General features: G+C 62.6%; 46 protein-coding genes. 13 read left to right on the top strand and 33 right to left on the bottom strand.

Annotation, left to right across the window (positions count from 1 at the left end):
* Positions 1–275 precede the first annotated feature (275 nt).
* From E8Q41_RS07630 to E8Q41_RS25500, 3 genes are all read right to left on the bottom strand, one after another.
* Entirely contained in the window at positions 276–662 is a 387-nt protein-coding gene (locus tag E8Q41_RS07630; protein WP_137154909.1) for a DUF4142 domain-containing protein, read from the bottom strand.
* 169 nt (positions 663–831) lie between these two features.
* A complete protein-coding gene (locus E8Q41_RS07625; protein ID WP_137154908.1) occupies positions 832–1,149 on the bottom strand; it encodes a metalloregulator ArsR/SmtB family transcription factor in 318 nt (105 codons plus the stop codon).
* Positions 1,150–1,203: 54 nt separating this feature from the next.
* The gene (locus E8Q41_RS25500; RefSeq protein WP_170976398.1) at positions 1,204–1,359 is read right to left on the bottom strand and encodes a hypothetical protein; all 156 of its coding nucleotides are present in this window, start codon (positions 1,357–1,359) and stop codon (positions 1,204–1,206) included.
* A gap of 42 nt (positions 1,360–1,401) precedes the next feature.
* On the opposite strand from E8Q41_RS25500, the gene E8Q41_RS07620 reads away from it, so the two are divergent.
* Both E8Q41_RS07620 and E8Q41_RS07615 read left to right on the top strand, forming a co-directional pair.
* A complete protein-coding gene (locus tag E8Q41_RS07620; RefSeq protein ID WP_137154907.1) occupies positions 1,402–1,605 on the top strand; it encodes a hypothetical protein in 204 nt (67 codons plus the stop codon).
* Positions 1,606–1,671: 66 nt separating this feature from the next.
* Positions 1,672–2,595 carry a homocysteine S-methyltransferase family protein gene (locus E8Q41_RS07615; protein WP_137154906.1) on the top strand — a complete coding sequence of 308 codons (924 nt, stop codon included), beginning with the start codon at positions 1,672–1,674 and terminating at the stop codon, positions 2,593–2,595.
* A gap of 27 nt (positions 2,596–2,622) precedes the next feature.
* On the opposite strand, the gene E8Q41_RS07610 is transcribed toward E8Q41_RS07615, so the two are convergent.
* From E8Q41_RS07610 to E8Q41_RS07595, 4 genes are all read right to left on the bottom strand, one after another.
* Positions 2,623–2,850, bottom strand: a complete 228-nt coding sequence (locus E8Q41_RS07610; protein ID WP_137154905.1) for a hypothetical protein — start codon at positions 2,848–2,850, stop codon at positions 2,623–2,625.
* Between the two features lie 328 nt (positions 2,851–3,178).
* On the bottom strand, positions 3,179–3,973 hold the full coding sequence (locus E8Q41_RS07605; protein ID WP_137154904.1) for an ATP-binding cassette domain-containing protein: 795 nt from the start codon (positions 3,971–3,973) through the stop codon (positions 3,179–3,181).
* Positions 3,974–3,985: 12 nt separating this feature from the next.
* Positions 3,986–5,299, bottom strand: coding sequence for a sugar ABC transporter permease (locus E8Q41_RS07600; protein ID WP_137154903.1), 1,314 nt, complete (start codon positions 5,297–5,299; stop codon positions 3,986–3,988).
* A 192-nt stretch (positions 5,300–5,491) separates the two neighbouring features.
* On the bottom strand, positions 5,492–6,490 hold the full coding sequence (locus E8Q41_RS07595) for a substrate-binding domain-containing protein (protein WP_246660118.1): 999 nt from the start codon (positions 6,488–6,490) through the stop codon (positions 5,492–5,494).
* A gap of 266 nt (positions 6,491–6,756) precedes the next feature.
* Between E8Q41_RS07595 and E8Q41_RS07590 the strand changes: the two genes are divergently transcribed.
* Entirely contained in the window at positions 6,757–8,016 is a 1,260-nt protein-coding gene (locus E8Q41_RS07590; RefSeq protein WP_137154901.1) for an ROK family transcriptional regulator, read from the top strand.
* A gap of 215 nt (positions 8,017–8,231) precedes the next feature.
* On the opposite strand, the gene E8Q41_RS07585 is transcribed toward E8Q41_RS07590, so the two are convergent.
* The 8 genes from E8Q41_RS07585 to chvE all read right to left on the bottom strand — a co-directional run bounded on the left by E8Q41_RS07585 (position 8,232) and on the right by chvE (position 17,273).
* The gene (locus tag E8Q41_RS07585; RefSeq protein ID WP_137154900.1) at positions 8,232–8,645 is read right to left on the bottom strand and encodes a type II toxin-antitoxin system VapC family toxin; all 414 of its coding nucleotides are present in this window, start codon (positions 8,643–8,645) and stop codon (positions 8,232–8,234) included.
* Positions 8,642–8,887 (bottom strand): type II toxin-antitoxin system Phd/YefM family antitoxin, encoded by a 246-nt coding sequence (locus E8Q41_RS07580; protein ID WP_170976397.1) that lies wholly within the window; start codon positions 8,885–8,887, stop codon positions 8,642–8,644. Before E8Q41_RS07580 ends, E8Q41_RS07585 begins: the two co-directional genes overlap by 4 nt.
* 112 nt (positions 8,888–8,999) lie before the next feature.
* Entirely contained in the window at positions 9,000–10,739 is a 1,740-nt protein-coding gene (araD, locus tag E8Q41_RS07575; RefSeq protein WP_137154898.1) for an L-arabinonate dehydratase, read from the bottom strand.
* Between the two features lie 28 nt (positions 10,740–10,767).
* Positions 10,768–12,201 carry an aldehyde dehydrogenase family protein gene (locus E8Q41_RS07570; RefSeq protein ID WP_137154897.1) on the bottom strand — a complete coding sequence of 478 codons (1,434 nt, stop codon included), beginning with the start codon at positions 12,199–12,201 and terminating at the stop codon, positions 10,768–10,770.
* 52 nt (positions 12,202–12,253) lie between these two features.
* A complete protein-coding gene (araD1, locus tag E8Q41_RS07565) occupies positions 12,254–13,249 on the bottom strand; it encodes an AraD1 family protein (protein ID WP_137154896.1) in 996 nt (331 codons plus the stop codon).
* An 84-nt stretch (positions 13,250–13,333) separates the two neighbouring features.
* Positions 13,334–14,551, bottom strand: coding sequence for a multiple monosaccharide ABC transporter permease (mmsB, locus tag E8Q41_RS07560; RefSeq protein ID WP_137154895.1), 1,218 nt, complete (start codon positions 14,549–14,551; stop codon positions 13,334–13,336).
* Entirely contained in the window at positions 14,551–16,086 is a 1,536-nt protein-coding gene (gene mmsA / locus E8Q41_RS07555; protein WP_137154894.1) for a multiple monosaccharide ABC transporter ATP-binding protein, read from the bottom strand. Before mmsA ends, mmsB begins: the two co-directional genes overlap by 1 nt.
* Before the next feature lie 122 nt (positions 16,087–16,208).
* Entirely contained in the window at positions 16,209–17,273 is a 1,065-nt protein-coding gene (gene chvE / locus E8Q41_RS07550) for a multiple monosaccharide ABC transporter substrate-binding protein (RefSeq protein WP_137154893.1), read from the bottom strand.
* A gap of 263 nt (positions 17,274–17,536) precedes the next feature.
* On the opposite strand from chvE, the gene E8Q41_RS07545 reads away from it, so the two are divergent.
* Positions 17,537–18,568, top strand: a complete 1,032-nt coding sequence (locus E8Q41_RS07545) for a LysR substrate-binding domain-containing protein (RefSeq protein WP_137154892.1) — start codon at positions 17,537–17,539, stop codon at positions 18,566–18,568.
* 57 nt (positions 18,569–18,625) lie between these two features.
* Positions 18,626–19,066 carry a hypothetical protein gene (locus tag E8Q41_RS07540; protein WP_137154891.1) on the top strand — a complete coding sequence of 147 codons (441 nt, stop codon included), beginning with the start codon at positions 18,626–18,628 and terminating at the stop codon, positions 19,064–19,066.
* Between the two features lie 10 nt (positions 19,067–19,076).
* Here E8Q41_RS07540 and E8Q41_RS07535 read toward each other — a convergent pair whose 3' ends face one another.
* Positions 19,077–19,373, bottom strand: a complete 297-nt coding sequence (locus tag E8Q41_RS07535; protein WP_137154890.1) for a hypothetical protein — start codon at positions 19,371–19,373, stop codon at positions 19,077–19,079.
* 273 nt (positions 19,374–19,646) lie between these two features.
* Here E8Q41_RS07535 and iolG point away from each other — a divergent pair, with 273 nt between their 5' ends.
* From iolG to E8Q41_RS07520, 3 genes are all read left to right on the top strand, one after another.
* A complete protein-coding gene (iolG, locus tag E8Q41_RS07530) occupies positions 19,647–20,636 on the top strand; it encodes an inositol 2-dehydrogenase (protein ID WP_137154889.1) in 990 nt (329 codons plus the stop codon).
* 139 nt (positions 20,637–20,775) lie between these two features.
* On the top strand, positions 20,776–21,945 hold the full coding sequence (locus tag E8Q41_RS07525) for an acyltransferase (protein WP_170976396.1): 1,170 nt from the start codon (positions 20,776–20,778) through the stop codon (positions 21,943–21,945).
* Positions 21,946–21,949: 4 nt separating this feature from the next.
* Positions 21,950–23,110 carry an acyltransferase gene (locus tag E8Q41_RS07520; protein ID WP_137154887.1) on the top strand — a complete coding sequence of 387 codons (1,161 nt, stop codon included), beginning with the start codon at positions 21,950–21,952 and terminating at the stop codon, positions 23,108–23,110.
* 2 nt (positions 23,111–23,112) lie between these two features.
* Here the strand turns inward: E8Q41_RS07520 and E8Q41_RS07515 are convergent, their stop codons facing one another.
* The 8 genes from E8Q41_RS07515 to ruvC are packed head-to-tail and all read right to left on the bottom strand — an operon-like array spanning position 23,113 to position 27,631.
* On the bottom strand, positions 23,113–24,012 hold the full coding sequence (locus tag E8Q41_RS07515) for a metallophosphoesterase (RefSeq protein ID WP_137154935.1): 900 nt from the start codon (positions 24,010–24,012) through the stop codon (positions 23,113–23,115).
* Between the two features lie 2 nt (positions 24,013–24,014).
* A complete protein-coding gene (ruvB, locus tag E8Q41_RS07510; protein ID WP_137154886.1) occupies positions 24,015–25,055 on the bottom strand; it encodes a Holliday junction branch migration DNA helicase RuvB in 1,041 nt (346 codons plus the stop codon).
* Positions 25,052–25,450: a PIN domain-containing protein gene (locus tag E8Q41_RS07505; RefSeq protein ID WP_137154885.1), complete on the bottom strand. Its 399-nt coding sequence runs from the start codon at positions 25,448–25,450 to the stop codon at positions 25,052–25,054. The genes ruvB and E8Q41_RS07505 overlap by 4 nt, the downstream gene beginning before the upstream one ends.
* Positions 25,447–25,707, bottom strand: a complete 261-nt coding sequence (locus tag E8Q41_RS07500) for an AbrB/MazE/SpoVT family DNA-binding domain-containing protein (protein WP_170976395.1) — start codon at positions 25,705–25,707, stop codon at positions 25,447–25,449. Before E8Q41_RS07500 ends, E8Q41_RS07505 begins: the two co-directional genes overlap by 4 nt.
* Positions 25,708–25,759: 52 nt before the next feature.
* Entirely contained in the window at positions 25,760–26,377 is a 618-nt protein-coding gene (gene ruvA, locus E8Q41_RS07495; RefSeq protein ID WP_137154884.1) for a Holliday junction branch migration protein RuvA, read from the bottom strand.
* Between the two features lie 13 nt (positions 26,378–26,390).
* On the bottom strand, positions 26,391–26,807 hold the full coding sequence (locus E8Q41_RS07490) for a type II toxin-antitoxin system VapC family toxin (RefSeq protein WP_137154883.1): 417 nt from the start codon (positions 26,805–26,807) through the stop codon (positions 26,391–26,393).
* Positions 26,788–27,054: an AbrB/MazE/SpoVT family DNA-binding domain-containing protein gene (locus E8Q41_RS07485; protein WP_137154882.1), complete on the bottom strand. Its 267-nt coding sequence runs from the start codon at positions 27,052–27,054 to the stop codon at positions 26,788–26,790. The genes E8Q41_RS07490 and E8Q41_RS07485 overlap by 20 nt, the downstream gene beginning before the upstream one ends.
* Before the next feature lie 55 nt (positions 27,055–27,109).
* On the bottom strand, positions 27,110–27,631 hold the full coding sequence (ruvC, locus tag E8Q41_RS07480) for a crossover junction endodeoxyribonuclease RuvC (RefSeq protein WP_137154881.1): 522 nt from the start codon (positions 27,629–27,631) through the stop codon (positions 27,110–27,112).
* A gap of 283 nt (positions 27,632–27,914) precedes the next feature.
* Here ruvC and E8Q41_RS07475 point away from each other — a divergent pair, with 283 nt between their 5' ends.
* The 3 genes from E8Q41_RS07475 (at position 27,915) to E8Q41_RS07465 (ending at position 31,953) form a co-directional block, all read left to right on the top strand.
* Positions 27,915–30,203 carry a HAMP domain-containing methyl-accepting chemotaxis protein gene (locus E8Q41_RS07475; RefSeq protein ID WP_137154880.1) on the top strand — a complete coding sequence of 763 codons (2,289 nt, stop codon included), beginning with the start codon at positions 27,915–27,917 and terminating at the stop codon, positions 30,201–30,203.
* A 118-nt stretch (positions 30,204–30,321) separates the two neighbouring features.
* On the top strand, positions 30,322–31,326 hold the full coding sequence (locus E8Q41_RS07470) for an LLM class flavin-dependent oxidoreductase (RefSeq protein WP_137154879.1): 1,005 nt from the start codon (positions 30,322–30,324) through the stop codon (positions 31,324–31,326).
* Positions 31,327–31,533: 207 nt separating this feature from the next.
* Complete coding sequence (locus E8Q41_RS07465) at positions 31,534–31,953, top strand: VOC family protein (RefSeq protein WP_137154878.1); 420 nt, start codon at positions 31,534–31,536, stop codon at positions 31,951–31,953.
* A gap of 237 nt (positions 31,954–32,190) precedes the next feature.
* On the opposite strand, the gene E8Q41_RS07460 is transcribed toward E8Q41_RS07465, so the two are convergent.
* The 7 genes from E8Q41_RS07460 to E8Q41_RS07430 all read right to left on the bottom strand — a co-directional run bounded on the left by E8Q41_RS07460 (position 32,191) and on the right by E8Q41_RS07430 (position 37,636).
* Complete coding sequence (locus E8Q41_RS07460) at positions 32,191–32,937, bottom strand: YebC/PmpR family DNA-binding transcriptional regulator (RefSeq protein WP_137154877.1); 747 nt, start codon at positions 32,935–32,937, stop codon at positions 32,191–32,193.
* 98 nt (positions 32,938–33,035) lie between these two features.
* Complete coding sequence (locus E8Q41_RS07455; protein ID WP_246660113.1) at positions 33,036–33,860, bottom strand: MBL fold metallo-hydrolase; 825 nt, start codon at positions 33,858–33,860, stop codon at positions 33,036–33,038.
* 108 nt (positions 33,861–33,968) lie between these two features.
* On the bottom strand, positions 33,969–34,793 hold the full coding sequence (locus E8Q41_RS07450; protein ID WP_137154875.1) for a YmdB family metallophosphoesterase: 825 nt from the start codon (positions 34,791–34,793) through the stop codon (positions 33,969–33,971).
* Positions 34,794–35,378, bottom strand: coding sequence for a 5-formyltetrahydrofolate cyclo-ligase (locus tag E8Q41_RS07445; RefSeq protein ID WP_137154874.1), 585 nt, complete (start codon positions 35,376–35,378; stop codon positions 34,794–34,796). It lies immediately after the preceding gene.
* 95 nt (positions 35,379–35,473) lie between these two features.
* Positions 35,474–36,142, bottom strand: a complete 669-nt coding sequence (locus tag E8Q41_RS07440) for a DUF1345 domain-containing protein (protein WP_137154873.1) — start codon at positions 36,140–36,142, stop codon at positions 35,474–35,476.
* Positions 36,143–36,149: 7 nt separating this feature from the next.
* A complete protein-coding gene (locus tag E8Q41_RS07435; protein ID WP_137154872.1) occupies positions 36,150–36,341 on the bottom strand; it encodes a DUF1192 domain-containing protein in 192 nt (63 codons plus the stop codon).
* Positions 36,338–37,636: an MFS transporter gene (locus tag E8Q41_RS07430; RefSeq protein ID WP_137154871.1), complete on the bottom strand. Its 1,299-nt coding sequence runs from the start codon at positions 37,634–37,636 to the stop codon at positions 36,338–36,340. Before E8Q41_RS07430 ends, E8Q41_RS07435 begins: the two co-directional genes overlap by 4 nt.
* Positions 37,637–37,826: 190 nt before the next feature.
* Here E8Q41_RS07430 and E8Q41_RS25495 point away from each other — a divergent pair, with 190 nt between their 5' ends.
* The gene (locus E8Q41_RS25495) at positions 37,827–37,982 is read left to right on the top strand and encodes a hypothetical protein (protein ID WP_170976394.1); all 156 of its coding nucleotides are present in this window, start codon (positions 37,827–37,829) and stop codon (positions 37,980–37,982) included.
* On the opposite strand, the gene E8Q41_RS07425 is transcribed toward E8Q41_RS25495, so the two are convergent.
* Together E8Q41_RS07425 and E8Q41_RS07420 are read right to left on the bottom strand one after the other, a co-directional pair.
* Positions 37,983–39,011, bottom strand: a complete 1,029-nt coding sequence (locus E8Q41_RS07425) for a peptidoglycan -binding protein (RefSeq protein WP_137154870.1) — start codon at positions 39,009–39,011, stop codon at positions 37,983–37,985.
* Between the two features lies 1 nt (position 39,012).
* The gene (locus E8Q41_RS07420) at positions 39,013–40,041 is read right to left on the bottom strand and encodes a flagellar motor protein MotA (RefSeq protein WP_137154869.1); all 1,029 of its coding nucleotides are present in this window, start codon (positions 40,039–40,041) and stop codon (positions 39,013–39,015) included.
* A 522-nt stretch (positions 40,042–40,563) separates the two neighbouring features.
* On the opposite strand from E8Q41_RS07420, the gene E8Q41_RS07415 reads away from it, so the two are divergent.
* A complete protein-coding gene (locus tag E8Q41_RS07415) occupies positions 40,564–41,082 on the top strand; it encodes a DUF1465 family protein (protein WP_137154868.1) in 519 nt (172 codons plus the stop codon).
* Positions 41,083–41,176: the final 94 nt, after the last annotated feature.

Here is a 41,176-nt window from a genome sequence, read left to right as displayed (position 1 = left end):
AACACCTCCAATCAGAAGGGAATCATGAAAACCGGAAATCTCAAAATCCCAACGATTCACGTTTTCGGTACGATGCTTTAGCGGAGGAGTGGTCGCTTGGGGTTGGAGGGTGCGGCAGCGTAGCCCCTCCCCCTTTTGGGGAGGGGTTGGGGAGGGGTTTTCCGCCCTCAGCCGTCATCCTCGGCCTTGTGCCGAGGATCTGAGCCAGCGAGCAAAATCAAAGCGTTGCAGATGCTGGGGACAGGCCCGAGCATGACGGAGGAAAGGTTTTGCCCTCACTTCCCCGCTAGTTGCATCGCATGCTGGCGGTGCATTTCGAGCACTGGCAGGGTCTTCTGGGCGAACGCGCCCAGCGTCGGGTCGTCGGGTTTGGAGGCGTAGGACTGGAAGAGCGCCACGGCCTTGTCATGCGCCATGCGCTGGAGTTCGATATAGGCCATGTCGAAATCTTCAGTGCTGGCGTTCTTGAGCGTGTCGAGCGCGGCCTTCATCTCCTCGCCGGCCTTGGTGTGATCGGCGATCATCTGCTGGGCGAATTGCTTGACCTGGTCGGAGCTGGCCTTCTGCAAGGCAAGTTCGCTCGACTGGATCTCCAACAGATTGGAGCTCGTCGCCATCGGCACGAAATGGTCGATGCTGACATCGCCCATGGCGCTGTCCATGGTGTTGGCCGCCGGAACGGGAGCCGGATCCTCGGCGAAGGCCGGAACGGCGGCGGCAGAGGCGATGAGGGCGGCGAAACGTACGGTGAACGGTTTAACGGGGTAGCCCTCCTTGGGATGGGAGGTCTTTGAACCGGCGAGGCGCCGGAACGTTCCCGGAAGCGTACAGTCAGGCCGCGCCTTCGGCCTTGCCGCAATAGTTCCGGTAGAGTGTGGCGATCAGATCGCGGGCGACGTCGCTTTCGATGCGATACCAGATCGTCTGCCCGTCGCGGCGCGCGGCGATGATGCGGTCGCGGCGCAGCAGCGCCAGATGCTGAGAGACGGTGGAATCGCGGATGCCCAGGAACTCCGCCAATTGCCCCACCGATTGCTCGCCATCCGACAGGCGGCAGAGGATCAGCAGCCGGTGTCGGTTGGACAGGGACTTGAGGAGCTCGCTCGCCTGCTCGGCGCCCGCTTTCATCGCTTCGGCATCTATCTTCATAGCTATGAATGTAAGGCTGTTGCAGCCGCCGCGCAAGTTTTCCCCGACGGCGTTTCAGACATGGACATTGCCATGGGCGAGTTCGCCGTCTTCATCCGGCGTGAAAAAGGCGATACAGGCGAGACCGAGATAGAAGGCGAGCACGATCGGCGCCACCACTTCGCCCGGCGCCGGGCCGAGGCTGGCGCTCTTGGCCGCCGCATAGGCCATATGCCAGAGATCCGAGGGGCCCTGGCGCCCCCGGAGCCGACCATGGCGCCGCTCGTTCGCCTGCTGCAGTTTCCTGCCGTCAACGGCTTTCTGATCGCGGCGGCGGCGTCGCTGGCGCTCATGCTCGTCGCGCCGGAGGCGACGGCGCCGTCGCCGCTGCTGATCTGGCTGAAAATCTACGCGCTCGGCGGCCCCTCGGCGCTCGGCTCGATCGGCACGGCGCTATGGCTATCCCGAGACGAATGACGGCGGCCCTTCCCCTCGCCCGCGCTTCATGGCAAAGAGCGAGTGAAATCACGACTGGGGGATGAAATGACCGCGACTGCGCAGAAGAAGACCCGCATTCTCGACGGCGGCATGAGCCGCGAACTGGTGCGGCTGGGCGCCGAGCTCAAGCAGCCGGAATGGTCCGCGCTCGCGCTGATGAACGCGCCCGATATCGTGCGCAAGGTGCATGAAGAATTCATCGAAGCCGGCGCCGAGGTGATCACCACCAATTCCTATGCGCTCGTCCCCTTCCATATCGGCGAAGAGAAATTCCGCGCCGACGGCGCGGCGCTGATCGCCTTGGCCGGCCGGCTGGCCCGCGAGGCCGCCGACGGCGTTGGCCAGGGCAAGACGCTGGTCGCCGGTTCGCTGCCGCCGATCTTCGGCTCCTACGAGCCGCAGCTGTTCGACGCCTCACGCGTGCAGGATTACCTGCACGTGCTCGTCACCTATCTCGCGCCTTACGTCGATCTCTGGCTCGGGGAGACCCTGAGCCTGATCGCCGAGGGCGAGGCGGTGCGCGAAGCGATCAAGGACACCGGCAAGCCGTTCTGGATCTCGTTCACGCTCGATGACACCGACCTCGCCATCGCCCAGGGCGCGGTGTGGCTGCGCTCCGGCGAGAGCGTGACGGCGGCGGCGGAATGGGCGGCGTCCTCAGGCGCCTCCGCGCTGCTGTTCAATTGCGCCAAGCCCGAGGTGATGGGCCGGGCGGTGGATGCGGCCAAAGCAGTGTTCGACGCCCGCGGCGTCGACATCGAGATCGGCGTTTACGCCAACGCCTTCGAAAACCTCAATGACGGCGAAGCCGCCAATGAAGGCCTGCACGGCACCCGCGATGATCTCAACTCCGACAAATATTCGACATTTGCGGCGGAATGGGTGGAAAAGGGCGCGAGCCTGGTGGGCGGATGCTGCGGCATCGGCGCAGAGCATATCTGCCGGGTAGCCAATCGGCTCAAGGCGTGAGAAAGAACCAGGGTGAAGCGTATGGGGTCAGGCGCGCCGGGCCCCGCCGCCGAACAGCACATAGCCGAGCGCTGCGCCCATGAGGCCGAGATTGAAGCCGGCAATGACCAGAAGCGCGGTCAGGATCGACGCTCCGTAAAACACCACGCCGGAAATCGCGATCACGCCGATCAGGAACGCGACGATCACCACGGCGAAGGCCGAGCGCAACAGCGCCGAAAACAGGCCCGTCAATGTCGATGTCGCCAAGATCATGATCGCTCCTCACGCGAATTGTCTGACACAAACATTGCCAGACACTGAACAAGATTCGCTTATCGGAACGCATAAACTTTTACCGATCGTCGAATTCGGGCCTCCGCTCCCGAATGCTCCTGCTTAGGGGCGAGAAATTGCGCCTTAATTGCCTGTGAGACAAGCGCCAATCGCGAAAAATGCGCAGAACTTCCCGTGAATTGCCGCTTTTCCGCTCTTTTCTGGGAAAAACCGACCGAAAACATCCATTCCGTCTCGGTCAAAGGCCGCAGAAAAGCGAAGGGCGCGGTCGCCCGCGCCCTCCAGACCACTGCTTGAAACCGGAAAATCAGATCTGCATCGCGCCCGGGCCGGGTTCCGCCCCCGGAGGGCATTTGCCGAGAATGATCATGCCGAGCACTTCGTCCTTGGTGACGTCCTGGGTGCGGGCATGGCCCACCACGCGGCCGTTCTTCATCACCGACACGCGATCGGCGAGGTCGAAGACGTCGTGGATATCGTGGCTGATCAGGAAGATGCCGATGCCGTCCTTCTTGAGCTCCTTGATGAGCTCGCCGACCTGCGCCGTCTCCTGCGGACCGAGCGCCGCGGTGGGCTCGTCCATGATCAGGATGCGGGCGTTGAACATGATGGCGCGGGCGATCGCCACCGACTGGCGCTGGCCGCCCGAAAGCGCCTTCACCGGCTCCTTGAAGCGGCGGAAGTTGGGGTTGAGGCGACCCATGACCTTGCGGGCTTCGGCCTCCATCGCCACGTCGTCGAGCGTGCCCCATTTGGTGAGGATCTCGCGGCCGAGGAACAGATTGGCGGCGGCGTCGACATTGTCGGCGAGACCGAGCGTCTGGTAGATCGTCTCGATGCCCACGGCCTTGGCGTCGCGCGGGTTCTGGATGTCGACCTTCTCGCCATTGATGAAGATGTCGCCGTGATCGCGCTTGTAAGCGCCCGACAGCATCTTGATGAGGGTGGACTTGCCGGCGCCGTTATGGCCGAGCAAGGCCACGACCTCGCCGGGGAAGAGATCCACCGAGGCGTGGTCGACGGCCTTGATGCCGCCGAAGGCAATGGAGATGTCCTTCATCTCCACGAGAGGCGTGCCCGCAGGCTTCTGATAAATACCCATGAGGATCCTCCCTTACTTGGCGTGGCGGCGATAGACGGTGTCGACATAGACGGCCAGGACCAGCACGCCGCCGACGACCATGTTCTGGATGGCGGCGTCGAAGCCGACCAGAACCATGCCCGAATAGAGCGACTGCATGACCAGGGCGCCGATCATCGCGCCATAGATGGTGCCGGAGCCGCCCGCGAGCGACGTGCCGCCGATGACGGCCGCGGCGATGACGTAGAGTTCGTCGTTGCGGCCGAGATCCACCGTGGCGGCCTTGAGACGCGCCGACGAAATCGAGGCGGCGATGCCGACCAGGAAGCCCATCAAGGTGAAGATGAGCATGGTCAGCCGGCGGGTGTTGATGCCGGCGAGATCTGCGGCTTCCGGATTGCCGCCCATGGCGAAGACATAGCGGCCGAACTTGGTGCGCGTGGTCATGAACGTCATCACCAGCACGACGGCGAGCGCGATGATCACCGGAATGGCCCAGCCATGGCCGACGACCAGCGTGGCCGGATCGAGATTATGCGCTGCGGCATATTGCTTGATGATGCCCTTGGGCCAGGGATAGGAATTCATCACATAGGTGGCGACGAGGATGATCAGCATCGACACGCCGCCGATGAAGAAATCCGCCCAGGTCGGACGCATGGGGAAACCGAAGCGGGCGCGCTGCTTGCGGGCGCTGGCCAGCATCCAGGCGACGCCGACGCAGGCGATCACGGCCAGAACCCAGCTTGCCGTGACGCCGATAGAGCCATAGGGGCCGCCGCCGATCAGCGAGAAGGTCTCGTCGATAGGCGCAATGGTTTCACCGCGCGCCACCAGCCAGGCCGCGCCGCGCCAGACCAGAAGGCCGCCGAGCGTGACGATGAAGGACGGGATTTCGAGATAGGCGATCAGATAGCCCTGGAAGGTGCCGATGATCGAACCGACGATGAGGCCGAAGATCACCGTGATGATCCAGATGGCCGGATGGCCGATGCCGAGCCAGTTGGGGAGCACCCAGACCTGCAGCACCGCCATGAGCATGGCGGTCACGCCGAGCATGGCGCCGACCGAGAGGTCGATATGGCGGGTGACGATGATCAGCACCATGCCGGTGGCCATGACCGTGATGGCGGCGGTCTGCACCGACAGGTTCCACAGGTTGCGCGCGGTCAGAAAGTTGCCGGCGCCGTTGGCGTAAGCGCCATAGACATGAAAGCCGATCCAGATCAGCAGCAACGCGCCGATCATGCCGAGCATGCGCGTGTCGATCTCGGTGGCGCGCAGAAATGTTTTGAAAGGTCCTTCCTGCTGCAGCGCAGGACCTGTGGTGGATTGCACCTGGCTCATAATTTGCTCCCTGTTCCCGCCCGCTTATGAGTTGGCCCAGGTCGGGCCGTTATTCCGGGGAAACGCGCTCTCGTGATGGGCCGCAGGCATTTGCGTGTGCGGCGAGGAGCGCAGCCGCATGGGTTGCGTTCTGTTCTCTTGAAAACGCGCCGCCCCGAGGGGGCGACGCGCAATTGTGTGGATTGGGGCTGCTTACTTGCAGACCGAAACCGAACCAGCCTTCACGCCGGCGCAAACGGTGGCGGCGTCAACCCAGCCGGCGTCGATGACGGCGTTGAGGTTGTCCTTGGTGATCGGCGTCGGGGCGAGCAGAACAGCGTTCATTTCGACCTTGCGTGCGCCGTCCTTGAACTTGCCGACATTCGGCACTTCTTCCATGGACTTGCCGTCGGCGAGCATCAGAGCGGCTTCCGCAGCGATCTTGCCGAGAGCGCGGGAGTCCTTCCAGATCGACACGAGCTGGGTGCCCTGGGCGACGCGGTTCAGAGCGGCCTTGTCGCCGTCCTGACCGGTGACCGGAACGGTGCCGGCGAGACCCTGAGCCTGGAGAGCGGCGACGACGCCGCCGGCCATGCCGTCGTTTTCAGACAGAACCGCATCGACCTTGTTGTCGTTGGCGGTCAGGATCTGTTCCATGTTCTTCTGGGCGTTTTCCGGCTTCCAGCCGTCCGACGAGGCTTCGCCGACGATCTTGATCTTGCCGGCGTCGATATTCGGCTTCAGCACTTCCATCATGCCGTTGTAGAGGAAGGTGGCGTTCGGATCGCCCGGGTCGCCCTTGATGACGGCGAAGTTGCCGCTATCCTTGACCTTGAGCATTTCCTTGGCCATCAGGCGGCCGACGCCGACATTGTCGAAGGTCATGTAGAGAACCGAGGGATGCTCGATCTGCACGTCGTAGGCGATCATCGGAACGCCTTCGGACGCAGCCTTTTCAACGGCCGGCATGATGGCTTCAGAGTCGTAGGGAACGATCAGCAGCACGTCAGCGCCCTGCGACATCAGCGATTCGATGTCGGTGAGCTGCTTGGCGGCGGAACCCTGCGCGTCGGCAGAGATGTACTTGTCGCCATTGGCTTCGACGATCTGCTTGATGACGGCTTCGTCCGTCTTCCAGCGCTCTTCCTGGAAGATCTTCCAGGACACGGCGACGGTCTTGCCGGCGGCCATGACCGGGCCGGCGACGGACATGGCGAACACTGCGCTGGCGAGCGCAATTGCGAATTTCTTCATATTGTCCTCCCGATGCGTATCGCATCAACCGATTGCAGCCGACCCGGTTCTTCTCCTAATCCCCGGAAGCCGGCCGTTGCGAACCCTATTTTTTCGAGGGTCGAAAAAAAGAGTGACTCACATCTTCGCCTGTGTCAAGATGTATTTCAAATCGATTAAGCGTTGCATTGCACAGTGATTTTGCTAGCGCATGATCGGTTTTACCAGTTGGAGGAGCTGGTCCCATGTCCATTATCGTGCGCCAGGACGATGTCCGGCGGCAAAATCAATTTGGCGTTCTGATGGCGCTTCGACGCCATGGCCCGATGTCCCGCACCGAGCTCAGCGCGGCGACGGGACTTTCGGCGTCGACCGTCACGGTCATCACCAACAGCCTGATGGAGCGGGGGGCTCTGTCGGCGGATCCGTTGGCGGAGGCAGGCGCGCAACGCCGCGGCAGGCCACAGGTCTCGGTGCGCCCTCGCCCGGCGCACGCCACAATCGCCGTGGTCTTCGTCGGCCTCAACACAATCCAGACCGCGCTCGCCGATTACAGCGGCCAGGTCTTCGCCTTCGAGACGCGGACCATCGGCACCAAACGGCTGTCTGCCGATGCGCTCGGCAAGGAAGTGACCGTCTTCCTGGGCGAGATGTTGGAGAAGCATGCCCGCGACGCCGGTCCGTTGCTGCGGATCTCGGCCGCGGTGGAAGGCATCGTCGACGCGGACCGAAAGACGCTTCTGTCGTCGCCGGTCATCGATCTCATCAATGTGCCGCTCGGACAATATCTCGAGGATCGCTTCGGCGTGGAAGTCGAGATTTCCAACGAGAGCAACATGATCGCCGAGGCGCTGCACTGGCGCGCGCCGGAGCGCTACGGCGCAAACTTCGCCACCGTTCTCCTGTCGACCGGCGTCGGCATGGGGCTCTATATGGACGGCCGGATGTTTTCGGGCGTGCGCTCCTCGGCGGTGGAGTTCGGCCACACCAATTTCCGGCCTGACGGCGCGCTCTGCCGCTGTGGGCGGCGCGGCTGCATCGAGGCTTATGCCGGAACCTATTCGCTGTGGCGCGCGGCGCGCGGCGTGCCGGAAACGCAATTGCTCGAGGAAGATCCGCCGGCCGATGCGCTTCAGACGCTGATTGAGGCGGCGCGCGCCGGCGAAGGGCCGGAGCGGCAGGCGTTTCGCGAAGCCGGCAAGGCGATCGGCACCGGGCTCTCCAATGTCTTCACGCTGTTCGACCCGATCCCGCTGGTGTTCACAGGGCCTGGAATCGCCGCGATGGAATTCATGGAAGACAGTATCCGCGAGGCGCTGTCGCGCGCCTGCTTCGGCCAGCCGGTGCCGATCAGCGTCGTCGACAGCTATCTCGACTATCGCGCGCTGATCCGCGAAGGCTGCCTGATGCGGGCGCTGGTGTTTCTCGACGAGAGCCTGCCCGATCAGGGCGAGACGCGCGACCGGCGGGAAGCGGCGCATCCGCAAGCCTCTTCGGCGCTCTGACAACAGGAGCCCAGCTTCGGCCAAAGCACAAAAACAAAAAAAGGCCAGGTTCTTCACCTGACCTTCCCTGGCATCCAACGATCGACAGCGCCAGTACATCCGTGGTCGCCGGATCGTTCGATGCAATTCCTGTAACTCTTCGTGATGACAGTTTCATCACAGGATGATTGATATTTGGTTAACCGCAGGAAAATTTCAAGGGGATAGCGGTTTTTTTATTGGCGCGCGTCTATCGCCCGCACATGACCTGCCTCTGAATAAGCGAGAATCGCCCTGTCCGCCGTTATCAAAATCGCATCGAGAACTCGCGCAGTCGCGACGATAATCCGGTCTGCTGGATCAGCGTGGAAGCTTCCTGGCAACCTTACGCTCTCGACAGCAATATCAGGCGTCAGGGCAACTATCTCCAAGCCCTCCAGCGCCTGAACGGCAGACATCCAATCGGATAACTCCCGCCGCAACAACAGTCTTCCCTTTTCGACCAACATCGCAATTTCCCAAGGAGTAATTGCGGAGATCTTTACCGAAGCAGCGCTCAATTCCCGATCAATCGCGGCGAGAGCGTATGGTCCCAAGTGATTATTTTGCTCGACGCCCCAAACAAGCACATGGGTGTCGAGCAAGATCATCGATTAGCGTTCCAAGCATCCGCATCGATCGCAGGCGCTTCCGGATCGTCGTAATGAATGACGGATCCTTTGAGGGCGCCGAGAAAGGACCGGCGACGAGATGGTTCGGAAAGCGGCGCAAGGGACGCGACCGGCTTGCCGCTCTGGGTGATGATCAGCGTGTCTCTCGTCTCATTGATCTCCGCGATCAACTCCAGACAATGATCCCTGAACTCGGCTGAACCGACCTGTCGCGTCTTCATCGCCATCTCCTGCTGCAAGCGAATGTAGTCTTCCTGCGGCAGAAGGCAAGATCAGGACGCAAAACGGCCCGGGCGTCGCCGCCCAGGCCGGTGTGTGATGGAGATAACAATCTCAGTGGCTGTCCTTGCCCACCGCGCTGCCGCGACATCCCTTGAGGAAGTCGAGGTCGGCGCCGGTGTCGGCGCCCTGCACATGCTGCTGGTGGAGCCAGGCATAGCCCGATTCCGGCAGTTCGTGATGGGGCTTCCATTCGGCCAGACGGCGCGCCAGTTCCTCCTCGGAAATATCGAGGTGCAGGCGGCGGTTCGGCACGTCGAGCTCGATGAAATCGCCATTCTTGACCACGGCCAATGGGCCGCCGACTGCGGCTTCCGGCGAGGTGTGCAGGACGACAGTGCCATAGGCGGTGCCGGACATGCGGGCGTCCGAGATGCGGACCATGTCGGTGATGCCCTTCTTGAGCACCTTGGGCGGCAGCCCCATATTGCCGACTTCGGCCATGCCCGGATAGCCCTTGGGACCACAGTTCTTCATGACCATGACGCAGGTCTCGTCGATGTCGAGATTGTCGTCGTTGATCTTGGCCTTGTAGTCGTCGATATCCTCGAACACCACGGCGCGGCCGCGATGGACGAGCAGGCTCGGCGTGGCGGCAGACGGCTTGAGCACCGCGCCCTTGGGGGCGAGATTGCCGCGCAACACCACGATGCCGCCGGACTGCGTCAGCGCCTTCTCGGCCGGCAGGATGACATCCTCGTTCCAGTTGACGACGTCCTTGACCTCGTCCCAGATGCTTTCGCCCGAGACGGTAATCGCGTCCTTGTGCAGGAGGCCGGCTTCGCCGAGACGCTTCAGCACCACCGGCAGGCCGCCTGCATAGAAGAACTCTTCCATGAGGTATTTGCCCGACGGCATCAGGTTGACGATGGTCGGCACGTCGCGGCCGCAACGGTCCCAATCGTCGAGCGTCAGATCGATGCCGACGCGGCCGGCCATGGCGAGCAGGTGGATGACCGCATTGGTCGAGCCGCCGATGGCCGCATTGGTGCGGATGGCGTTTTCGAAGGCCTGCTTGGTCATGATGTCGGACGGCTTGAGGTCATCCTTGACCATCTGCACGATGCGGCGGCCGGTGAGCTGCGCCATGACCTTGCGGCGGGAATCGACGCCCGGGATCGCGGCATTGCCCGACAGCGCCATGCCCAGAGCTTCCGCCATGGAAGCCATGGTGGAGGCGGTGCCCATGGTGTTGCAGGTGCCCGAGGAACGGCTCATGGAGGCTTCCGCCTCCAGGAACTCGGCCTGCGTCATCTCGCCGGCCTTCACCATTTCCGAGAACTTCCACAGATGCGTGCCGGAACCGACGCGCTCGCCGCGGAAATAGCCGTTCAGCATCGGGCCGCCGGTGACGACGATCGACGGCAGGTCAACAGAGGCCGCCGCCATCAAGAGCGACGGCGTGGTCTTGTCGCAGCCGACCAGCAGCACGCAGCCATCCATCGGCTGGCCGCGGATGGTCTCTTCGATCGAGAGCGCCGCGAGGTTGCGGTACATCATCGCGGTGGGGCGGAACGTGTTTTCCGACGCCGAAAACACCGGCACTTCCATCGGGAAGCCGCCGGCCTCCCACACGCCCGCCTTCACCTTCTCGGCCAGTTCGCGCAGATGCCCGTTGCAGGGCGTCATGTCCGACCAGGTGTTGAGGATGCCGATCACGGGCCGTCCGTCGAACAGGTCGTGCGGATAGCCCTGATTCTTCATCCAGCCGCGATGGTAGATGACGTCACGGCTGGTGCCGCCATACCATTCCTGCGATCTCAGCTTGCGCGGCCATTCTGCTTTCTTTTTCATTGTCTTGTCCTTTGCCGAAAACCGATCCTCAAGCCAGCGTGTAGGCTGTTTTGACGGAGGTGAAGAATTCGGCGGCGTATTTGCCCTGTTCGCGGCTGCCGAAGGACGACGCCTTGCGGCCGCCGAACGGCACGTGGAAATCGACGCCGGCTGTCGGCAGGTTGACCATCACCATGCCGGCTTCGGCATTGCGCTTGAAATGCGTCGCATGCTTGAGGCTGGTGGTGGCGATGCCCGACGACAGGCCGAAGATCGTGTCATTGGCGACATGCAGCGCTTCTTCGTAATCCTTGACGCGGATGACGGCGGCGACGGGTCCGAAGATCTCTTCGCGGGAGATGCGCATGTCGTTGGTGGCTTCGGTGAACAGCGCCGGCTTCAGATAATAGCCGGGCGTTTCGCGCTCGAGACGCTCGCCGCCGCAGACGAGGTTTGCGCCTTCCTGCTTGCCGATGGCGATATAGTCCTCGTCCTGCTTGAGCTGACCGGGATCGACCACCGGGCCGATCTGCGTGCCCGACTTCAGCGCATGGTCGACATTCAGATTGTTGACGCGCTCGGTCAGAGCGGCGACGAACTTGTCGTGAATGCCCTCGGTGACGATGAGGCGCGACGACGCCGTGCAGCGCTGGCCGGTCGAGAAGAACGACGAGTTGGCGGCGGCTTCGACAGCGACGTTGAGATCAGCGTCGTCGAGCACCACGAACGGGTTCTTGCCGCCCATTTCCAGCTGGAACTTGCGGTTATGCTCGATAGAGGACAGCGCGACGCGCTTGCCGGTGCCGGTGGAGCCGGTGAAGGTCAGGCCGGAAAGATCCGGGCTGTCGAGCATGACCTGGCCGACGACCGAGCCTTTGCCCATCACGAGGTTGAGCACGCCCTTGGGCAGACCGGCGCGGTGGAGGATGTCGACGATCGCCCAGGCGCAGCCCGGCACGAGTTCGGCCGGCTTGAACACGACCGTGTTGCCATAGGCCAGCGCCGGGGCGATCTTCCAGGCCGGAATGGCGATCGGGAAATTCCAGGGCGTGATGATGCCAATGACGCCGAGCGGATCGCGGCTCATTTCGACGCCGATATTCGGACGCACCGACGGCACGGTCTCGCCCGTCAGACGCAGGCATTCGCCGGCGAAGAAATCGAAGATCTGGGCGGCGCGGATGGTCTCGCCGATGCCTTCCGGCAGCGTCTTGCCTTCCTCGCGGCTGAGCAGCGCGCCGAGTTCGTCCTTGCGGGCGAGGATCTCGTCTGCGGTCTTCTTGAGGATGGCGTGACGCTCGAGGATGCCCGAACGCGACCAGGCCGGGAATGCGGCCTTGGCGGCGGCGATTGCGGTCTTCATGTCGTCGGCGGAGCCGCGGGCGTATTCGCCCACCACGTCATTGGTGTCGGACGGATTGATATTGGGAACAGCGTCCCCGCCGATCCATTCGCCGGCGATCAGGTTCTGATGAAGCGCCATAGTATAGTCTCCTTGTTCAGGCGCGGCCCTGACGGGCGCGCGCGCCTTTTCATTAAAGTATGCGGACGGCGACGTCGGCCTCTTCGGCGACGGCCAGCGGATTGCGCAGCGCCAGACCGAAATCCGGGGCTTCGATTTCGAACACGTCGCCCGGCTGGGGCTTGACGCCTTCAGCGAAGGACAGCGTGGCCGTGCCGAACATGTGCACATGCACCTCGCCCGGCTGGCGGAACAACTCATATTTGAAGTGGTGATATTCGAGATTGGCGAAAGTGTGGGACATATTCGCTTCGCCCGACAGGAAGGGCTTCTCGAAAATCACCTGATCGCCGCGGCGAATACGCGATGTGCCGCGGATATCCTCCGGCGGCGCGCCGATGCGGATTTCCGGGCCGAAGCTGGCCTGGCGCAGCTTGGAATGGGCGAGATAGAGATAGTTGATCCGTTCGGTGACGTGATCGGAAAACTCGTTGGACACCGCAAAGCCGACCCGGAACGGCGTGCCGTCCTCGCCGATCACATAGATGCCGGCCATTTCGGGCTCTTCGCCGCCATCGAGCGCGAAGGAGGGAGACACGAGCGGCTGTTCCGGAGATACGGACTGCGTGCCGTTGCCCTTGTAGAACCATTCCGGCTGCACGCCCTTTTCGCCGGCCTTCGGCTTGCCGCCTTCGAGGCCCATGCGGAACATCTTCATGGAATCGGTGAGCGTCTCCTCGGCGGCTTCCGAGGTCTTCTTGTGCATGGCGTCGCGGGTCGCGGCGGAGCCGAGATGCGTCAGGCCGGTGCCGGTGAGATGCAGATGCGCCGGATCCGGATGGGTGATCGGCGGCAGGAAGCGCTTCTCGTCGCGGATCTGAATGAGATCGATAACATTAGCAAAACCGAAAGAAATGATCACGTCCTTCAAAGCCTTGCCCTGGGAGGCCGCCAGCATGGCGAGCTGGTACACGCTTTCGGCGCCCTTGACGATGCGGGCTTCGCCGCCCAGTTCGCGGGCGACGACGGCGACGCCGCCTGTCTCAGTCTTGATCTGCGAAATCAGCACGATTTATTCCTTTCGCGAGCATATCTCATATGGGGTGGCCCGCCCGGGGCGCAAAGCCGTCCGGGCGGGAAATCGAGGAAGGGCTCAGCCCTTGCGCTTGTTGTAGACGTCGAAATAGACGGCGGCGAGCAGGACCAGACCCTTCACGAGCTGCTGGTAATCGATCGACAGGCCCATGATCGACATGCCGTTGTTCAGCACGCCCATGATGAAGGCGCCGACCACGGCTCCGGTGATCTTGCCGACGCCGCCGGACGCGGACGCGCCGCCGATGAAGCAGGCCGCGATGACGTCGAGCTCGATGCCGACGCCGGCCTTCGGGGTCGCCGAATTCAGGCGAGCGGCGATGATCATGCCGGCGAGGCCGGCGAGAGCGCCCATATTGACAAAGGTCAGGAAGGTCAGGCGTTCGGTGTTGATGCCCGAGAGCTTGGCGGCCTTCTCATTGCCGCCCATCGCGTAGATGCGGCGACCGATGGTGGAGCGGGTCGTCACGAAGCCGTAAAGGCCGATCAGCAACGCCATGACGACGAGAACGTTCGGCAGGCCCTTATAGGTCGACAGCTGGAAGCCCAGATAGATGGCGACGATCGCGGTGACCGCCATCTGCGCGACGAAGAAGGTGAAGGGCTCGTTCTGCGAACCATGCTGCTCGTTGACCTTGCGGGTGCGGAAACCGCTGTAGATCATGTAGGCGACGCCGGCTACGATGACGATCAGCGCGAACCAATTCTTGATCAGGCTGGTCGAAGGATCGGAAACGAGGAAGCCGAAGAAGTCAGGCACGAAACCAGTCGAGAGAATCTGGAAGTCCTTCGGGAAGGGGCCGAGCGGACGGTTCTGCAGCACGAGATAGGTGAGACCGCGGAACACCAGCATACCGGCCAGCGTCACGATGAAGGCCGGAATCTTCTGATACGCGATCCAGTAGCCCTGAGCCGCGCCAACCACACCGCCGATGATCAGGCAGAGCGGCACGACGATGATCGGGCTCATCTGCCATTTCACCAGCATGATCGCCGACATGCCGCCGACGAAGGCGACGATGGAGCCGACCGACAGGTCGATATGCCCCGCGACGATGATCAGCAGCATGCCCAGCGCCATGATGACGATGAACGAGTTCTGCAGCACCAGATTGGTCAGGTTGACCGGGCGGAAAAGCACGCCTTCGGTGATGACCTGGAAGAACAGCATGATGACGACGAGCGCGATCAAAAGCCCGTATTCGCGGATGTTCTTGCGGAAATAGGCGCCGAAGGACACCTCGTTGGATGCGGTGGTCGAATTTTCCGAGACCATTAGTGTTTCTCCCCGGAGCGCATGATGGCGCGCATGATGGATTCCTGGCTTGCTTCCGCCTTGGGAAGTTCGGCGACGATGCGTCCTTCGTTCATGACGTAAATGCGGTCGCAGGTGCCGAGCAGTTCGGGCATTTCCGACGAGATCATCAGAATGCCTTTACCCTCGGCCGCCAGTTGATTGATGATGGAGTAGATTTCGTATTTCGCGCCGACATCGATGCCGCGCGTTGGCTCATCGAGGATCAGCACTTCGGGATTGGTGAACAGCCATTTCGACAGCACAACCTTCTGCTGGTTGCCGCCCGACAGGTTCACGGTTTCCTGATAGATCGAATGCGAGCGGATGCGCAGCTTGCTGCGGTAATCCGTGGAGATCTTCGATTCCTTGTGCTCGTCGATCACGCCCATGGACGACACGCCGTCGAGATTGGCGAGCGTGGTGTTGTCCTTGATGTTGTTGATCAGCACGAGGCCGAGATGCTTGCGGTCCTCGGTCACGTAAGCGAGGCCGGCGTCGATCGCCTTGGGAATGGTGCTCACGTCGACCGGCTTGCCATGCATCTGCACATCGCCGGTGATCTTGTGCCCCCAGGAGCGGCCGAAAATGCTCATCGCAGTTTCCGTGCGGCCGGCGCCCATCAGTCCGGCGATGCCGACGACTTCGCCGGCGCGGACATGGAAGGCGATGTCATGCAGGAATTTCCGGTCGCGATGGTTCTGGTGATAGACGTTCCAGTTCTTGACCTCGAGGATCGTCTCGCCGATCGGCACGTCGCGCGGCGGATAGCGATCCTCCATGTCGCGGCCGACCATGCCCTTGATGATCGTGTCCTCGCTGATCTCTTCCTTGTGACAGTCGAGCGTCCCCACGGTTCCGCCGTCGCGCAGAATGGTGATCTGGTCGGCGACCTTGCGGATCTCGTTGAGTTTGTGGGAAATGATGATCGAGGTCATTCCCTGGCGGCGGAACTCCATCAGGAGTTCGAGCAGCGCATCGGAATCCTTTTCGTTGAGCGAGGCGGTGGGCTCGTCGAGAATGAGGAGCCGAACCTTCTTGGACAACGCCTTGGCGATTTCCACAAGCTGCTGCTTGCCGACGCCGATATCGTTGATCAGCGTGCTGGGCGCCTCCTTGAGGCCGACCTTGTCGAGCAGGTCCTGGGTGCGCGCAAACGTCTGCTGCCAGTTGATCACGCCCCTCTCGGCGATTTCATTGCCGAGGAAGATGTTTTCCGCGATCGACAGGAGCGGCACGAGCGCCAGTTCCTGGTGAATGATGATGATGCCGAGATGTTCGCTGTCGGAGATCTTGCCGAAGCGGCGCGCCTCTCCGTCGAACAGAATTTCGCCGTCGAACGTGCCCGCGGGATAAACCCCGCTCAGCACTTTCATAAGGGTTGACTTGCCAGCGCCGTTCTCCCCAACCAGCGCGTGGATCTCGCCTTGGCGGACCTTGAAGCTCACATTGTTCAGGGCTTTCACGCCCGGAAACGTCTTTGTGATGCCCCGCATTTCCAGAATGATTTTATCCATGTTGCTTTTTCCAGCACCAGACAGACGCCGATAGCGCCGGGCCGGGCGACATTCAGGGGTCCCATACTATGTGAGAAAGGGTCCGCATGTTCTGCGGACCCCAGATTGTGAAAGACGCGTGATCAGTTGTTGATCTGGTCTTCGGTGTAGTAGCCGGCGCCCACGAGGACGTCCTTGGCGTTGGTCTTGTCGACCGCAACCGGCTTCAGCAGGAAGGACGGAACGACCTTCACGCCGTTGTCGTAGGTCTTGGTGTCGTTGATCTCGGGCTCCTTGCCGGACATGATGGCGTCGACCATGCCGACGGCAACCTTGGCGAGTTCGCGCGTGTCCTTGAACACGGTCGAGTACTGTTCGCCAGCGAGGATGGACTTGACCGACGGCAGTTCGGCGTCCTGGCCGGTGACGACGGGCATCGGCAGGTCGCCGGAGCCGTAGCCAACGCCCTTCAGCGCGGAGATGATGCCGATGGAGAGACCATCATAGGGCGACAGCACGCCGTCGACCTTGGCGTCGGTGTAGGTGGAGGACAGCAGGTTTTCCATGCGAGCCTGGGCGACAGCGCCGTCCCAACGCAGCGTGCCGACCTGATCCATGCCCATCTGGCCGGACTTGATCACGATCTTCTTGGAGTCGATCAGCGGCTGGAGAACCGACATCGCGCCGTCATAGAAGAAGAAGGCGTTGTTGTCGTCCGGCGAACCGCCGAACAGTTCGACATTCTTCGGCTCGGTTGCGCCGTCGAGCTTCAGGCCCTGAACGAGCGAAGTCGCCTGCAGCACGCCGACCTGGAAGTTGTCGAAGGTCGCGTAGTAGTCGACATTGCCGGAATCGCGGATCAGGCGGTCGTAAGCGATGACCTTGACGCCAGCGTCATGGGCCTTCTGCAGGATGTCGGACAGCGTCGTGCCGTCGATGGCGGCGATCACGAGCACCTTCGCGCCCTTGGTGACCATGTTTTCGATCTGCGACAGCTGGTTCGGAATGTCGTCATCGGCGAACTGGAGGTCCGGGGTGTAGCCGGCGTCCTTGAACAGCTTCTCCATGGTCTCGCCATCGGAGATCCAGCGCGTGGAGGTCTTGGTCGGCATGGAAATGCCGACGGTGCCCTTGTCGGCGAAAGCCGGGGCGACGAAGGTCGCAACGGACATGGCGGCTGCAGCGAGCAGCGAAGTAATGATTTTCATAAAGGTTCTCTCCCTGGTTCATGAAACAGCCAACAAAGCCGGCTGTCGGCGAAACACTGGGAGGTATAGGCAAACACCCTGGCATGCCTTCCGCGACCGATCACGGAAGGAGTGGACCGAGGCGCTCCTCCAACTCCCCTCCCCTGCGTTCGAGCGCAAACTGCTCTTAAATCGATATAACTGTCAAATACAATAGTGATAGATCTCTATATCAAAAGTGATATAATTAACAAAAAGTCATACTTTTCAATCGGAAACGCCGCATGGACGAGAGTGGAAATTTAACGGCGGGACCGCCGGCAGCGCCCAAGAACCGCTATCAAGCTGAAAAAGAGAGCGATTCCCTCATCAAAAGCGGCCTGAAGCTCAACCACCTCAGATTGATTTCGGCACTCGCGGATCACGGCCAGGTAAGCGCTGCGGCGGAGGCCCTGACGATTTCCCAACCTGCGGCTTCCCGCATGTTGCACGAAATCGAATCGATTCTCAAAGCACCTTTGTGCGATCGCGTCGCCAAGGGCATGGTCATGACGCGCTTCGGCGACGCGATGGCGCGGCGGGCGCGGGCGATCCTGCTCGAAATCCGCGAGGCGGACCGCGAGATCACCGAACTCAAGACGGGCTATGGCGGCTCGGTGAACATCGGGTCGGTGACGGCGCCGGCGATCAGTCTCGCCGTGCCGGCGATCAACCGCGTGCGCGCGCTTTATCCCTCGATCCAGATCAACATCCAACAGGACACCAGCAATTCGCTGGCGCGCGACCTCATCTCGGCGCGCTACGATTTCATCATGGGCCGGATGCCGGACGACATGAGCCCGCGGCAGTTCGACGCCCGGCCGCTGGGGCTGGAAAAAGCCTGCATCGTCGCCCGCGCCGGCCACCCGGTGCTCAGAAAGCGGCCGGTGAGTCTGGCGGAGCTCAGTGAATTCGAATGGGTGTTCCAGCCGCCGGGCTCGCTGCTCAGGCGCACTCTGGAAGTCATGTTCATCGAACGCGGCCTGCCCCTGCCCTCCAATGTCGTCAGCACGCCTTCGGTGACGCTGACCATGGCGCTCATCGCCGAGACCGACGCCATCGCCCCGATCGCCGAAGACGTGGCGCGCTTTATCGCCGCGAGCGGCAACCGTATGGGCCAGATCGCCATCGTGGAGACCGATTTCCACATCAATCTCAAGCCCTACAGCCTGATCACCGCCCGAGGCCGGGCGCTGCCGCCTTCGGCCAAGCTTTTGCATGACGTGATCCTCGACGAATGCGAGCGCATCCGGCTGGACGATGGCGGAGAAACCTGACGCCGCGCCAGCCTCGATCCATGCAGGCCGGGCAGAACGAAGTCGACAGGAGACGTGATGCCGGTTTTTGGACGCAGCCTCTTCGAGACGGTGCTCGAAGGAATGGATCGCCAGGAGGAGCCCGCCGAGGACATCGGCGCGGCCTATCAGCCGCCACGCGGCCTCAGGGCCTCTTTCGTCGGGCTCGCCGAAGAGGCGGACGAGGCGTCCGCGGCGCGTGACGCCCGGCTGGATTGGGCCGGACTGTTCGACGACTATGCGCCGCCGCCGAAACTCAAGGAACCGCCTGCCTGGCTCGACCGCCTCTCGGACGCGGAGATCGCCGAGGATCTCGCTCTTGATCAGTGCAAGGGAACGGCGGCGATCCGCGACCGGCGGCGGGAATTCGCGTTGGCCAACCATCCCGACCGCGTCGGGGCCGACTATCGCGCTGCGGCCACGCGGCGCATGATGATCGCCAATCAATTGATTGACACGGCGCTGGCCCGCCTCGCCTGATCGTCAGAGTTCAGTCTGATCCGCCGCCATCACCGCCGCCATCGCCGCCGTCGTCGCTGTCGTCGGCCGTGGGGGCCGGCGCCGGCGCCGCTTGTTGCGGCGGCTTATAGGCGATGATCAGCGTGTAGATGCAGTAAGCAGCAAGAGCGACCGCGATGACCATCCAGAACGGCTGCCAGGCATAGATCTCCAAACCGGCCCAAACCGCGACGGAGGCGCAGATTGCGTAGCGCCGGACCGCCGGACGATAAAATTCCGACGACGTGTCGATCAGATAGAAGGGCGGCTTGTTCTTGTCGGACGCCATGGATGCCTCGGCTTGAGTTCACGGTTTCGCAAATCGCATGTTCGGGGCCATCGGGCAAGGGCGATACGCCTGTGTCGCGGCCGGTCATAACGGAACATTTATTCCACTCACGCCGAATTGATCCGGTCATTCCATTTTGATATGGAGGAGGCGCGACCGGTCGGAGCGAGGCGTTTGGCTGGCCGGAGGAGTCATCAAGCCGGTTATTCGCGCTGCGAGGCCAAGGCGTCAGAGCCTGCCCGCGCGCGCCTGCAAGCGAGAAAGAAAAGTATCATGACAGTGAGATTCGGGGTTCTGGGCGCCGGCCGCATCGGCAAGGTGCACGCCAAGGCGGTAAGCGGCAATGCCGACGCCAAGCTCGTGGCGGTGGCCGACGCCTTTGCCGAGGCGGCGACTGCGCTCGCCCAGCAATATGGCGCCGAAGTGCGCTCGATCAGCCAGATCGAAGCCGCCAACGACATCGACGCGGTGGTGATCTGCACCCCCACCGACACCCATGCCGACCTCATCGAGCGCTTCTCCCGCGCCGGCAAGGCGATCTTCTGCGAAAAGCCCGTCGATCTCGACGCGGGCCGCGTCGAGGCCTGCCTGAAGGTGGTGGAAGAAACCAACGCCAAGCTGATGGTCGGTTTCAACCGCCGCTTCGACCCGCATTTCATGGCGGTGAAGCAGGCGATCGACGAAGGCAAGATCGGCAAGGTCGAGATGGTCACCATCACCTCGCGCGACCCGGGCGCGCCGCCGGTGGATTATATCACCCGCTCGGGCGGCATCTTCCGCGACATGACCATCCATGACTTCGACATGGCCCGCTTCCTGCTGGGCGAAGAGGTCGTCTCCGTCTCGGCGCACGCCGCCGTTCTCGTCGACCCAGCTATCGGCGAGGCCGGCGATTTCGACAGCGCCACCGTGATCCTGGAAACGGCGTCGGGCCGTCAGGCCGTGATCACCAATTCCCGCCGCGCCACCTATGGATACGACCAGCGCATCGAAGTGCATGGCTCGGAAGGCGTGGTCTCGGCCGAAAACCAGCGCCCGGTGTCGATCGAAATCGCCAATGGCCAGGGCTATACCCGCCCGCCGCTGCACGACTTCTTCATGACCCGCTATACCGAAGCCTACGCCAACGAGATCGCGAGCTTCATCGCTGCGATCGAACAGGGCGCGGCGATCAGCCCGACCGGCACGGACGGCCTCTTGGCGCTGAAGCTCGCGGATGCCGCGCTGGAAAGCGTCAAAACGGGCAAGCGCGTCGCGATCTGACACGGTTCTGATAAAACTGGACGCGTCGATGCCCTATTTCGGCGCGACGCGTCCGGTTCGTTAACCAGAGAAGCGTCTCTTTTTGCGGATCTATTCCTGCGCGCGTTAGACAGGCGTCGCATCGATGGAGACGCCGCATATGCCCCTCAACACGGAAGAACAGCGCTATCATGTGCTGGACGGTCTGCGCGGCGTGGCCGCCATCGCCGTGATGTGCGGGCATTTTCTGTCGGCGGAATTTCGTCTGCTCGGCCACCCGATCGTTCCCTTCACCCAAAGCTCGCTCGCCGTCGACCTGTTCTTCGTGCTGAGCGGTTTCGTGCTCTGCCATGCCTATGCGGGCCGCATCGCAGACGGCATGTCGCTGCGCTGGCTCATGACCAAACGCTTCGTGCGTCTCTACCCGCTGTTCATCACCGGTCTCCTGCTCGGCGCCCTGACCTTGGCGCTGCTGATCACGGCCGGCTTGACGACCATGAACCCCGAACGGGCGATGGCGAGCGTCGCCGTCAACCTGTTCTTCCTGCCGTTCCTGTCGCATGACGTCATCCGCGATCTCGCCGCCCACGGGTCGCTGGTGGCGTCGATCTTCCCGGCCAATCCTCCCGCCTGGTCGCTGTTCTTCGAAATGCTGGCGAGCCTGGCCCTGCCCTGGCTGATCGGCCGGAGCACGCGACAACTGGCGGTCGTCATCGCTCTGTGCTGGGTCGGCTATTTCGTTTTCGGCCTTTACACCGGCCTCCCCAACGACAAAGCCGGCTTCAATCCCTCGCTCGGCTGGAGCACGGATACGGTCGCCGGCGGCTTTTTCCGCGTCGGTTTCGGCTTCGCTCTCGGCGTGCTGCTCTATCGCAGGCTTAGGGAAATCGGCCCGAAAATCCGCGCCTCGGCGTCTTTCAGGCTGTTTACGCCGGGATTGCTCTATCTCGCGGCCTTCTGCCTGCTGATCAATCCCTTCGCCGCGCGCGGCCTGATCACGGTTCCGACCTTGCTCGTGGCGATCCCTGCGATCGTGGCGATCGGCGCGATGTCGCAATCCGCAAGCGCAAGAATGGAGCGCGCCTCCATCTTTCTCGGTTATCTCTCCTATCCGCTCTATTGCCTGCATTTTCCGGTGGGACGCCTGACCGCGCTTGCCACCCGCGACCTGAACCTCTCGACCTGGAGCTTTGCCCTGCTCGCCGGAAGCCTGTCGATCCTCGCAGCCCTCTTGGCGGCGGCCTTCATCGACCGGCCGCTGCGACGGATGATCGCCGCGCGGCGTCACCGGCGCGCGTCTCAGCCTGCCGGTCTCGAGCTTGGAGAATGACCGCGTGACGGGCGCAGCGACCAAAGAGCGGTTTCCCGTGCTCGACGGCATTCGCGGCGTCGCCGCGATCGCCGTGATGCTCGACCATTTCATGTCCGAAGAGATCCATCTGTTCGGCCACACGCTCTACCCGTTTGCGCAAAGCGCCGTGGCGGTCGATCTCTTCTTCATGCTGAGCGGTTTCGTGCTAGCGCACAGCTATGGCGAGCGGGTCCGCGCCGGCATGCCGCTCAAGGCGCTGCTGGCGCGCCGCGTCGTCAGGCTTTATCCGGCTTTCGTGGTCGGCACCGGTCTCGGGCTGATCGCGCTTCTGCTGCTGGTCGGCACGCGGGCCACGTCCTTCAGCCTCGGTCAAAGCCTCGAAAGCGCCGCCGTCAACCTGCTCTTCCTGCCCTTTTTCAGCACCTGTTCGCTGGAAGACATGAAGATCCACCACATGGCCACCGGGCCGCTGTTTCCCGCCGACACGCCGACCTGGACGCTGTTCTTCGAAATGATCGGCACTGTGCAGTTCATCGGTCTTGCGCGCTTGAGGACCAAGGCGCTCTGCCTGTTCACGGCCCTCGCTTTCGCTATTTTCATCGTCTATGGCGTTCATATCGGCCTCTCGCCAGGACGAGAGGCGTTCAATCCGTCCGTGGGCTGGAGCGAAACCAATTTTCTCGGCGGGTTTCTGCGCATCGCCTTCGGGCTGGGCGCAGGCATGCTCCTGCATCATGTGCATCGCTGGCGACCGGAAATTGTACGGCGGCTGGTCCCCGATGCGCTCCGTCGTCCTTGGATCGTCTACGGCCTGCTTCTGGCGTTGCTCGCCAATCCGATCGGCTTCAACGGGGTCGTAACGGCGGTCAGTCTCGTCACAATGATCCCCATCCTGTTGCTCGCCGCCGCCGACCCGGCCCTGACGAACAAACGCACAGAGAGCATATCGCGGCTGTTTGGGGCGCTGTCCTATCCCATATTCTGCCTGCATTACCCGATTGGGCGGCTGATCCTGATCGCGAGCCATGGCCACCCGATGTCCAACCCGGCCTTCACCACGATTGCCGCCGCGACTTCGATTCTCTCTGCTTACGCTGCGGCGCGCTGGCTGGAGCCGCTCTGCCGGACCTGGCTCGGCGGTTGGCTTCTCGATCGCCCGCGACCTCCGACGGTCGCGGTCTGAGATCAACCGAGCTGGATCGACAAGATTTCCGGCCAGGCTCCGACACGGATAGGCAGCATGGTGCAGCCCAGGCCGCGCGAGACGACAAGATCGCGGCCGCCCTTGTGAAAATGCCCCGCCGGATAGCGCGCGGAACCGACCGACGCCGAAACGGGCCGCCAGCCGAACAGGTTGATCTGTCCGCCATGGGTATGGCCGGAGAGCGTCAGACTGACGCGGCCATCGGCGCGATCGAAGATGTCGGGTTCATGCGCCATCAGCAGGACCGGCTCGTCGGTATGAATGGCGTCCAGCGTCAACGGCAGATCGTCGGTTCCGGCAAACTGCGTGCGCCCGAACCGTTTCCCCGGACGCAGCGCCATCTGGTCGCCGAGGCCCGCGAGCCAGAAGCCGACGGCATCCTTTTCGATCCGCACGGCCCGGTTGACATAGACCTCGACGCCGATGGCGCTCAACGCCTTCTCGGCGATCGTCCGGCTTTTCGGATCGCGCTGGAAGGACAGATCCTCCCAGCAATCGTGATTACCGAGCACGGCGTGAACGCCGAGCGGCGCCGAAAGTCCGGCCATCGCCGCAGACCAGTCGCTCGCCGGAACATCGGCGACGAACCTGTTCATGCCGCGAACATAATCCCCGAGCAGGAGAATGATGTCGGGCTCGAGCGCATTGGCCTGATCGCAGATGGAGCGGATACGCTCGGACGTCATCCAGGGATCGCAGGCGTGAAAATCGGCGAGCGCGACGACATGCAATTTCAAACGCGGCGTCCAATTCCTCGGAGTAAGCCGGTAGCGGGTCACGCGCGGCGTGGCCATGACCTCGACAAGCGGATAGCCTGCGAAAGCCGCAACCGTCGCCAGGCCGCCAAACGCCCATCGCAGAAAGGCGCGACGACTGAGCATGGTCACTCGTCGTCCTGGAAGAGGCCGATCTGCGTCTGCACGAGATTGGCGGGCGGCGTCAGCCCCAGATGTTTCCAGGCCACCGCCGTCAATACACGGCCGCGCGGCGTACGCTGGATGAAGCCCTGTTGGATCAAATAGGGCTCGATAATGTCTTCGATCGCGTCGCGCGGCTCGGACAGGCCCGCCGAAATCGTCTCGATGCCGACGGGGCCGCCGCCGAAATTGACGGCGATCATGGTGAGATAGCGTCGGTCGAGCTGGTCGAAGCCCATATTGTCGACGTCGAGCCGGGTGAGCGCCTTGTCGGCGATCTCGGCGGTGACCGCTTCGGCCTTGGCGACCTCGGCGAAATCGCGGACGCGACGCAACAGGCGACCGGCGATGCGCGGCGTCCCGCGGGCGCGGCGGGCGATTTCGCGCGCGCCGTCATCGGTCATGCCGAGCCCCATCAGCCGGGCGCCGCGCCGGACGATCGACTGCAACTCCTCGACCGTATAGAAATTCAGCCGCACGGGAATGCCGAAACGGTCGCGTAGCGGATTGGTAAGCAGGCCAAGGCGCGTGGTGGCGGCGACCAGCGTGAATTTCGAAAGATCGATCTTCACCGACCGCGCCGCAGGCCCCTCGCCGATGATCAGATCGAGCTGGTAATCCTCCATGGCGGGATAGAGGATTTCCTCGACCGCCGGGTTGAGGCGGTGGATTTCGTCGATGAACAGCACGTCGCGCTCTTCGAGATTGGTGAGCAGTGCGGCCAAATCGCCGGCCTTGGCGATGACGGGGCCCGAGGTCGAGCGGAAATTGACGCCCAATTCCTTAGCCATGATCTGGGCGAGCGTGGTCTTGCCGAGGCCGGGCGGACCGACGAACAGCACGTGATCAAGCGCCTCGCCGCGATTCTTCGCCGCCTCGATGAAGATCTTCAGATTGGCGCGCGCCTCCGCCTGGCCGGTGAAATCGTCGAGCGATTGCGGCCGGAGCGCGGTGTCGAGATCGTCGCCGCGCTTTTCGGGCGTGAGGAGGGTGTTGGGAGCGCTCATTGCAGGAGTTCCATTTCGGGTAACTGCCGCGCAGCAGCCATATCGAAGGTCCGAGTTGTCGAACAGCCGTCACGCTTGTTGCGCAAAGCAATAATGGTGTCGGCAAACTCAACGCTGGTGTCCGACATCCTCATCAAGGCTGCTCCAATCAGCTCTTCGTCTTCAAAAACAAGATCTTCAGCCTGCAAGAGGCTGAATACCGTATCCGCCACAAGCCGGCGCTCGAGTTTGAGACGCCGGCGAAGGTACCACGTGAATTCCAGCAAGGTGATACAGTTCACATAGCCCGGGTTTTCTTTCGATAGACTGTCAACAAGACCGATCGCGAGTTCGGTTTGTACCGGGTCATCCCTGAGGACCAGACGCAACAAGATATTGGTGTCGAGACCGATCATCGCGATGCCGCCACGTCATCCGCTATGGCGTCGGCAATGGACGTTTCAATATCTTCCACGCTTACCGCGGGACGATGAGGATCATGCAGCAATCCGGCCAGATCGACGGCGCGCTTATTCTTCACCCGCAGCATGACCCTGGCCCCATCAATGAAATAATTGATCCGGTCTCCCACCCTTAAGTTGAGCGCATCACGGACTTCAGAAGGGATGGTGGTCTGAGCTTTGGAGGTCAGCGTGCTATGGACGATCAACATGGCGACTTCCTTTCAAACTCGTCAACGTAAGGAACAGTAACACAAGTAAGGATCACCGCGCCAGTTCCTTCAAGCCAAGTCGGATGAGCTTGGCGCTGTCGGCGCCTTCGCCGCCATTCTTGAGCGCAGCAGCTACGGCGCTTGCAGCCTGGTCGCGGGAATAGCCGAGATTGGTGAGCGCGGAGACGGCGTCGGCCACCGGCGCCGGCGCGACGCCCTCACCCAGTTCCTGTTTGAGACCGATCGATTGACCGGCGTCGCCGCTGAAGGCCGGCGCCTTGCTCTTGAGTTCGGTGAGGATGCGGACGGCGACCTTGGGACCGACGCCCGGCGCGCGCGAAATGGTGGTTTTGTCCTGCAGGGCGATGGCGTTGGCGAGTTCCGACGGCGTGAGCGTCGACAGCACCGCCAGCGCCACTTTCGAGCCGACGCCCTGGACGATCTGCAGCATACGGAACCATTCGCGCTCAAGCCCGCTCATGAAACCGAACAGCTTGAGCTGATCCTCGCGCACATAGGTCTCGATGAACAGCACCACCGCTTCCCCGACCGAGCCGATGCGCGACAGCGTGCGCGCCGAGCAATGGGCGACGTAGCAGACGCCGTGGACATCCACGAGCACATAGTCCTCGCCGATTTCCTCGATCACGCCTTTGAGTTTTCCGATCATGACGTCCAAGCCTTCAAGAAAATGTGTCGGGGGAAACGAGGGTCAATCCGGGAAAATAGCGCGCGTAACGGTCGCCGTCCCGGGTCAAGAGTAGGTGTTTTCCCGTCAGCGCCTGCGCACCGATGAAAAAGTCGGGAAGCGTGCGCTCTCGTTGGCCGCCTGCCATGCGATAGAGCCGATGCGCTTTGCCAGCTGCAAAGGCCGCATCGAACGAGACCGTCTCCCGGATGGGGTCGAGATACCCCAAGACCGCAGTAAGCTGGGCTTCAGACAAAGGCGAAGCAGCAAGCTCAGACCAGACGACCGAACTCATAATGATCGGGCCACTGGTAAGGCACATTTCAAGCGCACGCGCCGACCAGGCGCGATGCGCCGTCGCGGGACCGAGTAGATCAATAAAGATATTCGTATCAACCAGCGTCGATGTCATCGCGCTCGCCCCGGATCCAGGTCATGAATTCGTCGGTCGTTTGGCCGTCGAGATCCAACATCCCCACCACCTGATCCGCCCATTCCCGAAACTTCTTGGCGGCGGCCCCCGTGCTTTCCGGGCTGGCCACAACAAGCAGAGCGCCATCGCGCGACGGAATGAAATCCACCTCGCTGCCCGGCTGGATTCCCAGATGGTCGCGAATCTCTTTCGGTATGGTGACCTGACCTTTTTCCGTAACGCGCATGGTAATACCCCTCCGGTATTACCTAAAGAGGAAAGCAGAACAAGTCAAGAACAAACTACAGCGCGGCCCTGGCCATCGCCTTCAGCCGGCTCGCGGCGCCGCCGAGGTGATGGGCATGGCAGATGGCGATGGCCAGCGCGTCGGCGGCGTCATTGCCCTGGAACGTCGCCTTCGGCATCAACACTTTCAGCATCATGTGAATTTGCTGTTTTTCGCCATGGCCGACGCCGATCACCGCTTTCTTGACCGCGTTCGGAGCATATTCGGCGACCGGCAGGCCGGCGCGGGCCGGAACCAGCATGGCGATGCCGCGCGCCTGGCCGAGCTTCAAGGTCGCCGTCGCATCCTTGTTGACGAAGGTCTGCTCGACCGCCGCCTCGTCGGGCTGGTGGAGATGGATGACGTCGGCAAGACCGTCGTGAAGCTGGCAGAGCCGCGAGGCGAGGTCGGCCTTGTCATCAGAGGTCACCGTGCCCGAGGCCACAAAGCGCAGCGAATTGCCGAGCGTCTCGATGACGCCCCAGCCGGTGCGTCGCAGGCCGGGGTCGATGCCGACAATCCGAATCAGAGCGCTCATGCGAATTTTCCCTTTTTGTTCTCATTAGGCCAGATTCGCGAGGATGAAAATAGCCGAGACAAGCCGGGATGGACGCGGATTGCAGTCGTTCCGCTACGCCAAACCGTCAACGAGTGAGTGCTTAACCATAACTTAAAGAAGTTAGGCAAAATGTAAGATAGTTACAAAAATGATCAGACCCTACGTCGCATCGCTGCGGCGGTCCGCGACGAATCTTCAGGACGATCCGTCTACCGCAGCCGGTGAGAACACGGTGTCGAGCATGTTTAAAGGTAAGGCGGATATGCCACGAATTTTTCAGTCGTTGAAAGCGAAGGTCGTCGCACTGTTCATAGCGCTCATCATCGTTTCCGTGGGCGCGCTCGTCTCTCTCGGCTATTTCAGCACCCGATCCGTGCTCGTCGAACAATCGGCGCGGTCTATGCGCAGCATCCTGGAATTCCGCGTCGCCACGCTCGAGGGCCGGATCGCCCAGATCAGCCATCAGGCGGGCGCGATCGCCGCTATCGAGGCGTTGCAGAAATCCATGGTCAATCTCAAGAGCGGCTGGAAGACCCTGGACAAGAAGCCGGGCGACGCCGCGGCCGCCCTTCGCAACGTGTTCATCGCCAAGAACCTCAATCCAGCCGGCGAGCGCGAGAAGCTCGTAAAGCCGGAAGGACCGAGCGGCTATTACTTCTCCGCGCATGAGGAATTGCAGCCCGAGGTCAAGAAACTTCTCGCCTCCAGCCCCTTCTCCGATCTGTTGATCGTCGATGGAAAGGGCAACGTCGTCTATTCCTACAAGAAGGACGAGACTTTCGCCGCCAATCTCGCCGACGCCGCCTGGGCGTCGACGGGCCTCGGCGCATTGCAAGCGAAGACCGTGGACGCGGTCAAGGCCGCCCAAAGCGACGATGTCGCGCCACTGTTCTCCGGCATCGGCGTCGACGCCAACACCGGTTCGGCGGAAGTCTATTTCGCAGCGCCGCTGCTCAATCTCGGAGCTCATCGCGGCACCTTCATGTTCCGGGTCAAGGACGAGGTTCTGGCCTCGGTGCTGTCCATGGCCATCCCGGCGGGCGGCAGCGAGCAGGCAAGCATCGTCACGACGGCGGGCGACGTCATCACCCCAGGCGCCGACGATAGGCTGAAGTCGGCCGGAAGACTGTCCGCCGACGACATGACAGGGCTCGACGCCTTTGGCCGCGACATCATCCGCGCCGACGGGGCCGCCAAAGCCTTTGCATTGCCGATGGAAATCGACGGCGCGCGCTATCACATGGCTGAAAGCGTGCTGACGGAGGAACTGGACGAGGGCTCCTTCACCGTCGCCGAACAATTGACGCTTCTGGGACTCGCCGTGCTCGTCGCCGCTGCGGCGCTTGCGGGGCTGATCCTCAGCCGCATGTTCCGTCCGCTGGTCAAGCTGGCGCAGGTCACCGAAACCGTGGCTGCCGGACGTCTGGACACCGTGATCGACGGCGCCGGCCGGCCCGATGAGATCGGCGTGATGTCGCGGGCGCTCGTCTCCTTCCGCGACAAGCTGGTGCGCCAGCAGGCCATGGAAGGCGAAGCGGAAGCCGCCCGCCGCGCCGAGGAAGAAGCCCGCCTCGCCCGTCTCGCCGAACAGGAGCGCGAGGCCGCGACCCTGCAGGGCGTCGTCGATGCGCTGGGCGAAGGCCTGACCCGTATGGCGAAGGGCGACATCGCCTTTGCGATCGACACGCGCTTCCCGCCCTCGCTCGACAGCCTGCGCCAGAATTTCAACGCCTCCATGGCGACGCTCGCCGATGCGCTGCAGGCCATCCGCCGCAATTCGCTGGCGGTTCGAGCCGGATCCGATGAAATGCGCGAAGGCGCCGATCAGCTGGCCGAGCGCACCGAACGCCAGTCGGTCGCCATCAGCGAAACCGTCTCCGCCATCAACGAGATCGTCCGTTCGGTCGACGCGCAGAAGGCGCGCGCCGGCGACGCCACCCGCATCGCCCGCGAGGCGGCGTCGGGCACGGAGCGCTCCGCGCATATCATGGAAAACGCAGTGCGGGCGATGGAGGCGATCCAGAACTCCTCGACGCAGATCAACTCGATCATTTCCGTGATCGACGAGATCGCCTTCCAGACCAATCTGCTCGCGCTGAACGCCGGCGTCGAGGCCGCCCGCGCCGGCGAGAGCGGCAAAGGCTTCGCCGTCGTCGCCCAGGAAGTGCGGGAACTGGCCCAGCGTTCGGCCCGCGCCGCCAAGGAGATCACCGATCTCCTCAACAAGTCGACGCTGGACGTGCAGGCCGGCGTGGAGCTGGTGGAGAAGGCCGGTGAAGCGCTGCAATCGATCGGCGGCTATGTCGGGCAGATCAATGGCCGCATCGAGGAGATCATGACGGCGACCGCCGCGGAAGCCGAAACGCTCGGTCACATCTCCTCCTCCGTCAACGCCATCGACGGCATGACCCAGCAGAACGCCGCCATGGTGGAGGAGACCACCGCCGCGATCCACCAGCTCGCCCGCGAAGCCTCTGAAATGGACGGCCGCATCGCCCAGTTCCGGCTCGAGGCCGATGAGGCGCGCCGGCAATTCCGCCGCGCAGGCTGATCGCTTTCGATCAATTCAGACGCGCCGCGCGATCGCCTCGCGCGGCGTTTGTCATGGGTTTGAGGTTGAAGGCCCCGCCCCTCGACCCTATCTCCGAGCTTTGGCAGGGAGCTGAACCATGACCATTCCCTTTTCGATCCTCGATCTCGCGACCGTCGCCGATGGCGGCACGCTGTCGGATGCGCTGGCCAACACCCGCCGCATGGCCATCCGCGCCGAGGATCTGGGCTACAACCGCTATTGGCTCGCCGAACATCACGGCATGCCGGCGGTGGCGAGCGCGGCGACCGCCGTGCTGATCGGCCATGTCGGCGCAGCGACCAAGACGATCCGCATCGGATCGGGCGGCGTGATGCTGCCCAATCATTCGCCCCTAGTTATCGCCGAACAGTTCGGCACGCTGGAAGCGCTGTTTCCCGGCCGCGTCGATCTCGGACTGGGCCGCGCGCCGGGCACCGACATGCGCACCGCCCGCGCATTGAGGCGCGACCTCGACCAGAGCGCCCAGGGCTATCCGCAGGATGTGCTGGAACTGCAGGCCTATCTCGCCGATCCCACTGACGAGCGCTCCGTTCTCGCCGTGCCGGGGGCCGGCGCGAAAGTTCCGCTCTGGCTGCTGGGCTCCAGCCATTACAGCGCCCATCTCGCCGGCATGCTCGGCCTGCCCTATGCCTTCGCCTCGCATTTTGCGCCCGACGATCTCCTGGGCGCGCTGGAGATTTATCGCGAACGCTTCCAGCCGTCCGCGCAGCTCAACCGGCCCTACGCCATGGTCGGCGTCATGAGCGCGATCGCCGACACCGATGAAGAGGCGAATTACCTCTTCACCTCGGCCCAACAGCAATTCATCAATCTCCGCCGCAACAACCGCACGCTCTTCCCCCGCCCCGTCAAATCCATGGACGGGATCTGGTCGGAACAGGAGCGGATCGGCGTCGAACACACGCTGCGCTACGCGATCGTCGGCTCGCCGGAAACCGCCTCGCGCAAACTCGCCCGCTTCCTCGCCGATACAAGAGCGGACGAGGTGATCGTCTCCACGCCTGTTCACGACATTGAGGCGCGGCTGCGCTCGATCGAGCTGTTCGCCGGGCTCAAGCAGGAGATGGCGAAGGCGGCGTGAGGCTTGAGCGACTCTATGCTTTGGAGTTGAAGTGCCTGCACAGCCCCTCATCCGGCTGCCGCCACCTTCTCCCCGCGCATGCGGGGCGAAGGACGATGGTGCGCAGGCTTTGCCAGATCCGCCTTCTCCCCGCAGGCGCGGGGAGAAGGTCCCGGCAGGGGGATGAGGGGCGGTCAGCCGCCGCCAAGCAATCAGGGAGCCCCAGTCTTGTCAGCCGCCCTCGTTCCAGAATTCGCCGTGTCCGACTGGCGACGTTCCAAGGTCTTTTACTGTGATGTGCTGGGCTTCGCCTGCCTCTATGAGCGTCCTGAGGAAGGCTTCTGCTATTTGGCGCTCGGCGCAGCCGAACTGATGATCGACCAGATTGGTCAAGGTCGAACCTTCGACGATGGCCATGCGCCACAGACCTACCCGTTCGGCAAAGGGCTCAATGTACAGATCCAGGTCGCCTCGATCGCAAACATGCTCGCCTCTATCGAGCGCCACGGCCTGACGCTTTATCTGCAGCCTGAGGAAAAATGGTATCGGGTCGATGACATGGAGACAGGCAACCGCCAGTTCGTGATCGCAGACCCCGATGGATATCTCTTGCGCTTTTTCGAGGATTTGGGACAGCGGGCGCTTTAGGACTGGCTGCGATTGAGGGCTTTGTGGGCGACCCCAATGGCGAAGCGTTGTTCACAGCCCCTCATCCGGCTGCCGCCACCTTCTCCCCGCGCCTGCGGGGCGAAGGGCGATGGGGCGCCGACATTGCCACATCCGCCTTTCTCCCCGCAACGCAGGGAGAAGGTCCCGGCAAGGGGATGAAGGGCGGAGCACACCGCAAACAAAAATGGCGCCGAGATGCCCGGCGCCAGTCTTTGATCAGGCCGAGAGCTTGGCCATCACGTCTTCGGGAATGTCCATATTGGTGTAGACATTCTGGACGTCGTCGTCGTCTTCGAGAGCATCCGTCATCTTCATCAGTGATTGCGCGCGCTCTTCGTCGACCGGAACGCTGTTCTGGGCCTTCCAGATCGGCTTGACGGTTTCCGCTTCGCCGATCAGGGCTTCGAGCGCCTTGGACACTTCGCCGAGGGATTCGAAGGCGCAATAGATGGTGTGGCCTTCCTCGTCGGTCACAACATCGTCAGCGCCGGCTTCGATGGCCGCTTCCATGACCTTGTCGGCGTCGCCGGCGGAGAGCTTGTAGGTAATTTCGCCGACGTGATCGAAGGAGAAGGAAACCGAGCCGGTTTCGCCCAGCGCGCCGCCGGCCTTGGTGAAGATCGAGCGGACATTCGAGGCGGTGCGGTTGCGATTGTCGGTCAGCGCCTCGACGATGACGGCGATGCCGCCCGGGCCGTAGCCTTCGTAACGGACTTCGTCATAGTTCTCGCCATCGGCGCCCGCAGCCTTCTTGATGGCGCGGTCGATATTGTCCTTGGGCATGGACTGGGCCTTGGCGTTCTGGATCGCCAGACGCAGGCGGGCATTCATCGTCGGGTCGGGCAGGCCAGCCTTGGCGGCCACGGTGATTTCGCGGGCGAGCTTGGAGAACATCTTCGAACGGATCGAATCCTGCTTCCCCTTGCGATGCATGATGTTCTTGAACTGTGAATGGCCTGCCATGGGCGTTCCTGCCGTCTTTGTTGTGACTGTCTTTTGGATGCGGCCTTATATTGCCGGACAGCACGCCGTTCAAGGGGGCCAAGCGCCGAGAGGGACGGTTAGAGTCCCTGAAGCACGAGGATCGTCGGCTTTTTCGGCAGGGACGACAGCGAGACGTCGACCCCGCGCCCCTCGGCGAAGCGGATCTCGAAGTCGGGGCCGAACATCGCCAGGAAGGTCTCGATGGGTGGACCGCGCCGATGCATGGGCAGCACCAGCGACGAGCGGAGCCGCTTTACGACCCGGCTCATCTTGTCCGCGCCCATGGTCAGCCCCCCATCGACGGGAACCATGACCACGTCGAGCCGACCGATTTCGGTGTAATGCCCCTCCGACAATTCGTGATGCAGGTGGCCGAGATGGCCGATGCACAGACCGGCGACCTCGAAGACGAAGATCGAATTGCCGTCCTTCTCCTCGCCGCCATAACGGCGGATATCGGTCGTGACATTGCGGATGAACGTGTCGCGCACCATCACTTCATGCCGCGCCTTCTCGCCCGGCGTATCGCTCCAGCCATGCAGCACGTAGTCGATTTCGGGCTCCGGCGTCAGGGTGAAATGGGTGGAATGGGCGTGGTTCATCGTGGCCACCATCGGCGGCGCATCCGGCCTGTGCCAGCCGGAATAATCGGTGGCGATGGTCACGCCTTCGGGCGTGACGATATGGAAGGTGGAATGACCGAGAAAGGTGATGCGCACCGTCTGATCGGTCAGCTCCGCATTGAGAACCGGCAGTCCTTCGCCGTGATAGGCGGCGTAACGCGCGCCGGGCAGGCCCTGCGCGATCGCCTGGCACTGGCTGAAATGCCTCGACCTGTCCTGAGCCAACAGCAGAGACGGCGATACAATCAGGAGACTCGCAAACGCCAACAATCTGAGCATGAGCATACCTCGACCGGCCTGTTTTGAGCAGGTCGGGAGGATGCGGCAAGCTGCGCGACGGGTCCAGTCCGCGCGCAGGATGCGCGCGTCACAATCGCGTTATCCCGATCAGGCCCAGAAAGCCGGGATGGTCTCGGCGAGACGCGGACCGATGCGCAGCGGCGCCACCTTTTCGGCGAGCCCGGTGCGATCGGAGATCTCGACGCCCACGCCGCAGATCGTGGCTGGGCCATTGGCCGGCTCGAACCGTCCGCGGGCGATCTTGGTGATGAAGCGGTTGAGCGGCTCTTCCTTCTCCATGCCGAGCGAGGAATCGTAATCGCCGCACATGCCGGCATCCGTCATATAGGCCGTGCCGCCATTGAGGATCTGGCAATCGGCGGTAGGCACATGCGTATGCGTGCCGACCACCAGGCTCGCGCGGCCATCGACGAAATGGCCGAAGCACTGTTTCTCGCTCGACGCCTCGGCGTGGAAATCGAACAGCACCGCGTCTACTTGTTCGCCCAGTGGGCAGGCGTCGAGAATGCGCTCGGCGGCCATGAAGGGATCGTCGAGATCGGGATGCATGAACACCCGGCCCATGATGTTGGAGACCAGCACCCGGGCCCCGTTGCGGGCGATGAACACGCCGGAGCCTTTGCCCGGCGCGCCGGGCGGAAAATTGGCGGGACGGATGAACTGGTCGTGCCTGTCGGCGAAGACCAGCGCCTCGCGCTGGTCCCAGACATGGTTGCCTGTGGTCACCACATCGGCGCCGGCGGCGAGCGTGTCGAGAAAGATCTCTTCGGTGATGCCGAAGCCGGCGGCGGCGTTTTCGCCGTTCACCACCACGAAATCGAGCTTGAGATCGGAAATCAGGCCCGGCAGCCGGTCCCAGACCGCCTGACGTCCCGCGCGGCCCACCATGTCGCCGAGAAAGAGAAGCCGCATTTATTGTCCTTTCGAGAATGTTCTGTAACCGCTTTCGGTCACCACGGCGTCGAGGGGGACGTCATGCGCCTCGGCGGGAACCGCCTCCACCTCTTGGCAATCGAAGGCGACGCCGATGAGCATGGGCTGCTTGCCCTTGGCGTGAAGCCGCGCGATGGCGCGATCATAATGGCCGGCGCCGTAGCCGATGCGATTGCCGCCGGCGTCGAAGGCGGAAAGAGGCATCAGCAGGATCTCCGGATCGACCACCGGCGCATCCGCAGCCGGGCCGGTGGTGCCGAAGCCGGTGCTGACCACAGGCGCGCCATCGACCAGTTCGCGGAAAACGATGGTCTGGCGATCAATCACCGCCGGCAGGCAGAGACGCGCGCCGCGGCCTTTGAGCCGATGCATCAGCGGGCGCAGGTCGGCTTCGGAACGGATGGGGAAAAAGCCGGATATGATAGCACCGGGGTCGAACGCCAGCGCGTCAGCCGCATGATCGCCGATCGCGAGACTTTTCTCGATGCGATCGGTTTCCGCAATGGCGTCGCGCGCCGCAAGCCTGCCCATGCGGATGTCGTTTTTCAGGGCCTTGATGTCCATGCCGGGTTCCCAGAGATGTCGGGCCATTCGTTTAGGCCTGTTTCTCGCCCGGGGCAATGCGTCACCGCGCCCGAACCAAACGCAAAGACGGCGTTTCACAGGAGATTGGAGGCTATGTTGACCGTGAGCGCCAGGATGAAGGCGTTGAACATGTAGGAAATGACCGAATGGACCAGCACCGTAGCCCGCATTGCGCGGCTGGCGACCGAGATATCCGCCGTCTGGCTGGCGACGCCGATTGTGAAGGCGAAATAGAGGAAATCGACATAGTTGGGCGCGATCTTGTCGGGAAAGTTCAGCCCGCCCTCGCCCTTCCGGTCGAGCGCCAGATAGTATTCATGCGCATAATGCTCGGTGAAGATCACATGGATAAAGATCCAGGACGAGGCGATTGTGAAGGCGGCCAGCGCGGCGTGAAATGCGCCATTCTCTCCCTCACCGTGGCGAACATGAGAGAGGACGACAATCGTCGCCCCCAGGCTGATGATCACCGCCAGAAATGACAAAGCGAGAACCGCGAAACGACCTTCATCCGTCGCCTTGGCCCGCTCCTTCATATCCGCGTCGTCAGAGGTGAACATCAGGGTGAAGATCAGCGTCAGGAACAGCAGCACCGAAATGTTCCAGGACAGAAGCAGGCTGACCGCCGTCGACACTCCGCCCGACCAGGCAAGCGCGGAATGCAGCATCAATCCCAGCGCCGCCGCGCCGTAAAAGCGCGGCCGTCGCACGACATGACGCTTGAGCCGGATGGGCAGCGACACCGGGCGCTCAGATCTTGAACAGTGATTCGGCGGCGCTGCGGCTCGAGGTCTTGGCGGCGATCTCGCGGTTCAGCCTGGAGATCTCGTCCTGAAGCAGCGCAATGCGGGCGCGAAGCTCGTCGGCCGACAGCATGGATATGTCCATGCCGATCTCATGAGCGAGTTTGCGGGCGGGTTTGTCGTCGTCGTTGAGGCTCATGCGGCTTCCACTCCTGCGTCGCTGGCCGGCTTGGCCGGCGTCTGGTCAGAGGCGGCGGAGGATAGCTGAGAACGCGGGTTGAGCGCCAGACTTTCCGGCGTGGTCTGGGTCCCAGAAGAGATGCTCCGGTAGCTGTCGCGTTCTCCCACCGGGATCGGCGCGCGCAGGCGCGAACGGACGATGGCGTAAACCGTGATCAGCGCATGCGCCGCCGCCGTGACGCCGAGCAGCGCATAGGGTCCGAAACGCTCCATGATCGGGCCGCCAAGCGTGGGCCCGATCACCGTGCCGACGCCATAGAGCAGAAGGAGGCCCCCCGAGACATTCATGAAGTCGGACGGCTTGGCGAAGTCGTTGGCGTGCGCCACCGCGATCGGATAGAGCGCATTGGCGGTGGCGCCATAGACGCCGATCAGCAGAAGCAGCGTCAGCACGTTCTGCGGTTCGAGCAGGAAGATCTGGATGCCGGCGAGCCAGGCGATGCCCGATAGAATGGCGAGAACATAACGCCGGTCCATGCGATCGGACATGCGGCCGGCCGGCATCTGCATGGCCGCGCCGGCGAAGATGGTGATGGTCATCATCAGCGCGATGTCGCCGGAGGAGAGGCCGGCTTTCGCGCCGAACACGGCGCCGAGCGTGCCCCAAGCGCCGTTGGCGATGCCGACCAACAGGATGCCGATGAAGGAGACGGGCGAATTGCGGTAAAGCGCGGCGAGGTCGAGCTTGATCTCGCTGAGCGGCGCCGGCGACTGCGCGTTGGACACCAGCGTCGGGATCATCGCCACGCAATAGAAGATGCCGGCGATCATGAACAGGATCGGCGTCTGTATGTCGACGAAGGCGACCGTCATCTGCCCGCCGACGATGCCGATCAGCGTGATCGAGATGTAGAGCGAGAAGATCATGCCGCGGCTCTCATTGCTGGCGCGTTCGTTGAGCCAGCTTTCGATGATCATGGCGGTCGCCGCGGTGCCGAAGCCGGTGGCGGCGCGCGACAGAACCCAGAATGTGGGATTGATGACGATGCCGGTCATCAGCGCGATGATGGCGATCAGCGAGATGAAGCCGGAAAAGGCGCGGACATGGCCCATGCGCTTGACCAGCGGGCGGGCAAAGATGCAGCCGAGCACGAAGCCCGCCGCCCAGGAGGTGCCGAAGAAGCCGAGAATGGTTTCGGAATAGCCTTCCGACGTGCCGCGCATGGGCATGACGAGACTGTGCAGACCGTTTCCGAGATAGAGAAACAGCGTTCCGATGAGAAGCGCCATGACGGAAACGAGATTTTGCGGCATCGTCGATCCTCTGAGCCAGTGCCTCGACCGTCCCCGCGCGGCTGAGCCTGACGAGACCGGAGAGCGGTGATATGGATTTCGGCAAGGCCGCGATTCGCCTATCGTCCCCCGGCGTCGCCGCTTGCCCATGCGCCGCCAAAAAGCGGATCATCCCGCCGAGACTAAGGCAAAACTTTTAAGGATTTGAGATTTGGCGAAAATTCTTCCGCTTCTCGGCGTCATCCTCATGGTTTTGCATATCGTCCGGCCGCTCGGTCTGCCGGGCCTCAGGCGACGGCGCGATTTCTGGAAGATCGCGCTCGTGATGCTCGCCGCCCTGGGTATGACCGCGCTCCTGCGCGAATGATCATTTCTCGGTCAGCTTCAATTCGATGCGGCGGTTCTGATCCCTTGCTTCCGGCGTGTCGCCCTCGGCGATCGGCTGGAATTCGCCGAAGCCGGCCGCAACCAGGCGATTGGCCGGGACGCCCTTGGAAATCAGGAACTTGACCACCGAGGTGGCGCGTGCCGAAGACAGTTCCCAATTGTCGCGATAGCGCCCGGAGCCGGTGAGCGGCACATTGTCGGTATGGCCGTCGACGCGCAGCACCCAGTCGATCTCAGCCGGAATTTCCTTGGTGAGCTCGATCAGCGCCGCGGCCAGCTTGCCCATTTCCTCCTGGCCGGCAGGGTTGAGATCCGAGCCGCCCGACGGGAACAGCACTTCCGATTGGAAGACGAAACGGTCGCCGACGATGCGGATATTCTCGCGATCGGACAGGATCTCCCTCAGACGGCCGAAGAAATCGGACCTGTAGCGATTGAGCTCCTGGACGCGCTGGGCGAGCGCGACATTGAGGCGGCGGCCGAGATCGGCGATCTTGGCCTGGGAATTCTTGTCGCGCGCCTCCGACAGCTGCAGCGCCTGCTCGACGGCGGCGATCTGCGAGCGGAGCGCGGCGATCTGCTGGTTGAGGAGCTCGACCTGGTTGAGCGCCTGCTCGCTGATCTGCTTCTGCGCGTCGAGTTCGCCCGAAAGTTCTCCGATCCGCTTGTTGGCCACGTCGGAGGAGCCTGTCCCCTGATCGAGAAGCTTCTGCAGCCGCGACTTCTCGCTCTCGGCGTCGGCCAGCTGGGCCTGAATGTTGGCGAGACTGTCCTCGACATCCTGCTTGCTGCCCTTTTCGAGCGCGAGCAGCTGGGTCAGCTCGTTGATCTGGCTGTTCAGCCGATCGAGCACCTCGTCCTTGCCGGTAATCTCGCGGCTGAGGATGAACTGGCCGAGCACGAAGACCGTGAGAAGGAACATGATAGCCATGAGCAGCGTGGAGAGCGCATCCACGAAACCGGGCCAGTAATCGATGCTGCGCTGGCCGCCGCGACGCCGCAAGGCCATCTCACTTGTCCTCGAATTTTTCGGTCAGCTTGTCGAGCGTCCGGCGTAGCGCCTTGGCTTCCTCCTGCTGCGCCTCGATCCAGTCGCGCAGCATCTGCTGTTCGGTGCGCATGTTGCGCACCAGTCCCTGGATGCCCTCGGCGAGGCTGGCCATGGCGGCGGTGGAGCGCTGATTGCCGCCGCCTTCCTGGGTGATGCGCACCAGCTGTTCGGAGAGCGACTTGAGCTCCTCGGTCGACCCGGTCCCCGCCTCGATGACGGGAGCGAAATCGGAGGACACGTCGGTGACCGAAGACAGCCAGTTCTCGAGCTCGTTATAAAAGCGGTTCTGCGCCCGGCCGGCCTGCAGATCGAGGAAGCCGAGGATCAGCGAACCCGAGAGACCGAAGAGCGAAGACGAAAAGGCGGTGCCCATGCCCTGAAGCGGCGCGGACAGACCCTGTTTCAGCGTGTTGAGAATGTCGGCGCTCTCGCCGGTGCCGGGATCGAGGCCCTGGATGACCGAATTGATCGAGCCGATCGTGCCGAGCAGACCCCAGAAAGTGCCGAGCAGGCCGAGAAAAACCAGGAGACCGGTGAGATAGCGCGTGGTGTCTCGGGTGTCGTCGAGGCGGGTCGCGATGGAATCGAGAATGGAGCGAAGGGCCGCGGTGGAAATGGCGCCGGTGTTGGACGAGCCCATCAGCGCCCGCATCGGCGCGAGCATCACCGGATCGCGGCCTACCTTCTCGGCGCTGCCGACGGCGCGGAAAGAGTTGAACCAGCGAACTTCAGGCCTCAGCGCCAGCACATGGTTGAAAGCCAGCAGAATGCCGATCAGCGCCACGCCGAGAATCAGCCCGTTGAGGCCGGGATTGGCCGAAAAGGCCGTATGCGCCTGCCGGAAGAGGATGGCGCCGGCGAAACCGACCAGAATGAGAAACACCACCATCGTCCAGAAATAGGACATCGGGCTCGAAAGCTTGCGCCCATAGCCCGCCCCCTCCGCCGATTCGCCTTGGTCGCCCCCGAAAAAACCCGCACCGGCCATGAACCTGTCCACTCCTGCAAATGTCGGCTTGGAAACTAAATGAGAATTGCGCCGAATTGAAGAGGCAAGCAGGCGGTGAATCCCATGCTGTCCACCGGCATGACGCCTGGCCGCTCCCGCGGATCGGCGCGGCAAGACCGCCCGTGCCATTTTGACTTGCCGTAGCGGAAGCAAACAGAATCTATACTGTTTGTTAACCGTCTCGGCGTATAACTGTTGTTATCCAGAGCTTCTGGATTCAGACGGTCTCGCCTTGAGAAGTGGTCTGATTTTTCTCCCTGTTTTACCTTGAGAGCCGCTTTTCGCGGCTCTTTTTTTGCGCTTTTTCCGGCCGGGTTACGGGCGGCCCGAGCGCGGGAGTTCCACCGCTTTCGAGTCAACTTGTGGAGATTAACCCTTCCTTAAGAATCATGTTGCGAAAAGCCGGGACTGGCGGCATGATCCTGTTAAGAAGAGCGGTCCAGACGGATCTTAATGCTGGCACGGATCGTTAGTGTAGTCATGCGTAAACAGGAAACGACAATGCTTGAATCGGGCGCCAACACCATCAGTTTTGCCGGCCACGTCGCCTCGTCTTCGCAGTTCAAGGCGCTCTATGCCGAAGGCATGGCCCTGGTCGAAGAGACGGCGAGCTATCTCGACGGCGCAGGCCGCCTGGCTTCCAAGAGCCTGCCGCGCATGTCCTCGGTGCTCTACGCCGCCGAATCGATGCGCCTGACCACCCGTCTCATGCAGGTCGCCTCCTGGCTGCTCTTGCAGCGGGCGATCAACAACGGCGAAATGACCCGCGAACAGGTCGTCTCCGAAAAGAAGAAGGTGCGTCTCGACTCCTTCAACGTCGACCGCAACGCGCCGGGCTGGAGCGATCTGCCGGAAGCGTTCCGCGACCTCGTCGACCGCTCGGTGCGCCTGCAGAATCGGGTGTCGATCCTCGACCGCGAGATCTACCGTCCGTCGGAAGTTCCGGCCATCGAAGCCAACAACCAGAATTCCGTCCAGGCGCAGCTTTCGCTTCTGAAGACCGCCTTCGGCGGCCAGTAACACAACCGCGCCACCGGCGTGGACATGCTTTGAAGCCGGCCTGCGGGCCGGCTTTTTGATTGGGAAAACAGGCTGAAACGTTGAAAAAGCAGCC

Origin of the sequence: Rhizobium sp. FKL33 (genome assembly GCF_005222915.1) — a bacterium.
Taxonomy (GTDB): domain Bacteria; phylum Pseudomonadota; class Alphaproteobacteria; order Rhizobiales; family Rhizobiaceae; genus Rhizobium_E.
This window is presented reverse-complemented; position numbering and strand designations above follow the sequence as displayed.

Coding starts and splice junctions, on each gene's coding strand:
- E8Q41_RS07485 (WP_137154882.1), bottom strand. CDS start 27,054: ATGCGCGTTACGGAAAAAGGTCAGGTCACCATACCGAAAGAGATTCGC.
- E8Q41_RS07535 (WP_137154890.1), bottom strand. CDS start 19,373: ATGGCGTCCGACAAGAACAAGCCGCCCTTCTATCTGATCGACACGTCG.
- E8Q41_RS07570 (WP_137154897.1), bottom strand. CDS start 12,201: ATGGCGCTTCATCAGAACCTGATCGCCGGCGAATGGATCGGCGGGGAC.
- E8Q41_RS07625 (WP_137154908.1), bottom strand. CDS start 1,149: ATGAAGATAGATGCCGAAGCGATGAAAGCGGGCGCCGAGCAGGCGAGC.
- E8Q41_RS07620 (WP_137154907.1), top strand. CDS start 1,402: ATGGCGCCGCTCGTTCGCCTGCTGCAGTTTCCTGCCGTCAACGGCTTT.
- E8Q41_RS07425 (WP_137154870.1), bottom strand. CDS start 39,011: ATGGCCTTGCGGCGTCGCGGCGGCCAGCGCAGCATCGATTACTGGCCC.
- araD (WP_137154898.1), bottom strand. CDS start 10,739: ATGAAAAAGAAAGCAGAATGGCCGCGCAAGCTGAGATCGCAGGAATGG.
- E8Q41_RS07585 (WP_137154900.1), bottom strand. CDS start 8,645: ATGATCTTGCTCGACACCCATGTGCTTGTTTGGGGCGTCGAGCAAAAT.
- E8Q41_RS07500 (WP_170976395.1), bottom strand. CDS start 25,707: ATGTTGATCGTCCATAGCACGCTGACCTCCAAAGCTCAGACCACCATC.
- E8Q41_RS07610 (WP_137154905.1), bottom strand. CDS start 2,850: ATGATCTTGGCGACATCGACATTGACGGGCCTGTTTTCGGCGCTGTTG.
- E8Q41_RS07630 (WP_137154909.1), bottom strand. CDS start 662: ATGGACAGCGCCATGGGCGATGTCAGCATCGACCATTTCGTGCCGATG.
- E8Q41_RS07420 (WP_137154869.1), bottom strand. CDS start 40,041: ATGGCCGGTGCGGGTTTTTTCGGGGGCGACCAAGGCGAATCGGCGGAG.
- E8Q41_RS07430 (WP_137154871.1), bottom strand. CDS start 37,636: ATGCCGCAAAATCTCGTTTCCGTCATGGCGCTTCTCATCGGAACGCTG.
- E8Q41_RS07415 (WP_137154868.1), top strand. CDS start 40,564: ATGCTTGAATCGGGCGCCAACACCATCAGTTTTGCCGGCCACGTCGCC.
- E8Q41_RS25500 (WP_170976398.1), bottom strand. CDS start 1,359: ATGGCCTATGCGGCGGCCAAGAGCGCCAGCCTCGGCCCGGCGCCGGGC.
- ruvA (WP_137154884.1), bottom strand. CDS start 26,377: ATGATCGGAAAACTCAAAGGCGTGATCGAGGAAATCGGCGAGGACTAT.
- E8Q41_RS07505 (WP_137154885.1), bottom strand. CDS start 25,450: ATGATCGGTCTCGACACCAATATCTTGTTGCGTCTGGTCCTCAGGGAT.
- E8Q41_RS07470 (WP_137154879.1), top strand. CDS start 30,322: ATGACCATTCCCTTTTCGATCCTCGATCTCGCGACCGTCGCCGATGGC.
- iolG (WP_137154889.1), top strand. CDS start 19,647: ATGACAGTGAGATTCGGGGTTCTGGGCGCCGGCCGCATCGGCAAGGTG.
- ruvC (WP_137154881.1), bottom strand. CDS start 27,631: ATGAGCGCTCTGATTCGGATTGTCGGCATCGACCCCGGCCTGCGACGC.
- E8Q41_RS07460 (WP_137154877.1), bottom strand. CDS start 32,937: ATGGCAGGCCATTCACAGTTCAAGAACATCATGCATCGCAAGGGGAAG.
- chvE (WP_137154893.1), bottom strand. CDS start 17,273: ATGAAAATCATTACTTCGCTGCTCGCTGCAGCCGCCATGTCCGTTGCG.
- E8Q41_RS07605 (WP_137154904.1), bottom strand. CDS start 3,973: ATGGGTATTTATCAGAAGCCTGCGGGCACGCCTCTCGTGGAGATGAAG.
- mmsA (WP_137154894.1), bottom strand. CDS start 16,086: ATGGATAAAATCATTCTGGAAATGCGGGGCATCACAAAGACGTTTCCG.
- ruvB (WP_137154886.1), bottom strand. CDS start 25,055: ATGAGCGCTCCCAACACCCTCCTCACGCCCGAAAAGCGCGGCGACGAT.
- E8Q41_RS07450 (WP_137154875.1), bottom strand. CDS start 34,793: ATGCGGCTTCTCTTTCTCGGCGACATGGTGGGCCGCGCGGGACGTCAG.
- E8Q41_RS07590 (WP_137154901.1), top strand. CDS start 6,757: ATGTCCATTATCGTGCGCCAGGACGATGTCCGGCGGCAAAATCAATTT.
- E8Q41_RS07515 (WP_137154935.1), bottom strand. CDS start 24,012: ATGCTCAGTCGTCGCGCCTTTCTGCGATGGGCGTTTGGCGGCCTGGCG.
- E8Q41_RS07615 (WP_137154906.1), top strand. CDS start 1,672: ATGACCGCGACTGCGCAGAAGAAGACCCGCATTCTCGACGGCGGCATG.
- E8Q41_RS07445 (WP_137154874.1), bottom strand. CDS start 35,378: ATGGACATCAAGGCCCTGAAAAACGACATCCGCATGGGCAGGCTTGCG.
- E8Q41_RS07525 (WP_170976396.1), top strand. CDS start 20,776: ATGCCCCTCAACACGGAAGAACAGCGCTATCATGTGCTGGACGGTCTG.
- E8Q41_RS07435 (WP_137154872.1), bottom strand. CDS start 36,341: ATGAGCCTCAACGACGACGACAAACCCGCCCGCAAACTCGCTCATGAG.
- E8Q41_RS07455 (WP_246660113.1), bottom strand. CDS start 33,860: ATGCTCAGATTGTTGGCGTTTGCGAGTCTCCTGATTGTATCGCCGTCT.
- E8Q41_RS07580 (WP_170976397.1), bottom strand. CDS start 8,887: ATGAAGACGCGACAGGTCGGTTCAGCCGAGTTCAGGGATCATTGTCTG.
- E8Q41_RS07475 (WP_137154880.1), top strand. CDS start 27,915: ATGCCACGAATTTTTCAGTCGTTGAAAGCGAAGGTCGTCGCACTGTTC.
- mmsB (WP_137154895.1), bottom strand. CDS start 14,551: ATGGTCTCGGAAAATTCGACCACCGCATCCAACGAGGTGTCCTTCGGC.
- E8Q41_RS07600 (WP_137154903.1), bottom strand. CDS start 5,299: ATGAGCCAGGTGCAATCCACCACAGGTCCTGCGCTGCAGCAGGAAGGA.
- E8Q41_RS07490 (WP_137154883.1), bottom strand. CDS start 26,807: ATGACATCGACGCTGGTTGATACGAATATCTTTATTGATCTACTCGGT.
- E8Q41_RS07545 (WP_137154892.1), top strand. CDS start 17,537: ATGGACGAGAGTGGAAATTTAACGGCGGGACCGCCGGCAGCGCCCAAG.
- E8Q41_RS07540 (WP_137154891.1), top strand. CDS start 18,626: ATGCCGGTTTTTGGACGCAGCCTCTTCGAGACGGTGCTCGAAGGAATG.
- E8Q41_RS07595 (WP_246660118.1), bottom strand. CDS start 6,490: ATGTCCGTCGCCGGCCCGGTCATGGCCGCCGGCAAGACCGTCGCCGTG.